The 53340-nt window shown below is 70.9% G+C and carries 61 protein-coding genes; 38 read left to right on the top strand and 23 right to left on the bottom strand.

The annotated features are described in order from the left end of the window. Positions 1 to 171: 171 nt before the first annotated feature. The gene (locus ABFC67_RS09880; protein ID WP_346737849.1) at positions 172 to 1668 is read right to left on the bottom strand and encodes a M20 family metallopeptidase; all 1497 of its coding nucleotides are present in this window, start codon (positions 1666 to 1668) and stop codon (positions 172 to 174) included. A 196-nt stretch (positions 1669 to 1864) separates the two neighbouring features. On the opposite strand from ABFC67_RS09880, the gene ABFC67_RS09875 reads away from it, so the two are divergent. From ABFC67_RS09875 to ABFC67_RS09850, 6 genes are all read left to right on the top strand, one after another. After that, the gene (locus ABFC67_RS09875) at positions 1865 to 2185 is read left to right on the top strand and encodes a helix-hairpin-helix domain-containing protein (protein WP_346737848.1); all 321 of its coding nucleotides are present in this window, start codon (positions 1865 to 1867) and stop codon (positions 2183 to 2185) included. Positions 2186 to 2290: 105 nt separating this feature from the next. After that, on the top strand, positions 2291 to 2752 hold the full coding sequence (locus ABFC67_RS09870; protein ID WP_346737847.1) for an SET domain-containing protein: 462 nt from the start codon (positions 2291 to 2293) through the stop codon (positions 2750 to 2752). Positions 2753 to 2758: 6 nt separating this feature from the next. Beyond that, positions 2759 to 3358 carry a HutD family protein gene (locus ABFC67_RS09865; RefSeq protein ID WP_346737846.1) on the top strand — a complete coding sequence of 200 codons (600 nt, stop codon included), beginning with the start codon at positions 2759 to 2761 and terminating at the stop codon, positions 3356 to 3358. 51 nt (positions 3359 to 3409) lie between these two features. Then, positions 3410 to 3961, top strand: a complete 552-nt coding sequence (locus tag ABFC67_RS09860; RefSeq protein ID WP_346737845.1) for a GNAT family N-acetyltransferase — start codon at positions 3410 to 3412, stop codon at positions 3959 to 3961. A gap of 286 nt (positions 3962 to 4247) precedes the next feature. Further along, positions 4248 to 4919, top strand: a complete 672-nt coding sequence (locus ABFC67_RS09855) for a response regulator (protein WP_346737844.1) — start codon at positions 4248 to 4250, stop codon at positions 4917 to 4919. Further along, positions 4912 to 6321: a sensor histidine kinase N-terminal domain-containing protein gene (locus tag ABFC67_RS09850; protein ID WP_346737843.1), complete on the top strand. Its 1410-nt coding sequence runs from the start codon at positions 4912 to 4914 to the stop codon at positions 6319 to 6321. The genes ABFC67_RS09855 and ABFC67_RS09850 overlap by 8 nt, the downstream gene beginning before the upstream one ends. Before the next feature lie 54 nt (positions 6322 to 6375). Here the strand turns inward: ABFC67_RS09850 and ABFC67_RS09845 are convergent, their stop codons facing one another. The 11 genes from ABFC67_RS09845 to cysD all read right to left on the bottom strand — a co-directional run bounded on the left by ABFC67_RS09845 (position 6376) and on the right by cysD (position 16321). Continuing rightward, positions 6376 to 6690, bottom strand: coding sequence for a non-heme iron oxygenase ferredoxin subunit (locus ABFC67_RS09845; RefSeq protein WP_346737842.1), 315 nt, complete (start codon positions 6688 to 6690; stop codon positions 6376 to 6378). Then, the gene (locus tag ABFC67_RS09840; protein ID WP_346737841.1) at positions 6687 to 7232 is read right to left on the bottom strand and encodes a GNAT family N-acetyltransferase; all 546 of its coding nucleotides are present in this window, start codon (positions 7230 to 7232) and stop codon (positions 6687 to 6689) included. Before ABFC67_RS09840 ends, ABFC67_RS09845 begins: the two co-directional genes overlap by 4 nt. After that, on the bottom strand, positions 7229 to 7678 hold the full coding sequence (sufU, locus tag ABFC67_RS09835; protein WP_346737840.1) for a Fe-S cluster assembly sulfur transfer protein SufU: 450 nt from the start codon (positions 7676 to 7678) through the stop codon (positions 7229 to 7231). The genes ABFC67_RS09840 and sufU overlap by 4 nt, the downstream gene beginning before the upstream one ends. 47 nt (positions 7679 to 7725) lie before the next feature. Beyond that, positions 7726 to 8961, bottom strand: a complete 1236-nt coding sequence (locus ABFC67_RS09830; protein ID WP_346737839.1) for a cysteine desulfurase — start codon at positions 8959 to 8961, stop codon at positions 7726 to 7728. Beyond that, the gene (locus tag ABFC67_RS09825) at positions 8958 to 9320 is read right to left on the bottom strand and encodes a cupin domain-containing protein (RefSeq protein ID WP_346737838.1); all 363 of its coding nucleotides are present in this window, start codon (positions 9318 to 9320) and stop codon (positions 8958 to 8960) included. The genes ABFC67_RS09830 and ABFC67_RS09825 overlap by 4 nt, the downstream gene beginning before the upstream one ends. Before the next feature lies 1 nt (position 9321). Then, the gene (gene sufD / locus ABFC67_RS09820; protein ID WP_346737837.1) at positions 9322 to 10641 is read right to left on the bottom strand and encodes a Fe-S cluster assembly protein SufD; all 1320 of its coding nucleotides are present in this window, start codon (positions 10639 to 10641) and stop codon (positions 9322 to 9324) included. Then, complete coding sequence (sufC, locus tag ABFC67_RS09815; RefSeq protein WP_346737836.1) at positions 10638 to 11405, bottom strand: Fe-S cluster assembly ATPase SufC; 768 nt, start codon at positions 11403 to 11405, stop codon at positions 10638 to 10640. The genes sufD and sufC overlap by 4 nt, the downstream gene beginning before the upstream one ends. Positions 11406 to 11472: 67 nt before the next feature. After that, entirely contained in the window at positions 11473 to 12957 is a 1485-nt protein-coding gene (sufB, locus tag ABFC67_RS09810; protein WP_346737835.1) for a Fe-S cluster assembly protein SufB, read from the bottom strand. 8 nt (positions 12958 to 12965) lie between these two features. After that, complete coding sequence (locus ABFC67_RS09805) at positions 12966 to 13406, bottom strand: SUF system Fe-S cluster assembly regulator (RefSeq protein WP_346737834.1); 441 nt, start codon at positions 13404 to 13406, stop codon at positions 12966 to 12968. Positions 13407 to 13493: 87 nt separating this feature from the next. Then, entirely contained in the window at positions 13494 to 15407 is a 1914-nt protein-coding gene (cysN, locus tag ABFC67_RS09800) for a sulfate adenylyltransferase subunit CysN (RefSeq protein WP_346737833.1), read from the bottom strand. Beyond that, complete coding sequence (gene cysD, locus ABFC67_RS09795; RefSeq protein WP_346737854.1) at positions 15407 to 16321, bottom strand: sulfate adenylyltransferase subunit CysD; 915 nt, start codon at positions 16319 to 16321, stop codon at positions 15407 to 15409. The genes cysN and cysD overlap by 1 nt, the downstream gene beginning before the upstream one ends. A gap of 184 nt (positions 16322 to 16505) precedes the next feature. Between cysD and ABFC67_RS09790 the strand changes: the two genes are divergently transcribed. The 3 genes from ABFC67_RS09790 to ABFC67_RS09780 all read left to right on the top strand — a co-directional run bounded on the left by ABFC67_RS09790 (position 16506) and on the right by ABFC67_RS09780 (position 18754). After that, positions 16506 to 17546 carry a phosphotransferase gene (locus tag ABFC67_RS09790; protein WP_346737832.1) on the top strand — a complete coding sequence of 347 codons (1041 nt, stop codon included), beginning with the start codon at positions 16506 to 16508 and terminating at the stop codon, positions 17544 to 17546. Continuing rightward, on the top strand, positions 17543 to 18265 hold the full coding sequence (gene murU / locus ABFC67_RS09785) for an N-acetylmuramate alpha-1-phosphate uridylyltransferase MurU (protein ID WP_346737831.1): 723 nt from the start codon (positions 17543 to 17545) through the stop codon (positions 18263 to 18265). Before ABFC67_RS09790 ends, murU begins: the two co-directional genes overlap by 4 nt. 63 nt (positions 18266 to 18328) lie before the next feature. Then, the gene (locus ABFC67_RS09780) at positions 18329 to 18754 is read left to right on the top strand and encodes a GNAT family N-acetyltransferase (protein ID WP_346737830.1); all 426 of its coding nucleotides are present in this window, start codon (positions 18329 to 18331) and stop codon (positions 18752 to 18754) included. Between the two features lie 151 nt (positions 18755 to 18905). Here ABFC67_RS09780 and hda read toward each other — a convergent pair whose 3' ends face one another. From hda to ABFC67_RS09760, 4 genes are read right to left on the bottom strand one after another with little or no spacing between them, the layout of a single operon-like run. Continuing rightward, on the bottom strand, positions 18906 to 19604 hold the full coding sequence (hda, locus tag ABFC67_RS09775) for a DnaA regulatory inactivator Hda (RefSeq protein WP_346737853.1): 699 nt from the start codon (positions 19602 to 19604) through the stop codon (positions 18906 to 18908). Further along, positions 19601 to 20791, bottom strand: a complete 1191-nt coding sequence (locus ABFC67_RS09770) for an AI-2E family transporter (RefSeq protein ID WP_346737829.1) — start codon at positions 20789 to 20791, stop codon at positions 19601 to 19603. Before ABFC67_RS09770 ends, hda begins: the two co-directional genes overlap by 4 nt. Next, positions 20788 to 21387, bottom strand: coding sequence for a CDP-alcohol phosphatidyltransferase family protein (locus ABFC67_RS09765; protein ID WP_346737828.1), 600 nt, complete (start codon positions 21385 to 21387; stop codon positions 20788 to 20790). The genes ABFC67_RS09770 and ABFC67_RS09765 overlap by 4 nt, the downstream gene beginning before the upstream one ends. 10 nt (positions 21388 to 21397) lie before the next feature. Further along, complete coding sequence (locus ABFC67_RS09760) at positions 21398 to 22387, bottom strand: DUF2066 domain-containing protein (protein WP_346737827.1); 990 nt, start codon at positions 22385 to 22387, stop codon at positions 21398 to 21400. 87 nt (positions 22388 to 22474) lie between these two features. Here ABFC67_RS09760 and purM point away from each other — a divergent pair, with 87 nt between their 5' ends. Genes purM through ABFC67_RS09745 form a run of 3 tightly spaced genes read left to right on the top strand, consistent with a single transcriptional unit; the run spans position 22475 to position 24984 of the window. Continuing rightward, positions 22475 to 23527: a phosphoribosylformylglycinamidine cyclo-ligase gene (purM, locus tag ABFC67_RS09755; RefSeq protein ID WP_346737826.1), complete on the top strand. Its 1053-nt coding sequence runs from the start codon at positions 22475 to 22477 to the stop codon at positions 23525 to 23527. Positions 23528 to 23558: 31 nt separating this feature from the next. Further along, entirely contained in the window at positions 23559 to 24230 is a 672-nt protein-coding gene (purN, locus tag ABFC67_RS09750) for a phosphoribosylglycinamide formyltransferase (protein WP_346737825.1), read from the top strand. 37 nt (positions 24231 to 24267) lie between these two features. Beyond that, positions 24268 to 24984 (top strand): DUF3108 domain-containing protein, encoded by a 717-nt coding sequence (locus ABFC67_RS09745; protein WP_346737824.1) that lies wholly within the window; start codon positions 24268 to 24270, stop codon positions 24982 to 24984. A 61-nt stretch (positions 24985 to 25045) separates the two neighbouring features. Here the strand turns inward: ABFC67_RS09745 and murA are convergent, their stop codons facing one another. Together murA and ABFC67_RS09735 are read right to left on the bottom strand one after the other, a co-directional pair. Continuing rightward, a complete protein-coding gene (gene murA / locus ABFC67_RS09740) occupies positions 25046 to 26305 on the bottom strand; it encodes a UDP-N-acetylglucosamine 1-carboxyvinyltransferase (RefSeq protein WP_346737823.1) in 1260 nt (419 codons plus the stop codon). A 12-nt stretch (positions 26306 to 26317) separates the two neighbouring features. Then, entirely contained in the window at positions 26318 to 26557 is a 240-nt protein-coding gene (locus ABFC67_RS09735; RefSeq protein ID WP_346737822.1) for a BolA/IbaG family iron-sulfur metabolism protein, read from the bottom strand. Positions 26558 to 26734: 177 nt separating this feature from the next. Here ABFC67_RS09735 and ABFC67_RS09730 point away from each other — a divergent pair, with 177 nt between their 5' ends. The 14 genes from ABFC67_RS09730 (at position 26735) to ABFC67_RS09665 (ending at position 38368) form a co-directional block, all read left to right on the top strand. After that, the gene (locus tag ABFC67_RS09730) at positions 26735 to 27736 is read left to right on the top strand and encodes a KpsF/GutQ family sugar-phosphate isomerase (protein ID WP_346737852.1); all 1002 of its coding nucleotides are present in this window, start codon (positions 26735 to 26737) and stop codon (positions 27734 to 27736) included. A 134-nt stretch (positions 27737 to 27870) separates the two neighbouring features. Then, on the top strand, positions 27871 to 28419 hold the full coding sequence (locus ABFC67_RS09725) for an HAD hydrolase family protein (protein ID WP_346737821.1): 549 nt from the start codon (positions 27871 to 27873) through the stop codon (positions 28417 to 28419). After that, positions 28416 to 29000, top strand: coding sequence for an LPS export ABC transporter periplasmic protein LptC (gene lptC, locus ABFC67_RS09720; RefSeq protein ID WP_346737820.1), 585 nt, complete (start codon positions 28416 to 28418; stop codon positions 28998 to 29000). Before ABFC67_RS09725 ends, lptC begins: the two co-directional genes overlap by 4 nt. Then, on the top strand, positions 28984 to 29574 hold the full coding sequence (gene lptA / locus ABFC67_RS09715; RefSeq protein ID WP_346737818.1) for a lipopolysaccharide transport periplasmic protein LptA: 591 nt from the start codon (positions 28984 to 28986) through the stop codon (positions 29572 to 29574). The genes lptC and lptA overlap by 17 nt, the downstream gene beginning before the upstream one ends. A gap of 3 nt (positions 29575 to 29577) precedes the next feature. Continuing rightward, on the top strand, positions 29578 to 30297 hold the full coding sequence (lptB, locus tag ABFC67_RS09710; RefSeq protein ID WP_346737816.1) for an LPS export ABC transporter ATP-binding protein: 720 nt from the start codon (positions 29578 to 29580) through the stop codon (positions 30295 to 30297). Positions 30298 to 30384: 87 nt separating this feature from the next. Beyond that, positions 30385 to 31833, top strand: coding sequence for an RNA polymerase factor sigma-54 (locus ABFC67_RS09705; RefSeq protein ID WP_346737815.1), 1449 nt, complete (start codon positions 30385 to 30387; stop codon positions 31831 to 31833). Between the two features lie 122 nt (positions 31834 to 31955). Next, positions 31956 to 32276, top strand: coding sequence for a ribosome-associated translation inhibitor RaiA (raiA, locus tag ABFC67_RS09700; protein WP_346737814.1), 321 nt, complete (start codon positions 31956 to 31958; stop codon positions 32274 to 32276). A gap of 14 nt (positions 32277 to 32290) precedes the next feature. Beyond that, positions 32291 to 32746 (top strand): PTS sugar transporter subunit IIA, encoded by a 456-nt coding sequence (locus tag ABFC67_RS09695; RefSeq protein ID WP_346737813.1) that lies wholly within the window; start codon positions 32291 to 32293, stop codon positions 32744 to 32746. Between the two features lie 59 nt (positions 32747 to 32805). After that, the gene (gene hprK, locus ABFC67_RS09690; RefSeq protein WP_346737812.1) at positions 32806 to 33759 is read left to right on the top strand and encodes an HPr(Ser) kinase/phosphatase; all 954 of its coding nucleotides are present in this window, start codon (positions 32806 to 32808) and stop codon (positions 33757 to 33759) included. Positions 33760 to 33763: 4 nt separating this feature from the next. After that, a complete protein-coding gene (gene rapZ / locus ABFC67_RS09685; protein ID WP_346737811.1) occupies positions 33764 to 34687 on the top strand; it encodes an RNase adapter RapZ in 924 nt (307 codons plus the stop codon). Between the two features lie 49 nt (positions 34688 to 34736). Beyond that, entirely contained in the window at positions 34737 to 35129 is a 393-nt protein-coding gene (locus ABFC67_RS09680) for a PTS fructose IIA subunit family protein (RefSeq protein WP_346737810.1), read from the top strand. Then, positions 35122 to 35391, top strand: a complete 270-nt coding sequence (locus ABFC67_RS09675) for an HPr family phosphocarrier protein (protein ID WP_346737809.1) — start codon at positions 35122 to 35124, stop codon at positions 35389 to 35391. The genes ABFC67_RS09680 and ABFC67_RS09675 overlap by 8 nt, the downstream gene beginning before the upstream one ends. A 162-nt stretch (positions 35392 to 35553) precedes the next feature. After that, a complete protein-coding gene (ptsP, locus tag ABFC67_RS09670) occupies positions 35554 to 37287 on the top strand; it encodes a phosphoenolpyruvate--protein phosphotransferase (RefSeq protein ID WP_346737808.1) in 1734 nt (577 codons plus the stop codon). Positions 37288 to 37294: 7 nt separating this feature from the next. After that, positions 37295 to 38368: a putative sulfate exporter family transporter gene (locus ABFC67_RS09665; protein WP_346737807.1), complete on the top strand. Its 1074-nt coding sequence runs from the start codon at positions 37295 to 37297 to the stop codon at positions 38366 to 38368. Between the two features lie 82 nt (positions 38369 to 38450). On the opposite strand, the gene tsaB is transcribed toward ABFC67_RS09665, so the two are convergent. The 3 genes from tsaB to ABFC67_RS09650 form a co-directional block, all read right to left on the bottom strand. Then, positions 38451 to 39140: a tRNA (adenosine(37)-N6)-threonylcarbamoyltransferase complex dimerization subunit type 1 TsaB gene (gene tsaB / locus ABFC67_RS09660; RefSeq protein ID WP_346737805.1), complete on the bottom strand. Its 690-nt coding sequence runs from the start codon at positions 39138 to 39140 to the stop codon at positions 38451 to 38453. 101 nt (positions 39141 to 39241) lie between these two features. After that, complete coding sequence (locus tag ABFC67_RS09655) at positions 39242 to 41167, bottom strand: ATP-dependent DNA helicase (RefSeq protein WP_346737804.1); 1926 nt, start codon at positions 41165 to 41167, stop codon at positions 39242 to 39244. A 56-nt stretch (positions 41168 to 41223) separates the two neighbouring features. Then, on the bottom strand, positions 41224 to 42234 hold the full coding sequence (locus tag ABFC67_RS09650) for an integron integrase (protein WP_346737803.1): 1011 nt from the start codon (positions 42232 to 42234) through the stop codon (positions 41224 to 41226). A 179-nt stretch (positions 42235 to 42413) separates the two neighbouring features. Between ABFC67_RS09650 and ABFC67_RS09645 the strand changes: the two genes are divergently transcribed. Further along, positions 42414 to 42701 carry a hypothetical protein gene (locus ABFC67_RS09645; protein ID WP_346737802.1) on the top strand — a complete coding sequence of 96 codons (288 nt, stop codon included), beginning with the start codon at positions 42414 to 42416 and terminating at the stop codon, positions 42699 to 42701. Positions 42702 to 42755: 54 nt separating this feature from the next. Further along, a complete protein-coding gene (locus ABFC67_RS09640; RefSeq protein WP_346737801.1) occupies positions 42756 to 43535 on the top strand; it encodes a toll/interleukin-1 receptor domain-containing protein in 780 nt (259 codons plus the stop codon). A 242-nt stretch (positions 43536 to 43777) separates the two neighbouring features. On the opposite strand, the gene ABFC67_RS09635 is transcribed toward ABFC67_RS09640, so the two are convergent. Then, complete coding sequence (locus tag ABFC67_RS09635) at positions 43778 to 44857, bottom strand: IS110 family transposase (protein ID WP_346737800.1); 1080 nt, start codon at positions 44855 to 44857, stop codon at positions 43778 to 43780. 580 nt (positions 44858 to 45437) lie between these two features. On the opposite strand from ABFC67_RS09635, the gene ABFC67_RS09630 reads away from it, so the two are divergent. From ABFC67_RS09630 to ABFC67_RS09585, 10 genes are all read left to right on the top strand, one after another. After that, on the top strand, positions 45438 to 46100 hold the full coding sequence (locus ABFC67_RS09630) for a hypothetical protein (RefSeq protein WP_346737799.1): 663 nt from the start codon (positions 45438 to 45440) through the stop codon (positions 46098 to 46100). A 103-nt stretch (positions 46101 to 46203) separates the two neighbouring features. After that, positions 46204 to 46497: a hypothetical protein gene (locus ABFC67_RS09625; RefSeq protein WP_346737798.1), complete on the top strand. Its 294-nt coding sequence runs from the start codon at positions 46204 to 46206 to the stop codon at positions 46495 to 46497. After that, entirely contained in the window at positions 46497 to 46790 is a 294-nt protein-coding gene (locus tag ABFC67_RS09620; protein WP_346737797.1) for a DUF6804 family protein, read from the top strand. The genes ABFC67_RS09625 and ABFC67_RS09620 overlap by 1 nt, the downstream gene beginning before the upstream one ends. Before the next feature lie 99 nt (positions 46791 to 46889). After that, positions 46890 to 47270, top strand: coding sequence for a DUF1801 domain-containing protein (locus ABFC67_RS09615; RefSeq protein WP_346737796.1), 381 nt, complete (start codon positions 46890 to 46892; stop codon positions 47268 to 47270). An 88-nt stretch (positions 47271 to 47358) separates the two neighbouring features. Continuing rightward, positions 47359 to 47667, top strand: a complete 309-nt coding sequence (locus tag ABFC67_RS09610) for a hypothetical protein (RefSeq protein WP_346737795.1) — start codon at positions 47359 to 47361, stop codon at positions 47665 to 47667. A 711-nt stretch (positions 47668 to 48378) separates the two neighbouring features. Then, the gene (locus ABFC67_RS09605) at positions 48379 to 48720 is read left to right on the top strand and encodes a hypothetical protein (protein WP_346737794.1); all 342 of its coding nucleotides are present in this window, start codon (positions 48379 to 48381) and stop codon (positions 48718 to 48720) included. Positions 48721 to 48778: 58 nt separating this feature from the next. Beyond that, a complete protein-coding gene (locus ABFC67_RS09600) occupies positions 48779 to 49642 on the top strand; it encodes a methyltransferase domain-containing protein (RefSeq protein WP_346737793.1) in 864 nt (287 codons plus the stop codon). A gap of 260 nt (positions 49643 to 49902) precedes the next feature. After that, positions 49903 to 50598: a VIT family protein gene (locus ABFC67_RS09595; RefSeq protein ID WP_346737792.1), complete on the top strand. Its 696-nt coding sequence runs from the start codon at positions 49903 to 49905 to the stop codon at positions 50596 to 50598. Positions 50599 to 50797: 199 nt separating this feature from the next. Then, positions 50798 to 51568, top strand: coding sequence for a 3-oxoacyl-ACP reductase (locus ABFC67_RS09590; protein ID WP_346737791.1), 771 nt, complete (start codon positions 50798 to 50800; stop codon positions 51566 to 51568). A 283-nt stretch (positions 51569 to 51851) separates the two neighbouring features. After that, positions 51852 to 52784, top strand: coding sequence for a TerC/Alx family metal homeostasis membrane protein (locus ABFC67_RS09585; protein ID WP_346737851.1), 933 nt, complete (start codon positions 51852 to 51854; stop codon positions 52782 to 52784). A gap of 12 nt (positions 52785 to 52796) precedes the next feature. Here the strand turns inward: ABFC67_RS09585 and ABFC67_RS09580 are convergent, their stop codons facing one another. Then, positions 52797 to 53315, bottom strand: a complete 519-nt coding sequence (locus tag ABFC67_RS09580; RefSeq protein WP_346737850.1) for a tetratricopeptide repeat protein — start codon at positions 53313 to 53315, stop codon at positions 52797 to 52799. Positions 53316 to 53340: the final 25 nt, after the last annotated feature.

Genomic DNA, 53340 nt, shown 5'->3' with positions numbered 1-53340 from the left:
CGCTGCCGGGCAAGCGCAGGGCGGGTTTCGATCCGCGGATGTTTCGGCCGTGCGCCCGGGAAAGACGGGGCGGGCGGGCCCCGCCCGGCGCCGGCAGGATGCGGTGGGCGCGCCGGCCGAGGCGCCTATCGCCCGCCGCGCCCTGCCTCCGGCCCCGGAACGGCTGCGCGCTCAGCAGCAGCCGTGGTCGCCCATCTGCGCGTGGCCGGCCTGCGCGGCGACGCCCAGGGTCAGGCCCTTGGCGCTGGCCTCGGCGTGCTTCGCCACCACCTGTGCCACCACCATCGACACGCGCTTGCCGGTCGGCACGTGCAGGAACTCGTTGGGGCCGTGCGCATTGGAATGCGGGCCGAGCACGCCGGTGATCAGGAACTGCGCGCCGGGGAATTTCTCGCCGAGCATGCCCATGAACGGGATCGTGCCGCCCTCGCCCATGTACGCCGCCGGCGCGCCGAACGCGCGCTGCGAGGCGTCCGCCACGGCCTGTTCCAGCCACGACGAGAGCTGCGGCGCGTTCCAGCCGGTCGAGGCCTTCTCCAGCTCGAAGGTCACCTTCGCGCCGTACGGCGGATTCGCCTCCAGCAGGCGCTTGACGAATTCGCCGGCCTTGGCGCCGTCCAGCGTCGGCGGCAGGCGCAGGCTGAGCTTGACCGCGGTGTGCGGGCGCAGCACGTTGCCGGCGCTGCCGAGCGGCGGCAGGCCATCGACGCCGGTCACCGCGAGCTGCGGGCGCCAGGTGCGGTTGAGCACCAGCTCGGCGAGGTCTTCGGCGACCGGGCGCATGCCGGCGACGAACGGAAACTTGTCGTACACCGCGGTGCCCAGCACCTCGGCGGAGCGGCGGGCCTGCTCGAGGCGCTGCGCGGGAACCTCGACGTACAGCTCGCGCGGGCGGATCGCGCCGGTGACCTCGTCCTCCAGCCGCGAGATCAACTGGCGCAGCAGGCGGAAGCTGTCGGCGACCACGCCGGAGGCGTCGCCGGAATGCACGCCCTCGTCCAGCACGGTCACCTTCAGGTTGCCGCCGGTCATGCCGCGCAGCGACGTGGTCAGCCAGAGCTGGTCGTAGTTGCCGCAACCGGAATCCAGGCACACCACCAGCGACGGCTTGCCGATGCGCGCGGCGAGGTGGTCGACGTAGTACGGCAGGTCGTAGCTGCCGGATTCCTCGCAGGCCTCGATCATCACCACGCAGCGCGCGTGCGGCACGCCCTGGTCGCGCAGCGCCAGCAGCGCCGACAGCGAGCCGAAGATCGCGTAGCCGTCGTCGGCGCCGCCGCGGCCGAACAGCTTGTCGCCCTTGATCACCGGCGTCCACGGGCCGAGACCGTCGCTCCAGCCGGTCATCTCCGGCTGCTTGTCGAGATGCCCGTACAGCAGCACGCAGTCGTCGCCGGAGGCGGCGCCGGAAGCCGGCACGTCGATGTAGATCAGCGGCGTGCGGCCTTCGAGGCGCACGACCTCGAGCGTCGCCCCGGCCACGCCGGCAAGCTTGGCGCGCGCCCAGCGCTCCATCAGCTTCACCGCATCGTCCATGTAGCCGTGCTCGACCCACTGCGCGTCGAACATCGGCGACTTGTTGGGGATGCGGATGTACTCGACGAGCTGCGGCACGACCTCGTCGTCCCACATCCCTCCGACGAACGCTTGCAGCCTGGCGGTATCCATGCGCGGGTCCTCGGTCGTATTGGCGGAGTCGCAGAAGCGGCGATTCTAGCAGGGCGGCATGTCGGCCCATTCCGACAGCGCGACGCGCCCGGCGCGGACAGGCGCGCCCGCGATGCGCCGGCAGCGGCGGAACACGCGCCTGCGTACCTTGGCCCCACGGCGCAAGCCGCGCCGCACCGACACGGAGACCACCGTCATGAAGACCCTTGCCGCCCTGCTGCTCTCGCTCGCCTTCGCCCTGCCCGCCATGGCCGCCTCGCCGGTCGACATCAACCATGCGGACGCCGCCACCATCGCCAAGTCGCTGGACGGCATCGGCCTCAGCAAGGCGCAGGCGATCGTCGCCTGGCGCGAGGCGCACGGCCCGTTCAAGAGCGCCGACCAACTGGCGCAGATCAAGGGCATCGGCCAGCGCACGCTGGAACGCAACCGCGACGCGATCCGCCTGAACGGCGCCGCGGCCGCGGCCCGGCCGGTCGCGGCCGCCAAGCCGACGCGCCCCGCCCCCGCGAAGTGAGCCCTGCGGCGGGAACGCGCGCCGCGCGGCGCCGTTCCCGCCGGCGTCTGCGGCACGGCGCGCTGCGCTACACTCGCGCGCCTTCGCAACCCGCCGCCGCACGCCATGATCCTGCCGCGCTACCGCATCGACGCATCCACCATCCCCGGCGCCGGCAAGGGCCTGTTCGTCGACGAGGCGACGCGCCGCGGCCGCATCGTGGTCGCGCCGGACGCGATCGACCGCACCTACGGCTTCGACGAGATCAACGCGCGCCCCGAGCTGGCCGCCCTGCTGCACACCTCGGTGCGCTGGTTCGAGGACCGCTACACGCTGTCGCCGGACTGGCCCGACGAGTGCTACGTCAACCACAGCTTCGCGCCGACCGCGCTGTGGCACCTCGGCTTCATCTTCGCCGCCGCCGACCTCGCCGCCGGCAGCGAGATCACCGTCGACTACCGCCACCTGCTCGCGCCCGGCCAGGAAGAAGCGTTCCGCGACGCCGCCACCGGCGCGCCGATCGTCGGCTTCGGCTGGGACGAGAGCTTGCGCCGCACCACCGCGCAACTGCAGTCGCTGCTGGGCTGAGCCGCCGTGGCCCTGCTCGCGCGCCTGGCTTCGGCGGACTACCGCCGCACGCGCTGGAAGAACGGCACCGGCTGGACCACCGAGCTGGCGCGCGACCCACCCGGCGCGGCCGACGCCGCGAGCGCGTTCCGCTGGCGCGTCAGCATCGCCGAGGTGGCCGCCGACGGGCCGTTCTCGCCGTTCCCCGGCGTGGACCGCGAATTACTGCTGCTGGACGGCGCCGGCATGCGCCTCGAATTCGCCGACGCCGCGCCGGTGACGCTGACGCGGCGCCTGCAGGCCGCGCGCTTTGCCGGCGAAGCCGCGGTGACCGGTCGTCTGCTCGACGGGCCGACCCGCGACTTCAACGTGATGGCGCGCCGCGACGCGGTGCGCATGGCGGTCGACGCGGGCGCTACGGCGGACCTGCCGGCGCTGATCGCCCAACCCGGCGTCGAATGGCTGCTGCACCTGCTCGACGGCGGCGTCGAGGCGAGCGCCGCCGGCGCGCGCATCCGCCTGCAGGCCGGCGACTCGCTGCGCGTGGCCGCCGCGGCCGCGCCGCAACCGGTTGCGCTGCGCGGCGACGGGACCGCGGTGCTGGCCCGGTTTGCGGCGCTTCCGTGACGGCGCCGGGGGTGCGACAATCGCTTTTTTGAGCGCCCCAGGGCCGGTTCAATGTCCCGTCCCGTCCAAGCCATGCCGGACATTCCCGTCCTGGAGACCGAGCGCCTGCGCCTGGTCGCCTTCAACGAAGGCCATTTCGACGCCTACGCGGCGATGCTCGCCGACCCCGAGAGCACGCGCTGGATCGGCGACGGCCAGCCGCTCGACCGCATGAACGCGTGGCGTTCGCTGGCGATGCTGCTCGGCCATTGGCAACTGCGCGGCTACGGCATGTGGGCGCTGGAGCGCAAGACCGACGGCGCCTTCGTCGGCCGCGCCGGCCTGATGCGGCCGGAAGGCTGGCCCGACCTCGAGCTCGGCTGGATGCTGAAACCGGAGCACCGCCATCGCGGCTACGCCACCGAGGCCAGCCGCGCCGTGCTGGCGTTCGCGTTCGGCACGCTGCAGGTGCCGCGCGTGGTCAGCCTGGTGCGGCCCGGCAACGAGTCCGCGGCCAAGGTCGCGCAGCGCCTCGGCGGCCAGGTCGTCGACGACATCGACTTCCTCGGCGCGCCGGTGCAGGTCTACGCCTACTACCCGCCGCACCACCCTGCGGATCGCTAGCCAACCGCTCATCCCGCACGCGTCGCAACATGCTGCTGCGCGCGGCGCGGCATCGCCTTCGCGCGCCTCCCGTGCGGCGCGACGGCCGCGGTGTTCCGGCCCGTCCTCCCTGAAAAAAAAAGCCCGCGAGGGGAACGCGGGCAGAAGTGGGCGTGGGATCTTCGCCCAGAATCGAAGTAGAGGCGGGCGCACGCTAGCGGGCGCGGCTTTCCCGTGCCTTTCACCGCGGTCGGGCCGGAAAACGCTACGCTAGCCGCGGCTGGCAGGGCCCGGGACGGAGGCGGACATGCGGGTGCTGGTGGTGGAGGACGACGCGGCGATCGCCGACGCCGTGTGCGCGACGCTGGCGCGCGCCGGCCACGCGGTCGACCGCCTCGGACGCGGCCGCGACGCCGAGCGCGCGCTGCGCGACCACCCCTACGACCTGCTGCTGCTCGACCTCGGCCTGCCGGACAGCGACGGCGCCGACCTGCTGCGCAGCCTGCGCCAGCGCGGCGACACCATGCCGGTGCTGGTGATCACCGCGCGCGACGCGCTGCGCGAGCGGGTGCGCACGCTCGACCTCGGCGCCGACGACTACCTGGTCAAGCCGTTCGCGCTGGCCGAGCTGGAAGCGCGCATCCGCGCGCTGCAGCGCCGCCGCGCGACCCAAGGCGCGCCGGAACTGGTGGTCGGCCGCCTGCACCTCGACCTCGCCGGACGCCGCGCCAGCCTGGACGGCATGCCGCTGGAGCTGACCGCGCGCGAGCTCGGCCTGCTGGAGGCGCTGGCGATGCGGCGCGATCGCGTGGTCAGTCGCGCCAGCCTGGTCGAGGCGCTGTGCGACTGGGACACCACGCTCACCGACAACGGCCTCGACATCAGCATCTACCGCCTGCGGCGCAAGCTGGAAGGCTCCGGCGCGCGCGTGCGCACGATGCGCGGCCTCGGCTACCTGCTGGAAGCGGGCGATGACTGAAGCCGGCCCGGCGCGGGCCCAGCCGATGCCGTCCGACGCCCCCAGCCTGCGCCGGCGCCTGCTGGCGCTGCTCGCGCCGCCGCTGTTCCTGATCCTCGCCATCGGCGCGCTCGCCGCTTACGGCCTCGCGCTGCGCTACGCCGGCCACGTCTACGACCGCTGGCTGCTCGACTCGGCGCGCGCGCTGCAGAAACTCGTGCAGAGCGGCGAGGCACGCGGCGAGCTGAATCCGCAGGCGCGGCTGCTGATCGAATTCGACACCGAGGACCGCAGCCTGTTCGCGGTACGCAGCCTGCGTCACGGCCTGCTCTCCGGCGACGCCAGCGTGCCCATGCCGGCCATGCTGCCGGCGCGCGACGACCGGGCCGTGTTCGACGACATCCGCATCGGCGGCCATGTGCTGCGCATGGCCACGGTCACGCTCGGCGCCGGCGAGCCGGGCGACCGCATCGTCGTTTCGGTCGCCGAAACGCTGCACAAGCGCCAGATACTCGCGCGGGAGATCCTGCTCGGCACGCTGCCGATCGAACTCGCGCTGGTGCTGCTCGCGCTGGGCGTGGTGTGGCTTTCGATCGGGCGCGGCCTGCGCCTGCTCGACCCGCTGGTGGCGCAGGTCGGCGCGCGCAATCCGCGCGACCTCGCCGCGCTCGACACCGCCGGCGTGCCGGCCGAGATCCTGCCGCTGGCGCGCACCATCGACGCGCTGCTGGCGCGCCTGCGCGAGATGGTGCGCCTGCAGGAACGCTTCATCGCCGACGCCGCGCACCAGTTGCGCACGCCGCTGGCCGGCCTGCGCCTGCAGGCCGAGCGCGCGCTGGCCGATCCGCGCCCCGAAACCGTGCGCGATGCGCTCGGCCACATCGAGCGCCTGGCCGAAGGCGCGGGCCGCGCCGCCGGCCAGTTGCTGGCGCTGGCGCGCACGCAGGCGCACGAGCGCGCGATCGCCGTCGCCGAGCCGCTCGACCTGGCGGCCCTGGTGCGCGAGTGCGTCGCCGAGCGCGTGCCGGAAGCGCTGGCGCGGCAGATCGACCTCGGCTACGTCGGCCCGGCCGAAGGCGTGCCGATGCGCGGCGACGCCGTGCTGCTGCGCGAGATGCTGTGCAACCTGGTCGACAACGCGATGCGCTACGGCCGCGACGGCGGGCAGATCACGGTCGGCCTGCAGCGCGACGCCGAGGCGGACGCGCTGTGGGTCGAGGACGACGGCCCGGGCGTGCCGGCCGAACTGTGGCTGCGGCTCGGCGAGCGCTTCTTCCGCGTCCCCGGCACCGCGCGCGAGGGCAGCGGGCTCGGCCTGGCGATCGTGCGCGAAATCGCCGCGCGCCACGGCGGGCGCGTGCGCTTCGGCGTCGGCAGCACGGGCACCGGCCTGCGCGTCGATGTGCGGCTGCCGCAAACCTGACCGCGGCCGGCGACGGGCGCGCAGCGCGCGCTGCCGGCCCGTCTTCCGTCCGCGCTAGCGGTCGTCGCGCGTGTACACCACGCCGTCCTCGACCTTGACCGGGAAGCTCGCGGTCGGCTCGTAGGCGGGCGCGCACAGCGCATCGCCGGTGCGCACGTCGAAGCGCGCGCCGTGGCGCGGGCACTCGACTTCGTGGCCGCGCAGCTCGCCGCCGGCCAGCTCGCCGCCGTCGTGGGTGCACACGTCCTCGACCGCGAACAGGTCGCCGTCGATGTTGAACACCGCGATCGCGGTGTCGCCGTCGTAGACGACCTTGAACTCGCCCGGCAGCAGCTCGCTGCGCTCGCAGACCCGCACCCACCCGCTCATGCCGCACGCTCCGCGGTCAGCGGCTTGACCAGCAGCTCGAAGCGCAGGTCGGGACGCCGCGGCAGGCCGAAACGCTCGTCGCCATAGGGGAACGGCTTGTGGATGCCGGTGCGGCGGTAGCCGCGGCGCTCGTACCAGGCCAGCAGTTCGGTGCGCACGTCGATCACGGTCAGTTGCATCTCGTCGCAGCCCCAGTCCGCGCGCGCGATGCGCTCGGCCTCGGCCAGCACCGCCTTGCCCACGCCGCCGCCCTGCAGGGCCGGCCGCACCGAGAACATGCCGAAGTAGGCCGCCTCGCCCTGCTTCTCGATGTGCGCGCAGGCGAGCAGCTCGCCGCCGCGCTCGGCGAGCAGCACGCGACTGCGCGGCTCGCGCAGCAGCGGCAGCAGGTCGGCGACGGAGGTGCGCCGGCCGTCGAGCAGGTCGGCCTCGGTGGTCCAGCCGGCGCGGCTGGCGTCGCCGCGATAGGCGGACTCGACCAGCGCGACGATCGCCGGTGCGTCGGCGGGTTCGGCGAAACGGAATGTCGGGGTTGCGCTCATGCAGTGGCTTCGGTGGTTGCGTGCGGCGTGCCGCGCAGCGCCGCCGCCAGCGTCGCCCAAGGCAGCAGCGCGCACTTGCGCCGCGCCGGATAGGCGCGCAGCTCGGCCAGCGCGTTCAGGCCGTCCAGCGCGGGATCGGCATCGCAGTCGCCGCGCACCAGGCGGGCGAAGCGCGCGTCGAGGTCGGCGATCGCCGCGGCGTCCAGCCCGCGCACGCGCTCGCCGAGCAGCGACGCGGTCGCGGTGGTGATCGCGCAGGCCTCGCCGCTGAACGCAAAACCCTGCACGCGCCCGGCGGCGTCCAGCGCCAGTTCGATGCGCAGGCGATCGCCGCACAGCGGGTTGTCGCCCTCGGCGGCGTGGGTGCAGGCGGGCAGCGCGCCGAGGCCGCGCGGACTGCGGTTGTGCTCCAGCACCAGGTCGCGGTACAGCGCGGACTCGCTCATGCACGTCATTCTAGCGGCGCACCCGCGGCGCGGCGCTACGCCAGCAGCTAGCGCACCTTGCGCAGCGCCGCGACGAAGCGGTCCACTTCCTCGCGGGTGTTGTAGAAGGCCAGCGACGCGCGCGCGGTCGCCGGCACGCCGTAGAACTGCATCAGCGGATGCGCGCAGTGGTGGCCGGAACGCACCGCCACGCCCTCGTGGTCGAGCAGCGTGGCCAGGTCGTGCGCGTGCGCGCCCTCGACCAGGAACGAGATCACCGCGGCCTTGCGCGCGGCCGTGCCGAACACGCGCAAGCCCTCCACCTCGGCCAGCGCGTCGCTGGCGTAGGCGAGCAGCTCGCGCTCGTAGGCGGCGATGCGGTCCATGCCGACGCCCTCGAGGTAGTCGATCGCGGCGCCGAGGCCGACCACGCCGGCGATATTGGGCGTGCCCGCCTCGAACTTGTGCGGCGGATCGGCGTAGGTGGTGCCCTCGAAGCTGACCCGGCGGATCATCTCGCCGCCGCCGAAGAACGGCGGCATCGACTCCAGGTGCTCGCGTTTCGCCCACAGCGCGCCGGTGCCGGTCGGGCCGAACATCTTGTGGCCGGTCAGCGTGTAGAAGTCGCAGCCCAGCGCGGCCACGTCCACCTTCATGTGCGGGCAGGCCTGCGAGCCGTCCACCAGCAGCGGGATGCCGCGCCGGCGGCACTCGCGCGCCAGCTCGGCGACCGGGTTGACCGTGCCGAGCACGTTGGAGACGTGCACCACGCCGGCCAGCTTGACGTCCGGCGTCAGCATCTCGACGAACTTCTCGACGATCAGCTCGCCGGACTCGGTGATCGGCGCCGCCTTCAGCGTCGCGCCGGTGCGCGCGCACACGAGCTGCCACGGCACGATGTTGGCGTGGTGCTCCATCTGCGTGACCAGGACCGCATCGCCCGGCTGCAGCCGCGACAGCGCCCAGGTGTACGCCACCGTGTTGGTGGCCTGGGTGGTGCCGGAGGTGAACACGACCTCGTTGCGCGACGGCGCGCCGATGAAGCGCGCCAGCTTGTCGCGCGTCGCCTCGTAGGCGGCGGTGGCCTCCTCGCCGAGCTGGTGCACGGCGCGCGCGACGTTGGCGTTGTGCTCGCGGTAGAACGCGGAGGTGGCCTCGATCACCGCGGTCGGCTTCTGGCCGGTATTGGCGTTGTCGAAATACACCAGCGGCTTGCCGTGCACCGTGCGCGCCAGCAGCGGGAAGTCGGCGCGGATGCGCTGGGGGTCGAGCGGGGTTCCGGCGGGCAGGGTGCGGGCGGTCACGAACGCGCCTCCTCGTGCGGCGCCGCTTCGCGGTCGCCATGGCTCTTCGGTGCCGACACCACCAGGAAACGGGCATCGGCCGCGGATTCGTTGCGCAGCTGGTGCGCCGCGCCGGGCGCCACGTGCAGGCCCTCGCCGGCGCGCAGCCGGTGCACCGTGCCGTCGACTTCCAGCGTCGCCTCGCCGGCGAGCACGTAGAAGAACTGCCGTGCGCGATGATGGCGATGGCGCACCTCGGCGGCACCCGGCGGCACGCGCTCCTCGATCACGCCGAGGTCGTCGCCCTCGTGCAGGTGCCAGCCGTCGCAGACCTGGCCCCAGACGTAGTGTCGGCCGCTGGCGGTGCTGACCTTGGTCATCTCAGTCCTCGCCGCGGATCGGCAGCCGCGCCAGCAGGCGCGTGCCGAGGTGCTCGGCCAACGCTGCGTTGGACAGCGAGTCCAGCGCGGCGCGGCAGAACGCGTAGGTCAGCAGCGAGCGCGCCTCGGCGGCGCCGATGCCGCGCGAGCGCAGGTAGAACAGCGAGCGCTCGTCGAGCTGGCCGACGGTGGCGCCGTGCGCGGCCTTGACCTCGTCGGCGTAGATCTCCAGCACCGGCTTGGTGTCGATCTCGGCCTGCGGCGACAGCAGCAGATTCTTGTTGCTGAGCTTGGCGTCGGCGCCGTCGGCGCCGGGCGCGACCACGATCGCGCCCTGGAACACGCCGCGCGCGCGCTCGTCGGCGATGCCGCGCCACAGCGCGTCGCCGGCGGTGTCGCGGCCGCGATGCTCGACGGAAAGGCGGGTGTCGACGTGCTGGCGGCCGCGCAGCGCGAACACGCCGCGCGTGTCGAAGCGCGCGCGGTCGCCGTCGAGGCTGGCGTGCACCTCGTGGCGCACCAGCGCGCCGCCCAGTTCCAGCGCGTGCAGCGTCGCCGTGGCGTCGGCGCCGAGGCGCATCTCGGCGCGGCGGAACAGCGTGGCGCCGGCGTCGGCGTCCTGCAGCACGGTCAGCGCCAGCCGGGCGCGGTCGCGCAGCACGACGTCGCTGAGCAGGTTGCCGAAATGCGGCGCGGCGCCGGCCGCGGCGTGGTGCTCGACCAGGCTCAGCTCGGCGCCCTCGCCCAGTTCCACCAGGCAGCGCGCGTGCCAGGCGATCTCCGCCTCGGTCGGCGCGCCGACGTGGACGATGTGCACCGGCGCGGCGATGCGCGCGCCGGCGGCCACGCGCAGCACGGCGCCGTCGGCGGCCAGCGCGGCGTTGAGGCGCGCGAACGCGTCGCCGCTGGCGCGGAACATGCGGGTCAGGAAGAAGCGCAGCGGCTCCGCGTCCTCGGCCAGCGCGCGCGACAGCGGCACCAGGGTCAACCCCGCGGGCAGCGCGTCCAGCGCCGACAGGTCGGCGCGGAACGTGCCGTTGACGAACACCATGCGCGGGCCGTCGACGCCGGGCAGCGTCCAGGTTTCCGGCGCCACCGCGCGCGCGCCGGCCTGCGCGTCGCCCAGCGCGTAGCGGCGCTGCTCCAGCGTGCGCAGCGCGGTGTATTTCCAGGCCTCCACGCCGCGCGCGGGCGGCAGGCCAGCGGCGGCGAATGCGTCCAGGCTCTCGCGCCGCGCCGCGTCCAGCCAGGCGATGCCGCTGCCCGGCAGGCGCGCGGCCGCCGCGGCCGCAACCATCGCCTGCACGAACGGGCTGCTCATGCGCGCGCCTCCGCGACGGCGCCGCGCTCGCCGACCCAGGCGTAGCCGTGCTCTTCCAGCTTCAGCGCCAGCGTCTTGTCGCCGCTCTCGACGATGCGGCCGTCGGCCAGCACGTGCACGAAATCCGGCACGATGTAATCGAGCAGGCGCTGGTAGTGGGTGACGACGATGAACGCGCGTTCGGGCGAGCGCAGCGCGTTGACGCCCTGCGCGACCTGCTTCAGCGCGTCGATGTCGAGGCCGGAGTCGGTTTCGTCGAGGATCGCCAGCCTCGGTTCCAGCAGCGCCATCTGGAAGATCTCGTTACGCTTCTTCTCGCCGCCGGAAAAGCCTTCGTTGACCGCGCGGTGCAGCAGCTCGTCGGAAATCTGCATCACCTTGATCTTCTCGCGCACCTGCTTGAGGAACTGCATCGAGTCCAGCTCCGACTCGCCGCGGTGCTTGCGCTGCGCGTTCAGCGCCGCGCGCAGGAAGTAGGTGTTGTTCACGCCGGGGATCTCGACCGGATACTGGAAGGCCAGGAACACGCCCTCGGCGGCGCGCTGCTCCGGCTCCAGCTCCAGCAGGTTCTTGCCGTTGTAGGTGACGCTGCCCTTGGTCACCTCGTAGCCCTCGCGCCCGGCCAGCACGTTGCCGAGGGTGGACTTGCCGGCGCCGTTCGGGCCCATGATGGCGTGCACTTCGCCCGCGTTCACTTCGAGCGAAAGGCCGCGCAGGATTTCCTTGCCGGCGACGCGGACGTGCAGATTTTCGATCTTGAGCATGGTCGGTCTTTGGTGGCGTGCGCCCTGCGCACGACTGGCGGATGCGTGCGCGCGGCGCACGCTTCGGTTAACCCACGGCGCCCTCGAGCGACACCTCGAGCAGCTTCTTCGCTTCCACCGCGAACTCCATCGGCAGCTCGCGGAACACCTGCTTGCAGAAGCCGTCGACGATCATCGACACGGCGTCTTCCTCGCCGATGCCGCGCGAACGGCAGTAGAACATCTGGTCGTCGGAGATCTTCGAGGTGGTCGCCTCGTGCTCGACGATCGCGGTCGGATTCTTCACTTCCATGTACGGGAAGGTGTGCGCGCCGCACTGCTTGCCGATCAGCAGCGAGTCGCACTGCGTGTAGTTGCGCGCGCCCTCGGCGTTCTTCTCGACCTTGACCAGGCCGCGGTAGCTGTTGGAGCTCTTGCCGGCGCTGATGCCCTTGGAGACGATCTTCGACTTGGTGTTGCGGCCGAGGTGGATCATCTTGGTGCCGGTGTCGGCCTGCTGGTAATGGTGGGTCAGTGCCACCGAGTAGAACTCGCCGACCGAACGATCGCCGCGCAGCACGCAGCTCGGGTATTTCCAGGTGATCGCCGAACCGGTCTCCACCTGCGTCCAGCAGATCTTCGAGTCGTCGCCGCGGCACTCGCCGCGCTTGGTCACGAAGTTGTAGATGCCGCCGACGCCGTTCTCGTCGCCGGGGTACCAGTTCTGCACGGTCGAGTACTTGATCTGCGCGCGCTCCAGCGCGACCAGCTCGACCACCGCCGCGTGCAGCTGGTTCTCGTCGCGCATCGGCGCGGTGCAGCCCTCGAGGTAGGACACGTGGCTGCCCTCCTCGGCGATGATCAGGGTGCGCTCGAACTGGCCGGTGTGGCCGGCATTGATGCGGAAGTAGGTGGACAGCTCCATCGGGCAGCGCACGCCCTTGGGGATGAACACGAACGAGCCGTCGGAGAACACCGCCGAGTTCAGCGCGGCGAAGAAGTTGTCGCCCTGCGGCACCACCGTGCCGATGTACTTGCGCACCAGTTCCGGATGCGAGCGGATCGCCTCCGACATCGAGCAGAAGATCACGCCGGCCTTGGCCAGCTCCTGTTGCGCGGTGGTGGCGACCGAGACCGAGTCGAACACCACGTCGACGGCGACGCCGGCCAGCTTGGCGCGCTCGTGCAGCGGCACGCCCAGCTTCTCGTAGGTTTCGAGCAGCTTGGGATCGACCTCGTCCAGCGACTTCGGCTTTTTCTTCGGCGCGGCGTAGTAGCTGATCGCCTGGAAGTCGATCGGCCCGAGCTTGACCTTGGCCCATTCCGGCGAGGTCATGGTCAGCCACTGCCGATAGGCCGCGAGGCGCCACTCGGTCATCCACTCCGGTTCGTGCTTGAGCGCGGACAGCGCGCGGACGATGTCCTCGCTCAGGCCCGGCGGCAGGCTTTCCGTCTCGATGTCGGTGACGAAGCCGGCCGCATAGCGGCGGTTCAGCGCCTCGTCGACGGACGCGTTGCCGGACGGCACCGCGGTGCGGATCTGCTGCTCGATGTCGCTGCGTTCGGTTGCCATGGTTGTCCTTACACCGTCGCGGCCGGACGCGCTGCGGCGCGCCCGGTCGGCGGCGCCAGCATGTCGGCCAAAGTCACTGCCCGCAGCGCGGTGGCGACGGCCACGTTGATGCGCTGCCAGTTGCCGCGCACGCTGCAGTGCCCCTCGCGTTCGCAGGAGCCGGGGTTGGCGCCGCACTCGGTCATGCCGAGCGGCCCCTCCATCGCCTCGACGATCTCGGCGACGGTGATCGCGCTGGCCGGGCGCGCCAGCCGGTAGCCGCCGCTGGCGCCGCGGAACGACTCGACCAGCCCGGCGTGGGCGAGCTGCTTGAGCAGCTTGCTGACCGTCGGCATCTCCAGGCGCGTGCCCTCGGCGATCTGCATCGCCGACAGCACCGCGTCCGGCGCGCCGGCCAGGCAGGTCATGACCACGGTGGCGTAATCGGTGAGACGGCTGACGCGGAGCATGGGGGCGGCTCAATAAGTACCAAAATGGTACTGATTGGCGGCGGGGAGGTCAATGCGGGGCTTTGCCGCAGTTACCCGGTCCGATGCCTAGGGCGCGGGGCGCGCGTGCGCCGGCTCGAAGCTCAGCACGCGCTCGACCAGCCGCTGCGCCAGCACGCCGGCTTCGGCCTCGGCGGTGCGCAGCGTGATCTCCGCCGCCTCCGGCGCCTCGTAGGGCGAATCGATGCCGGTGAAGTTGCTGATCTGGCCGGCGCGCGCGCGGCGGTACAGGCCCTTGGGATCGCGCCGCTCGCATTCGGCCAGCGGCGTGTCGACGTGGATCTCGAGGAACTCGCCCGCGCCGAACAGCGCGCGCGCCATGCGCCGCTCGTCGCGGAACGGCGAGATGAACGACACCAGCACGATCAGGCCGGCATCCACCATCAGCTTCGCCACCTCGGCGACGCGGCGGATGTTCTCGACGCGATCCTCGTCGGTGAAGCCGAGGTCGCGGTTGAGGCCGTGGCGCACGTTGTCGCCGTCGAGGATGTAGGTGTGGTAGCCGAGCGCGTGCAGGCGCCGCTCGACCAGGTTGGCGATGGTCGACTTGCCGGAGCCGGACAGGCCGGTGAACCACATGCAGCATGGGCGCTGGCCCTTGATCGTCGCGCGCGCCGCCTTGTCGACGTCGATGTACTGCCAGTGCACGTTGCTGGCGCGGCGCAGCGCGAAGTCGAGCGTGCCGCCGGCAACGGTGGCGTTGTTCTGGCGGTCGACCAGGATGAAGCCGCCGAGCGCGCGGTTCTCCGCGTAGGGCTCGAACGCGATCGGCTGGTCCAGCGAGAGATTGCACTGCGCAACCTCGTTCAGCTCGAGGCGCTTGGCAGCCAGCTCGGACTGCGTGTTGACGTCGATCTTGTGCTTGATCTCGGTGATTTGTGCGCCGACCGTGCGCGTGCCGATCTTCAGCCAGTACGGACGGCCGGGCAGCAGCGGCGCGTCGCCCATCCACAGCAGGCGGCAGGCGAACTGGTCGGCGACCTGCGGCGGATGCGCGGCGTCGGCAATCACGTCGCCGCGCGCGACGTCGAGCTCGTCGGCGAAGGTCAGCGTCACCGCCTGGCCTTCGGCGGCGACCTCGAGATCGCCGTCCGGGCCGAGGATGCGCGCGATGCGCGAGCGGCGCCCGCCCGGCAGCGCGACGATCTCGGCGCCGGCGGCGATGCTGCCCTGCGCGATCGTGCCGGCGTAGCCGCGGAAGCTGTGGTCGGGCCGGTTGACCCACTGCACCGGCAGGCGGAAACCCGTGCCGCCCATGCCGCGCTCGACGCGCACGGTTTCGAGATGTTCGAGCAGGGCCGGGCCCGCGTGCCAAGGCATTTGCGGCGAGCGCGCGGTGACATTGTCGCCGCGCAGCGCCGACAGCGGGATGCAGGTGGCGTCGGCGATGCCGAGCGCGCGGGCGAGCGCGGTGTACTCGGCGGCGATCGCCTCGAAGCGCGCGCGGTCGTAGCCGACCAGGTCCATCTTGTTGACCGCCAGCACCACGTGGCGGATGCCGAACAGCGCGCAGATCCAGGTGTGCCGGCGCGTCTGCGTCAGCAGGCCCTTGCGCGCGTCGACCAGCACCACCGCCAGCTCGGCGGTGGACGCGCCGGTGGCCATGTTGCGCGTGTATTGCTCGTGCCCCGGGCAGTCGGCGACGATGAAGCCACGCTTGTCGGTGCCGAAGTAGCGGTAGGCGACGTCGATGGTGATGCCCTGCTCGCGCTCGGCTTCCAGCCCGTCCAGCAGCAGCGCGAAATCCAGCGCGTCGCCCTGCGTGCCGTGGCGCGCGCTGTCGCGCGCCAGCGCCGCAAGCTGGTCGTCGAACAGCAGCTTGGTGTCGTACAGCAGGCGGCCCAGCAGCGTGCTCTTGCCGTCGTCGACGCTGCCGCAGGTGATGAAGCGCAACTGGTCGCGGCTCTCGTGCTTGCGCAGGTAGGCGGCCAGCGCGGCGTGGCGTTCGGGCGTGACCGTCATCAGAAGTAGCCCTCCTGCTTCTTGCGTTCCATCGAGGCGGTCGGGTCGTGGTCGATCACGCGGCCCTGGCGCTCGGAGCTGCGCGTGGTCAGCATCTCCTCGATGATCGCCTCCAGCGTGTCGGCCTCGGACTCGATCGCGCCGGTCAGCGGATAGCAGCCGAGCGTGCGGAAGCGCACGCGCCTCATCGTCGGCGTCTCGCCGGGCCGCAGCGGCAGGCGCGCGTCGTCGACCATGATCAGCGCGCCGTCGCGCTCGACCACGGGGCGCTCGGCGGCGAAGTACAGCGGCACCACCGGGATCTTCTCGCGCCAGACGTACAGCCAGACGTCCAGTTCGGTCCAGTTCGACAGCGGGAAAGCGCGCACGCTCTCGCCCGGCCGGATGCGCGCGTTGTACAGGTTCCACAGCTCCGGGCGCTGGTTGCGCGGATCCCAGCGGTGCTGCGCGCTGCGGAAGGAGAAGATGCGCTTCTTGGCGCGCGACTTCTCCTCGTCGCGGCGAGCGCCGCCGATGGCGGCGTCGAAGCCGTACTTGTCCAGCGCCTGCTTCAGCGCCTGCGTCTTCATCACGTCGGTGTGCACGGCGGCGCCGTGGGTGAACGGGCCGACGCCCTGGCGCACGCCTTCCTCGTTGATGTGCACGCGCAGCTCGACGCCGGTCTCGGCCGCGCGGCGGTCGCGGAAGGCGATCATCTCGCGGAACTTCCAGGTGGTGTCGACGTGCAGCAGCGGAATCGGCGGCCGCGCCGGCCGGAACGCCTTCAGCAGCAGGTGCAGCAGCACCGAGGAATCCTTGCCGACCGAATACAGCAGCACCGGATTGCGGAATTCCGCCGCCACCTCGCGCAGGATGTGGATGCTCTCCGCCTCCAGGCGGTCGAGCTGCGAGAGGCGCGCGGCCTCGGTCTTGATGCTCACGATCCGAGATTCCCTCACATGCCGACCCCGGCGCCGGGAACGATGCAATGCGCCACATGGCCCGGCGACGATGCCGGAACGGGACGAGGATAGCGTGATTTTCCCCGCCCGCGCTCGTCGACCGGCTGCCGGCGCGCGCGCAAGGCTATAAGCTTGCGCATCGTTCCGGACACCGCCCATGCACGCACCGAACCCCGACCGCGCCGCCGCACGCCTCGCCTGGGCCCGCTCCGCCGCCGGCGATCCCGCCGCCACGCTCGTGCGTGCCTCCGACGACGCCAGTTTCCGCAGCTATTGGCGCCTCGCCAGCGGCGCGCGCACGCTGATCGTGATGGACGCGCCGCCGGACAAGGAGGACGTGCGGCCCTGGCTGGACATCGCGCGCCGCCTGCGCGCCGCCGGCGTGCACGCGCCGGCGGTGCATGCCGAGGACGCCGCGCGGGGTTTCCTGCTGCTGGAGGACCTCGGCACGCGCACCTACCTGCCGGAACTGAATGCGGGCACCGTCGACGCGCTGTACGCCGACGCGCTGGACGCACTGCTGCGCATGCAGACGCGCGTCGAGGTCGCCGGCCTGCCGCCGTACGACGCCAACCGGCTGATCGCCGAGATGGAGCTGCTGCCGACCTGGTTCCTGCAGCGCCACCTCGGCTTCACGCCGGCCTGCGAGCAGTGGGACACGATCGAACTCGCCTTCCGCCGGCTCGCAGACAGCGCGCTGGCGCAGCCGCGCGCGTTCGTGCACCGCGACTACCACAGCCGCAACCTGCTGATCGTCGCGGACGACAACCCCGGCGTGATCGACTTCCAGGACGGCGTGGTCGGCGCGGTCACCTACGACCTGGTCTCGCTGCTGCGCGACTGCTACATCGTCTGGGACGACGCGCGCGTCGAAGCCTGGTGCGAGGGCTATCGCGAACGCCTGCGCCACGCCGGCCTGATCGGCGCCGCGGTCGATGCCGCGCGCTTCCGCCGCTGGTTCGACCTGATGGGCCTGCAGCGCCACCTCAAGGTGCTCGGCATCTTCTGCCGCCTGTGGTACCGCGACGGCAAGCCGGGCTACCTCGGCGACCTGCCGCGGGTCTGGCACTACGTGCGCTCGGTCGCCGCGCGCTACCCGGAGTTCGCCGACCTGGCCGCGCTGCTGGAACGCGCGATCGGCGAGCGCGACCTGACGCGGCCGCGCGACGAGGCGGCCGTCGCCGCAGCCTCGCGATGATCCGCCGCGCGCTGATCCTTGCCGCCGGCCGCGGCGAGCGCATGCGCCCGCTCAGCGAGCGCACGCCCAAGCCGCTGCTGGCCGCGGGCGGCAAACGGCTGATCGAATGGCATCTGCAGAAGCTCGCCGCCTGCGGCGTGCGCGAGGTGGCGATCAACACCGCGCATCTCGCCGCGCAGTTTCCCGAGACGCTCGGCGACGGCGCCCGCTGGGGCCTGCGGCTGCACTACGTTCACGAGGGCGACGAGCCGCTGGAGACCGGCGGCGGCCTGCTGCACGCGCTGCCCGTGCTGGGCGAGGCGCCGTTCCTCGCCGTCAACGGCGACATCTGGACCGACTTCGATTTTTCGGCGCTGCCCGAGACGCCGGACGGCCTCGCCCACCTGGTGCTGGTCGACAACCCCGCGCACCACGCGCGCGGCGACTTCGCGCTGGACGGGACCGGCCGCGTGCACGCCGACGGTCCCTCGCGGCTCACCTTCGCCGGCATCGGCGTGTACCGGCCGGAACTGCTGGACGGCTGGCGCGCGATCATCGGCGACGCGCCCGGCGCCGACGCGACGCCGCCGCGCTTCAAGCTGGCGCCGCTGCTGTACGCCGCCGCCGCGCGCGGCGCGCTCACCGGCCAGCACCACCGCGGCGCCTGGAGCGACGTCGGCACGCCCGAGCGGCTGGCCGCGCTGGATGCGCGGCTGCGCGCGGGCGCAGGTTCGGCCTGAGCGGCGACGCGCATTGACGGCGGAATCCGCGGTGCGGATTCCGCCCTACCTCGGAGTGAACTCATGCAGTGGGTGTACGAAGACACATCGATCGACTGGCACGAGCTGTCGAACCTCTACCGCATCGCGCCGCTGGGCGAGAAGAAGCCGGAGGACCTGCGGGTCGTCTTCGCCAACAGCCGCTACAAGTGCTTCGTGCTCGACAACGGCCGGCTGGTCGGCGTCGGCCGCGCGCTCGCCGACGGCCGCGATTGCGCCTACCTCTGCGACGTCGCCGTGCATCCCGACCACCAAGGCAGCGGCCTCGGCCGCGCCGTCATCGGCAAGCTGAAGGAACTCGCGGCGGGCCACCGCAAGATCATCCTGTACGCCAACCCCGGCAAGGAAGGCTTCTACGCCAGGCTCGGCTTCCTGCGCATGTGCACGGCAATGGCGATCTTCGCCGACCAGGCGCGGGCGGTGCAGACCGGCCTGGTCGAAGAGCCGTAGGGTGGGCCTCGACCCACCGAGCGCATGCCAAGGACCATAGGGTGGGCTTTAGCCCACCATCGATTCGCCTTGCGCGTGCGTTCGGTGGGCCAAAGCCCACCCCACGTCCACCCTGCGGCCAATCCACGGCATCGATGCGAAGAGGCCGCGCTCAGCCTTCCCGCGCCAGCAACGCGCGCAGGAACGGCACGGTGATGCGCCGCTTGGCGGCGAGCGAGGCGCTGTCGAGGCGTTCCAGCAGCGCGGTCAGCGCGCCGAGGTCGCGGGCGTGGCGGGCGAACAGCCAGTCGAGCACGGCATCGTCCAGCTCGATGCCGCGCGCGGCGGCGCGGGCGCGCAGCACGGCGCGGCGTTCGGCGTCGTCGAGCGGTTTCAGCAGGGCGAGCGTGCAGGCGCCGAGGCGCGAGCGCAGGTCCGGCAGCGTCAGCGCGAGCTGCGCGGGCGGCGCATCGGCGGCGAACAGCAGCGTGGCGCCTTCGGCGCGGCAGCGGTTGTAGAGGTCGAACAGCGCGTGCTCGGCGGCGCGGTCGCCGGCGACCGCCTGCAGGTCGTCCAGCGCGATCAGCGCGCTGCCGGCGACGCCGCGGATGGCCGCCTCGCGCGGCCCGCGCAGGCTCGCCAGCGGCAGGTACTGCGCGCTGCGGCCGGCCTCGATGGCGGCCTGGCAGGCGGCGACCAGCAGATGGGTCTTGCCGGCGGACGCCGGGCCGGCGAGAACCACCCACGGCGCGCCGTCCTCGCGCGCGGCGCGCCGCAGCAGCGCCAGCGCGCCGGCGTTGGCGCCGGGCTCGTAGTGCTCGAAGCGCTGCTGGCGCGGCCAGCGCAGGGAGAGCGGCAACTGGTCCATCAGCGTTCCGGCGCCGGCGACGCGCGCCCATCGGCCGCGGCGGGCGGCGCGGCGGCAGCAGCGGCGTCGGCTGTCGGCGGAACTGCGCCGCCGCGCTCCAGCCCGACGTCGCCCGGCGCCGCCTGCGGCCGCGCCCCGCCATACAGCGCGCTGTCGCGGTAGCGCTCGTGCAGATAGCGCACCACCACCTTGATCACCGCCGCCATCGGCAGCGCCAGCAGCACGCCGAGGAAGCCGAACAACTGGCCGCCGGCGAGGATGGCGAAGATCACCACCACCGGATGCAGGCCGATCTTCTCGCCGACCAGCTTCGGCACCAGCACGTAGCCTTCCAGCGTCTGGCCGACGCCGAACACGCCCAGCACCAGCGCCACGTGCAGCCAGTCCTGGTACTGCACCAGCGCGGCGATCAGGCCCATCGACACGCCGACGATCGCGCCGAGGTACGGCACGAAGCTGATCAGGCCGGCGATCATGCCGATCAGCGGGCCGATGCCGATGCCGACCGCCCACAGGCCGAGCGCGTACAGCGTGCCCAGCACCACCATCACCGCCAACTGGCCGCGCAGGAACGCCCCCAGCACTTCGTCGGACTCGCGCGCCAGGCGCGCCACGGTCGGCTCGATGCGGCGCGGCACCAGCTCGTGCACGCGCGCGACCAGCACGTCCCAGTCGCGCAGCAGGTAGAAGCCGGCCACCGGCACCACCACGACGTGCGCCAGCCAGGCGACCAGCGCGATGCCGGATTTCGACACCTGCGCCAGCACGGTCGCCGCCACGCCGCCGGCCTCCTTCAGGTTGGCCTGCAGCGCGGCGACGAGCTGCTGCGGATCGAGCGCGGCGGTCGACAGGCCAAGGTGCTGTTGCAGCCAGGGCGCGGCATTCTGCTGGAACCAGGCGTACCACGCCGGCAACTGGCCGACGAAGCTCGCCAACTGGCGCTCGACGAACGGCACCAGCCACAGCAGCGCCAGCACCAGCGTCAGCGTCATCACCGCGAACACCAGGCTGACCGCGAACGTGCGGCCGATGCGCAGGCGCTCCATGCGGTCGACCAGCGGATCGCAGAAGTAGGCGAACATCGCCGCCAGCACGAACGGCGTCAGCATCGGCGCCAGCAGGTACAGCAACGCGCCGGCGACCAGCGCCACGATCAGCCACTGCCAGCGTTGCACCACGTCGGCTCTCACCCGGATTCTCCCTTGCCGCGCAGCCGTCGCCGCGCCTGCAGCGACCAGCGCAGCACGTAGTCCGCGCCGCTGGCCACGGTCAGCGCGACCACCGTCCACAGCAGCGGCGCCATCGACAGCGCGGCGATGCCGTCGAGATCGAGCAGCACGGCCAGCACGTAGACGATCTGCGCCAGCGTGGTGAATTTCGACAGCAGCGTCGGCTGCGCCTCCAGCGCGCCGAACAGGCGCTGCCAGACCAGCGCGCCGGCGACGATCATCACGTCGCGCCCCAGCACCAGCAGGGTCAGCGCCCACGGCACGCTGCCGACCTGGCTGAGGCCGAGGAAGCAGGTCGCCAGCAGCAGCTTGTCGGCGATCGGGTCGAGCAATCCGCCGAGACGGCTGCGCCAGTCGTAGCGACGCGCGAGGAAACCGTCCAGCGCGTCCGAACCGCCGGCCGTCGCGGCCAGGCCCAGGGCGAGATCGAAGCGTCGCTCGAGCAGGCTCCAGCCCAGCGGCAGCACCAGCAGGATGCGCAGCAACGTGATCAGGTTGGGCAGGTGACGCAGCGGCGAGGCGCCGACGGGGACCGAGGCGGATCCGCGCCCGGACATGCCGTGCCCCTCAACGCAGCCAGCGCAGCGCCGCGTCCGCGCCGGGATGCGCCGCGGTCGGCAGCATGCGCCCGTCGGCGGCGAAATCGTTCAGCACGCCGGCGAGGTCGCCATCGAAGCGCAACTGCAGCAGCACGCCGTCGCCCTGCGCCGCCAGCGGCATCGCGCCGCGCACCTGCGGATCCTGGCGCAGTTGCGCCAACATCGCGGCGAAATCGGCGGCCGCATCGATGCCGGACACCCACAGCGTCGCGCTGCCGCCGCTGCCGCCGGGCGCCGCGGCGAAGCGCGGGATCAGGCGGTCGGCCGTGGCGTCGCCCGCGTTCGCCAGCAGGCCGGCGGGCGGGCCCGCGTCCTGCCAGCGCTGCGGGGCGCCGCCGCCGACCAGGACCCAGGCGGCGTTGCCGGCGCCCAGCGAGCCGGTCAGCACCAGGCCGGTGCGATAGCCGCGCGCGACCCGCGCCAGCGCGGCCTCGTCGCCGACCGTCAGCGCCGCGGCGTCGGGCGCGTCGCCCGCGGCGGGAAACACGAAGCGCAGGCCGCGCGCGGCGCCGGCCTGGACCAGGCCGGCGCACTGCGCCTCGCCGAGCAGGGCGCCGTCGGGCCCGCGAACCAGCACCAGCACCGGCGGCCGCGGGCCGGGCCAGACGCCGAGCCTGAGGCTGCCGGCGAGGCGGCGCACCGCCGCCGGATCGAAATGCGCCTGCAGGCGCAGCCCGGCAGCGCCGCCTTCCTGACGGTACTGGTACTGCTGTACCAGCGTGGCGGCCTGCGCCAGCGCCTCGGCGACGCCGGGGCGCGCGCCGACGTTGCGGTCGCCGCTCAGCTTGACCAGCACCTGCGCCAGGGCTGCGTCGAAAGCCTGGTCGCGCTGGGCGTCGGAGGTGTCCGCCACCGCTGCCTCGCCGGCGTACAGACCCGGATCCTCGGCGGCGCGCAGCGGCAGCGCCATCGTCGTCAGCAACAGCAGGGCGGCCAGCAGGCCAGGGGGGCGCATCATGCGGAAAACCTCGCGAATCCGCCCGAAGTCTGCCCAATCGCGGCACGAACGTCTATCATGTGCGGCTTGCTCCGACGGTGCCGCGCCATGTCCGCCGAGAAGGAATCCCTCACCTACCGCGCCGCAGGCGTCGACATCGACGCCGGCAACGCCGTGGTCGAACGCATCAAGCCGCTGGTCGCGCGCACCTTCCGCAAGGAGGTGATGGCGGGCCTAGGCGGCTTCGGCGCGCTGTTCGACCTGGCCGGCCGCTACAGGGAACCGGTGCTGGTGTCGGGCACCGACGGCGTCGGCACCAAGCTGAAGCTGGCGCAGATCCTCGGCCGCCACGACACCATCGGCATCGACCTGGTCGGCATGTGCGTCAACGACGTGCTGGTGCAGGGCGCCGAGCCGCTGTTCTTCCTCGACTACTTCGCCACCGGCAAGCTGGACGTCGATACCACGGTCGCCGTGGTCGGCGGCATCGCCAAGGGCTGCGAGCTGGCCGGCTGCGCGCTGATCGGCGGCGAGACGGCGGAAATGCCGGACATGTACCCACCCGGCGAATACGACCTCGCCGGCTTCTGCGTCGGCGCGGTGGAGAAGGCCGCGCTGGTCGACGGCGCGGCCATCGCCGCCGGCGATACGATCCTCGGCATCGCCTCCAGCGGCCCGCACTCCAACGGCTACTCGCTGATCCGCAGGATCGTCGCGCGCGCCGGCATCACCCCCGACGGCGGCGGCTTCGACCTCGACCTCGGCGGCGTCACGCTGGCCGACGCGCTGATGGCGCCGACCATCATTTACGTCAAGCCGATCCTGGAATTGCTGCGCCGGCAGCCGCTGCACGGCATGGCGCACATCACCGGCGGCGGCCTCAAGGAAAACATCATCCGCGTCGTGCCCGAGCACCTCGGCATCGCGCTGGACAGCGCGGCGTGGACGCTGCCGCCGGTGTTCGACTGGCTGATGCGCGAGGGCAACGTGCCGCGCGAGGAGATGTGGCGCACGTTCAACTGCGGCATCGGCTACACGGTGATCGTCGCACGCGAGCAGGCCGCCGCCACGCAGGCCGCGCTGGCCGCGCTGGGCCTCGACGCGCGCGCCATCGGCGAGATCGTGCCGGCGCACGGCGACGAGCGCGTGCACATCCGCTGACGGCCCGTCCGAACGCGCACGCGACCCGCGCATGCCCGCTCCCTTCCCCATCGCCGTGCTCGCCTCCGGCCGCGGCAGCAACCTCGCCGCGCTGATCGAGGCGCAGCGCGCCGGCGCGCTGCCGGTCGGCTTCACGCTGGTCGCCAGCGACAAGGCCGACGCGCCCGCGCTGCGCATCGCCGAGGCGCACGGCATCCCGACCCTGGCGCTGGACCCGCGCGGCTATGCCACGCGCCGCGACTACGACCTCGACCTGTTCGCCCGCGTCGCCGCGACGCAGCCGGCGCTGGTCGTGCTGGCCGGCTTCATGCGCGTCCTCCACGCGGACGCGGTCGCGCCCTGGCACGGACGCATGCTCAACATCCACCCCTCGCTGCTGCCGAAGTACCGCGGCCTGCATACGCACCGCCGCGCGCTCGAAGCCGGCGATGCCGAGCACGGCAGCAGCGTGCACTTCGTCACCGCCGAGCTGGACGGTGGCCCGGTGGTCGCGCAGGCGCGCATCGCCGTGCAGCCGGGCGACAGCGCGGAGGCGCTCGCCGCGCGCCTGCTGCCGCTGGAGCACCGGCTGCTGGTCGCCAGCGTCGGCCTGATCGCCGCCGGGCGGCTGGCGCTGAATGCGGACGGCCCGACGCTGGACGGCCGCCCGCTGCGCGCGCCCCTGCAGCTTCGGACGGACGGCGAGCTGGCCGCCGCCGCGTGAGCCGGCGTTCAGCCTGGCGCGGGCAGACTGCGGCGCCATGCATACCTTCCTGCCCCGCTTGCTGACGCGCGCGCTGCCGGCACTCGCGCTGGCCTGCATCACGGTCGCCGCGACGGCCGCGCCGCTGTCCGCCTTCACCGCGCGCTACCAGGTCGAGCGCGACGGCGCGGCGATCGGCGAGGCCACGGTGAGCCTGCGCGCCGACGGCGGCGGCCGCTGGGTCTACCGCACCGAAACCAAGGGCACCGACGGCCTCGCCGCGCTGCTCGGGTTGAGCGCGCTGGAAGTCTCGACGCTGCGCTGGGGCGCCGACGGGCGCCCGCAGAGCCTCGACTACCGCTACGACCAGCAGGGCGGCTTCAAGCAGCGCTCGCGCACCGCCCATTTCGACTGGCAGGCCGGCCGCATCGCCGTGCAGGAAGGCAAGGGTCGCTGGGACTACGCCACCGCGCCCGGCGCGGTCGACCGCCACGCCGCCACCCTGGCGATCGCCGCGGCGCTGCGCGCGGGCGCGCAGCAGGTCGCCGTGCCGGTGGCGGTCAAGGATCGCATCGAAGTGCAGCACTTCGCGGTGGCCGGCGCGGAATCCGTCCAGGTGCCCGCGGGCCAGTTCACCGCCCAGCGCGTCGAGCGCCGCGACGACGGCAAGACGATGCATTCCTGGTACGTGCCGAAGCGCTTCCCCGTGCCGGTCGAGATCGCCGGCGGCGACGGCGGCATCACCATGAAGCTGGTGAGCTACGCAGCGCAGTAGGGGCCTGCGTGCAGAGGCGACCGGGAACCTGCGTGCAGGCGGGACCGCCGCACGCCCTCCCTCAATTCGGCAGGCGGCGGATCTTCGCGCCCAGCGTGCCCAGCTTTTCCTCGATGTTCTCGTAGCCGCGGTCGATGTGGTAGACGCGGTCGACCACGGTGTCGCCCTCGGCGACCAGGCCGGCCAGCACCAGGCACGCGGAGGCGCGCAGGTCGGTGGCCATCAGCGGCGCGCCGCTCATGTGCTCGACGCCCTTGATGATCGCGGTGTTGCCCTCGAGGCGGATGTCGGCGCCGAGGCGCTGCAGCTCGTGGGCATGCATGAAGCGGTTCTCGAACACCGTCTCGGTGATCACGCCGACGCCCTCGGCCACGCAGTTCAGCGCGGTGAACTGCGCCTGCATGTCGGTCGGGAACGCGGGATACGGCGCGGTGGTGATGTTGACCGCCTTCGGCCGGCGTCCGCGCATGTCCAGCTCGATCCAGTCCTCGCCGACGTTGATGTGCGCGCCGGCTTCCTCCAGCTTGGCCAGCACCGCGTCGAGGATCTTCGGCCGCGCGTGCTTGGTCAGCACGCGGCCGCCGCTGATCGCGCCGGCGACCAGGAAGGTGCCGGTCTCGATGCGGTCGGGCAGCACCTCGTAGTGGGTGCCGTGCAGGCGTTCCACGCCCTCGATCACCAGGGTGGCGCTGCCCGCGCCCTCGATATGCGCGCCCATGCTGTTCAGGCAGCCGGCGAGGTCGACGACCTCCGGCTCCTGCGCGGCGTTCTCGATGACCGTGGTGCCCTGCGCCAGCGCCGCCGCCATCATGATGTTCTCGGTGCCGGTGACGGTGACCATGTCCATGGCGATGCGCGCGCCGCGCAGGCGACCGGCGCGCGCACGGATGTAGCCGTTCTCGACCTTCACGTCGGCGCCCAGCGCCTGCAGGCCGCGGATGTGCTGGTCGACCGGCCGCGAGCCGATCGCGCAGCCGCCGGGCAGCGACACCTCGGCCTGGCCGAAGCGCGCCACCAGCGGCCCCAGCACCAGGATCGAGGCGCGCATCGTCTTGACCAGCTCGTACGGCGCGAAGCAGCGGTCGGTCGGCCGCGGGTCGACGTGGATCTTCATGCGGTCGTCCAGCACCAGCTGCACGCCCATCTGGCCGAGCAGCTCCATGGTGGTGGTGACGTCGTGCAGATGCGGCACGTTGCCGATGCTGACCGGCTCGTCGGCCAGCAGGCAGGCGGCCAGGATCGGCAGCACCGCGTTCTTCGCGCCGGAAATCGCGACGTCGCCGCTGAGAGGTGTGCCGCCGCTGATAACGATCTTGGCCATGGGTTCCCTTGGTTACTGCCTGCGCGCCGCTTCGTCGGGGGTCAGCGCCTTCAGGCTGAGCGCATGGATCTCGCCGCCCATGCGTTCGCCCAGCGTCGCGTACACCATGCGGTGGCGCGCCAGCGGCAGCTTGCCGGCGAACGCCGCGCTGACCACCTCGGCTTCGAAGTGCACGCCGTCGTCGCCGCGCACCTCGGCGCGCGCGTCGGGGAGGCCCTGCTCGATCAGCGCTTTGATGCTGGCTGTATCCATGGGGAAAAGGTCCGGGGGCGACGGCAGCTCCGGCGTGCAGCTTTGGCTGCCGTTCAGAAGCTACAATGAGGATAGGGAATGTTAATGGAAATCCCCGGGCACAGGAACGGCGTTGCCCGCACTTTTCCCCGATAGCCTCGCCCACCGCCCATGGACGCAACCACCGTGAATGCCCAAATCGAGCTGCCCGCCCCGTCGCCGCTGCTGGACGCGGAGGCGATCACGCGCACCGCGCGCGGGGTGATCGCGATCGAGGCGCTGGCCATCGCGGTGCTGGAACAGCGCATCGAGGCCGCGTTCATCCGCGCCTGCCGCATGATGCTCGCCTGCCGGGGCCGGATCGTCGTCACCGGCATGGGCAAGTCCGGCCACATCGGCCGCAAGACCGCCGCCACGCTGGCCTCGACCGGCACGCCGGCGTTCTTCGTGCACCCCGGCGAGGCCAGCCACGGCGACCTCGGCATGATCACCGAAAAGGACGTGGTGCTGGCGCTGAGCAACTCCGGCGAAACCGAGGAGCTGCTGACCATCCTGCCGGTGATCAAGCGCCAGGGCATCCCGCTGATCGCGATGACCGGCAACCCGAATTCCTCGCTGGCGCGCCAGGCCGACCTGCACCTCGACGTCAGCGTGCCGGCGGAAGCCTGCCCGCTCGGCCTGGCGCCCACCGCCAGCACCACCGCGACGCTGGTGATGGGCGACGCGCTGGCGATCGCGCTGCTGGAGGCGCGTGGCTTCACCGCCGAGGACTTCGCCCGCTCGCACCCCGCCGGCAGCCTCGGCCGCCGCCTGCTGCTGCGCATCTCCGACCTGATGCACGCCGGCGCCAGCGTTCCCAAGGTCCGCGCCGACGCCAGCCTGACCGAAGCACTGATGGAAATGAGCCGCAAGAGCCTCGGCATGACCGCGGTGGTCGATGCCGACGACCATCTGCTCGGCATCTATACCGACGGCGACCTGCGCCGCACCCTGGACGACCACCAGGTCGACCTGCGCAACGTGCACGTCGCCGACCTGATGACGCGCAACCCGAAGACGATCGGGCCCGACAAGCTGGCCGCCGAGGCCGCGCAGCTGATGGAGACGCACAAGATCCACGCGCTGATCGTGGTCGACGGCGAGCGCCGCGTGGTCGGCGCGCTGAACATCCACGATCTGCTGCGCGCGAAGGTCGTATGAGCGCGGGACGGGACGTCGCTTGCCCGGCCCGGCTGCGCAAATGCGCCAAGGGTCGATCGAGACACTTGCGTCGACGCCCCTTCGACCTTTGACCTCCGCCCCTCTCCCAGCCATCGCCTCGTCACCACGCGCCCATGCCCTACAGCCCGCTCGCCGACATGCCCGAGGACATCCGCGCGCGCGCCGCGCGGATCCGGCTGGCCGCGTTCGACGTCGACGGCACGCTGACCGACGGCCGCCTCTGGTACAGCGAGGACGGTCGCGAGCTGAAGGCGTTCAACGTGCAGGACGGGCTCGGCCTGAAACGCCTGCGCGCCAACGGCATCGAGGTGGCGATCGTCACCGCACGGGTCAGCCACACCGTCGCGCTGCGCGCCGAGGAGCTCGGCCTGGTGCACGTCTACCAGGGCCAGGCCGACAAGCGCGCCTGCCTGGAGCGACTGCTGCGCGCGCTGCACCTCGGCCCGGAGCAGGCCACGTTCGTCGGCGACGACCTGCCCGACCTCGCCGCGATGCGCCTGGCCGGCCTCGGTATCGCCGTGGCCAACGCGCACCCGTGGGTGGCCGCGCGCGCGCACTGGCGCACCCAGCGGCGCGGCGGCGACGGCGCCGTGCGCGAGGTCTCCGACCTGCTGCTGGCCGCGCACGGCGTGGCCGAGGCGGAACTGGAGCGCTGGCTGTGATCGAACGGCGCAGCGCGATCGGCGTCGCCGCACTGCTGCTGGCGGCCGGCGCCAGCCAATTGCTGGTGTGGTGGCTGCGCCCGCCGCCGCGCCCCAGCGAAGTGGTCGGCCCGCCGCGCTCCGCCTACACGCTCAACGACTTCACCCTGAACGCGCTCGGCAAGGACGGCCGGCTCAGCCTGCGCGTCGACGCGCCGTACCTGGCGCGTCGCGAGGGCGACGACTCGCTGTACATCAACGCGCCGCGCTTCTTCATGCCCGGCAAGGACGGCGCCGACTGGCACGGCACCTCCGAGTACGGCTGGGTCAGCGCCGACGGCAACCTGCTCAAGCTGCTCGGCAAGGTCGACATGCAGCGCCCGCCGACCGCGCAGCTCGCCGCCGCGGAAGTGCATACTTCCGACCTGACCGCCTGGCTGAACGAAAACCGGGTCGCCACCGACGCGCCGACCCTGATCCGCCAGCCGGGCAGCATGACGCGCGGCACCGGCATGCGCGCCAACCTCGACACGCACGAAATGGAGCTGCTCTCCGATGTCCACTCCCGGTTCACGCCCCGCAAACGTGCGCAGGCTCGCTGAGCTGGCCGTGCTGCTGGCCGGCCTCGCCGCGCTGGCGCCGGCATTCGCGCTGAAGAGCGACGCCGACCAGCCGGTCAGCATCGACGCGCAGAAATTCAGCGGCCGCCAGGGCGACAAGGTCACCTACTCGACCGCCGTGCACATGACCCAGGGCAGCTTCGTCGCCGACGCCGACGCCGCCACCGGCTACTTCGACCAGGACGACGCGATCGACCGCGCCGTGCTCACCGGCAGCCCGGCCAAGATCCAGCAGAAGCTCGACGACGGTACGATGATGTACGGCCGCGCCGACACCATCGACTACCGCGTCAGCGCCAACACGGTGATCCTGGCCGGCAACGCCAGCGTCGTGCAGACCGGCAAGGGCGAGTACCACGGCGCGCGGCTGGTCTACAACACCGACAGCGGCGAAGTCAGCGGCGAAGGCGGCGCAGAAGGCCGCGTGCACATGATCCTGCAGCCGAAGAAGAAGCCCGCGACCGCGGCGCCGGCGGCCGCGCCGGCGCCCGCGTCCTCGGCGGCATCCGCGCCCGCCGCCGCCAGCAGCGCCGGCCCGGCCGGCCAGCCGCGCTAAGCCATGCTCGCCGCCAAGGGTCTGCAGAAGCGCTTCCGCGCGCGCCAGGTGGTGCGCGATTTCGGCTTCGACATCAAGCAGGGCGAAGTGGTCGGGCTGCTCGGCCCGAACGGCGCCGGCAAGACCACCTGCTTCTACATGGTGGTCGGCCTGATCGAGGCCGACGCCGGCCGCATCACGCTGGACAAGCAGGACATCACCGGCCTGCCGATGCACGCGCGCGCCAAGCTCGGCATCGGCTACCTGCCGCAGGAGCCGTCGGTGTTCCGCCGCCTGACCGTGGCCGAGAACGTGCTCGCCGTGCTGGAACTGCGCGAGGGCCTGGACGCACGCGCGCGCGAACGCGAGCTGCAGGGCCTGCTCGACGAGCTGAAGGTGTCGCACATCGCCGACCAGAAGGGCGTCAGCCTGTCCGGCGGCGAGCGCCGCCGCGTCGAGATCGCGCGCGCGCTGGCGGCGCGGCCGCGCTACATGCTGCTGGACGAGCCGTTCGCCGGCGTCGATCCGATCTCGGTCGGCGAGATCCAGCGCATCGTGCGCCATCTCAAGGAACGCCGCATCGGCGTGCTGATCACCGACCACAACGTGCGCGAGACGCTCGGCATCTGCGACCGCGCCTACATCCTGAACGAGGGCGAGGTGCTGTCGCGCGGCACGCCGGCGCACATCCTCGCCGACGAGAAGGTGCGCGAGGTCTACCTGGGCCGCGAGTTCAAGCTGTAGCGGCGCGCTTCACGCTTCCGCGCGCTCCCCCTAGCCGCCTGCCCGCCCCCGGGGTAGCATCGGGCTGCGTCATCCGGCAACGCTCGCATGAAACCGGGACTCCAGCTCCGCCTACACCAGCAGCTAGCGCTGACCCCCCAACTGCAGCAGGCGATCCGGCTGCTGCAGCTCTCCCAGCTCGAACTGGAAACCGAGCTGCGCCAACTGGTCGAATCCAACCCCATCCTCGAATTCGCCGACGAAGCCGGCGACGACGCGTCCGCAGGCGCGGACGGCGCCGAGCCTTCCGCGGACGGCGGCGGCGACGAAGCGCCGGCGGCGGCGGCGGAAAGCGCGCCGGAAACCGCCGCCGACAGCTGGGATGCCGAACCCGACTTCGGCTTCGAGCCCAGCTACGCGGGCGGCGGCGCCGGGAGCGACGACGACGCGCTGGAACCGCAGGACGCCGCGCCGGTAGGCCTGCGCGAGCACCTGCAGTGGCAGCTCAACCTGACCCCGATGTCCGAGCGCGACCGCGCGATCGCCACCGCGCTGATCGACGCGCTGGACGAGGACGGCTACCTGCGCGAGGGCCTGGAGCCGGTCGCCGCCACGCTGATGCCGCTGTTCCCGGTCACGATGGAAGAGATCGAGGCGGTGCGCCATCGCGTGCAGCGCTTCGACCCGGTCGGCGTGGCCAGCCTCGACCTCAAGGACTGCCTGGCGGTGCAGCTCGAACTGCTGGAACCGGCCACCGAGGGCCGCGCGCTGGCGCAGCAGATCGTCGCCGGCGAGCTCGAACTGCTGGCGAAGCAGGACCTGGCGCGGCTGGCGCGGCGCCTGCGCGCCGACGACGGCGATGTCGCGATCGCCGCCGCGCTGATCCGCAGCCTCGACCCGCGTCCCGGCGCGGCGCTGAACCCGGCGCCGATCGAATACGTCGCGCCCGACGCCTACGCGTGGAAGGTCGACGGCCGCTGGCGCGTGTCGCTCAGCCCCGGCTCGCAGCCGAAGCTGGCGGTCAACCAGCACTACTGCTCGCTGATCGCGCGCGCGCGCCGCGAGGACGCCGCCTACCTGCGCGGCCAACTGCAGGAGGCGCGCTGGCTGCTGAAGAGCCTGAAGGCGCGCGCCGACACCCTGCTCAAGGTCGCCGAGGCGATCGTGCGCGCGCAGAGCGCATTCCTCGAATACGGCCCGGAGGCGATGAAGCCGCTGGTGCTGCGCGAGGTCGCCGAGCAGGTTGGCATGCACGAATCCACGATCTCGCGCGTGACCACGCGCAAGTACCTGCACACGCCGCGCGGCACCTTCGAGTTCAAGTATTTCTTTTCCAGCGGCGTCTCCACCGACGACGGCGGCAGCGCCTCGGCCACCGCGATCCAGGCGATGATCCGCAAGCTGGTCGCCGACGAGGACCGCCGCCAGCCGTTCTCCGACCAGGCGCTGGCCGAGGAACTGCACCGGCGCGGCATCCAGGTCGCGCGGCGCACCGTCGCCAAGTACCGCGAGGCGCTGCGCATTCCCAGCTCCGGCGAGCGCGTGCGCGCGGGCTGAACGAGGAGGAGGAACTTCGCGCACGCCGGCCGGCTCACACGAACAGCTAACGGCGCTCCGCAGGGGCGGCGCGCCGGCCACCGCCGCGGCGACGCGGCGTCACGACGAAGTAGGAGGCGGTTATGCAGATCCAGATCAGCGGCCACCAGGTTGAAGTCACTCCGGCGCTGCGCGACTACGTGCGGATGCGGATGGAGCGCCTCGAGCGCCACTTCGACAACCTCACCTCGCTGAACATCGTGCTCACCGTGGAGAAGCTGGAGCACCGCGTCGACGGCACGCTGGCCGCCGCGGGCCGCGTGCTGCACGCCGTGGCCAATGCCGCCGACATGTACGCCGCGATCGACGCGCTGGTCGACAAGCTGGTCGCACAGTTGCGCAAGCACAAGGAAAAGGTCACCGACCACCGCGCCAAGGACGCGCTGTCCGCGCGTCCGGACTGAAGCGGCGCGCAGGGATGCGGTTCATCGACCTGCTCGGCCCGGAGTCCGTCGCGACCGGGCTGCGCGCAGGCAGCAAACACCGTCTGTTCGAGGAGATCGCCCGGCGCCTGGCGCCGGGCGATTCCGCATTGGCCGTACTGGAAGCGCTGACCGAGCGCGAAACCATGGGCGGCACCGCGCTGGGCGCCGGCGCCGCGCTGCCGCACGGGCGCTGCGACGCGCTGGCCGCGCCGCTCGGCGGCCTGTTCCGGCTCGCCGCGCCGATCGCCTGGGACGCCGGCGACGGCCGGCCGATCGACCTGGTCGCCGCACTGGTGGTGCCGGTGCAGTTCACCACCCGCCACCTGGAACTGCTGGCCGAGCTCGCCGAAGCGTTCGCCGACCCCGACCTGTGCGCGCGCCTGCGCGCCGCGCCCGACGCGGGCGCCCTGCGCGGCGAACTGGCACAATGGAGCGCACGCCGCGGCTGAAGCCGTCCGATCCGGAACGTCCGCGCGGCGCCCGCTGGCCCATCCCGGAACCGCGAACCTTGGATCGACTCACCGCGCGACAACTGTTCGACGGCGTGCACGAGCGCATGGCCCTGCGCTGGATGGCCGGCGCGCGCGGCGAGACGCGCGCGCTGGAGCCGAAGGAATCCGAATCGCGGCGGCCGTCGCTGATCGGCTACCTCAACGTGATCTACCCGAACAAGGTGCAGATCATCGGCACCGAGGAGCTGAACTACCTCGACAGCCTGGACTCGCGCCAGCGTTGGGAGACGGTGCAGAAGATCGTGCAGGCGCGGCCGACCGCGCTACTGGTCACCAAGGACCAGGCCGTGCCCGCCGACCTGCGCGAGGCGGCCGAGGAAACCGACACGCCGCTGTGGGTCAGCGCCAAGCGCGGCCACGAGCTGCTCACCTACCTGCAGTACCACCTGGCGCGCACCCTGGCCAAGCAGGTCGTGCTGCACGGCGTGTTCATGGAAGTGCACTCGATCGGCGTGCTGATCACCGGCGAGTCGGGCACCGGCAAGAGCGAGCTGGCGCTGGAGCTGATCACCCGCGGCCACCGGCTGGTCGCCGACGACGCGCCCGAATTCACCCAGATCGCGCCCGACGTGATCGACGGCACCTGCCCGGAGATGCTGCGCGACCTGCTCGAAGTACGCGGCCTGGGCGTGCTGAACGTGCGCGAGATGTTCGGCCACACCGCGGTCAAGCCGTCCAAGTACCTGCGCTTGATCGTGCACCTGAAGCCGCTCAAGGAATGGACCGACGACGCCGACGCGCTGAAGCGCCTGACCGGCGACGTCGGCTACCGCGACGTGCTCGACGTGAGCGTGCCGATGATCACCATCCCGGTCGCCTCCGGCCGCAACCTCGCGGTGCTGGTCGAGGCCGCCGTGCGCAGCCACATGCTGAAGAGCAAGGGCATCGACCCCGCGCAGACCTTCATCGACCGCCAGGCGCACCAGTTGCGCCGCCTGCCGCCCTGGTGACGCCATGCAAGACGACGCCCCCGACAAGAACAAGCCCGATCGCCGCCGGCCGCCGGCGATCGCGCACGCCGACAACACCCGCCTGGTGGTGCTGACCGGCCTGTCCGGCGGCGGCAAGACGGTCGCGCTGCGCGCGCTCGAGGACCTCGAGTTCTACTGCGTCGACAACCTGCCGGCGGCGCTGATGCCGCAACTGGTCGCGGCGATCAGCGAGGGCCGCGGCCCGCATTCGCGCATCGCCGTCGGCGTCGACGTGCGCAACCGCAGCGCCGACCTCGAACGCATGCCGGGCGTGCTCTCGCACCTTGCCGGCGAGGGCGTCAAGGTCGACCTGGTGTTCCTCGACACCCGCGACGACGTGCTGATCAAGCGCTACTCGGAGACGCGCCGGCGCCATCCGCTGTCGACCGAGGGCCTGGCGCTGCAGGACGCGATCATGCTGGAGCGCAAGCTGCTGCGCCCGCTGTCGGCGATCGCCGACCGCGTGATCGACTCCAGCGACCTCAACGTGCACCAGTTGCGCCGGCTGATCGCCACCGAATTCGGCACCGCCAGCGGCGAAATGACCGTGCTGTTCGAGTCGTTCGCGTTCAGGCGCGGCCTGCCCGCCGACGCCGACTTCGTGTTCGACGCGCGCTGCCTGCCCAACCCGCACTGGGACCCGCGGCTGCGCCCGCTGTCCGGCAAGGACGCGGCGGTGCGCGAGTACCTCGAGGGCCAGCCGCTGGTCGGCCAGTTCCTCGCCGACATCGAGCGCATGCTGGACACCTGGCTGCCGCGCTTCGAGAGCGAGGACCGCAGCTACGTCACCGTCTCGATCGGCTGCACCGGCGGCCGCCACCGCTCGGTGTACCTGGCCGAGCGCCTGGCCGACCGCTTCCGCAGCTCGCACCGCCAGGTGCTGACTTTCCACCGCGAGCTGGAATGAACATGCGCTATTTCCCGCCCGCGCGGCACGCAACCGGGGCCGCTGCACCATGAGCGTCGGCGTGCTGCTGATGACCCACGAGGACGTCGGCCCGGCGCTGGTCGCCGCCGCGCGCCACGTGATGGCGCAGCTTCCGCTGCACGTGGACACGGTGGAGGTGCCGGCGTCGGCGGACCCCGCGCAGATGCTCGCCACCGCCGCGCAGCACGCCCGCGCGCTGGACGCCGGCGACGGCGTGCTGACCCTCACCGACCTGTACGGCGCCACGCCCTGCAACATCGCGCAGAAGCTCGGCGGGCTGGGCGCCAACGTGCGCTGCGTGTCCGGCCTCAACCTGCCGATGCTGCTGCGCGTGCTGAACTACGCGGACAAACCGCTCGCCGAGCTGGCCGAGATCGCCGCCAGCGGCGGGCGCGGAGGGATCTTCGTCGACCATGCTTGAACAGGACATCGTCGTCTCCAACCGGCTCGGCCTGCACGCGCGCGCCTCGGCCAAGCTGGTGCAGCTCACCCACGGCTTCAAGTCGGCCGTGCAGCTCGTCTGCAAGGGGCGCGAGGTCAACGCCAAGAGCATCATGGGCGTGATGATGCTCGCGGCCGGCCTGGGCACGCCGCTGACGGTGCGCGCCGACGGCCCCGACGAGGCCGAGGCGCTGGCCGCGGTGGTCGCGCTGTTCCAGCGCAAGTTCGACGAGGGGACGTGAGATGACGGGACTCGGGACTCGGGATTCGGGACTCGGGAGAACCGGAAGGCACCGCTGCGCGCGCGGTGCGGCACCCGTGCGTCCGGCGGGGCGCAACCGCGGCGGATCCGCGACGCTTTGCCGAGTCCCGAGTACCGGGCCCCGGGTCCCGGAAGGTGCCGCATGCGACGCGTGCTGACCGGCACCGTCGCCGCGCGCGGCATGGCGCTCGGCCGTGCGCGGCTGGTGCAGCCCAGCCAGTTCGCGATCGACGAGCGCCCGCTGTCGGCCGAGGAGGTCGAGGCCGAGGTGAAGCGTCTCGACGAAGCGCTCGCCGCCGCGCGCGCCGAGCTGGCCGACCTGCACGACAAGCTGCACGGCGCGCTGGCGCGCGAGGTCGGCGAATTCCTCGACGCGCACAGCATGCTGCTGTCCGACCCCGAACTGGTCGCCGGCCTGCGCGACCTGGTGCGCAAGGGCCGCTACCGCGCCGGCGCCGCGCTGAAGGCGCAGCGCGACCGCCTGGTCGCGGTGTTCGAGTCGATGGACGACCCGTACCTGCGCAGCCGCCGCGAGGACATCGACCACGTGATCGCGCGCGTGCACGCCGCGCTGGTGCGCCAGACCAGCCGCGAGGAGCGCAAGCTGGCCGCGCGCGTCGGCGAGATCCTGGTGTCCGACGCGATCGCGCCGGCCGAGCTGGCCAACCTGTCGCGCCACGGCCTGCTCGGCATGGTGGCGAGCTCCGGCAGCCCGTATTCGCACAGCGCGATCCTGGCGCGCAGCCTGCGCCTGCCGATGCTGGTCGGCGCGCACCAGGCGCTGACCGAGATCCAGGACGACGACCTGGTGCTGGTCGACGGCGAGCGCGGCGAGGCGATCGTGCACCCGACCGCGCAGGATCTCGCGCGCTACCGCGCCTGGCAGCGTGACGCCGCGCGCGAGGGCCAGCGCCTGGCCTCGCTGGCCGGCGCGCGCACGCTCACCCGCGACGGCCACGAGGTGCACCTGTTCGCCAACGCCGAATTGCCCGAGGAAGTGGCGCAGGCGCGCGCGCTGGGCGCCGCCGGCGTCGGCCTGTACCGCACCGAATTCCTGTTCCTGATGCGCAACGTGCTGCCCGACGAGGAGGAGCAGTACGCCGCCTACCGCGACCTCGTGCTCGGCATGGGCGGCCTGCCGGTGACGATCCGCACGCTCGACCTCGGCGCCGACAAGGCCGACGCCACCGGACTGGCGCTGGCCGCCGAACCCAACCCCGCGCTCGGCGTGCGCGGCGTGCGCCTGTCGCTGCGCCGCCCGGCGGTGTTCGCCACGCAGGTGCGCGCGATCCTGCGCGCGTCCTGCTACGGCCGCGTGCGCGTGCTGGTGCCGATGGTCAGCGGCGTCGACGAGCTCGAGGCGGTGCGCGAGCTGGTGCGCCTGTGCGCGCGCGACCTGCGCAGCGAAGGCCACGAGATCCCCGAGCACTGCGAGATCGGCGCGATGGTCGAGGTGCCCGCCGCCGCGATCGGCGTGCGCGCGTTGCTGGCGCGCGCCGATTTCGCCGCGATCGGCACCAACGACCTGGCGCAGTACGTGCTCGCCGTCGACCGCAACAACGACGCGCTGGGCGCGCTGTACGACCCGCTGCACCCGGCGCTGCTGCGCCTGATCGCGTACGTGATCGCCGCCGGCCGCCGCGCGCGCAAGCCGGTCAGCCTGTGCGGCGAGATCGCCGGCGACGTGCGTTTCATCCCGCTGCTGCTGGCGCTGGGACTGGAGGAATTCAGCATGCACACCGGTCAGATCCTCGCCGTGCGCGACCGCATCGCCGGCCTGCACCGCGGCAAGCTGCGCGCACTGGCGCCGCGCCTGCTGCGCGCGGCCACGCGCGACGAGGTCGAGCGCATCCTCGCCGCCTGCAATGGCGGCTGAACCGCGCATGCGTTCGCGTCCCGGCATCCATTCCGCGGCCGCCCGCGCCAACGGCGGCGCCGACGGCGCCGCGCCCGCGCCTGCGGCGCCGTGGCTGCGCGCGCACGCGCCCGGCCTGCTGCTGACCTGCGCCGTCGCCGTGCTGGCGCTGCTGCTCGGCAAGGCGGCGCCACTGATCGGCGGCCCGGTGTTCGGCATCGTGCTGGGCATCGTCGTGCGCACGCTGCGCGCGCCCGGCGGCGCGTTCCTGCCCGGCATCCGCTACGCCTCGAAGCAGGTGCTGCAGGCGTCGATCGTCGCGCTCGGCCTCGGTCTCAGCCTGACCCAGGTCGCGCGCACCGGCCTGCATTCGCTGTCGGTGACCGCGGTGACGGTCGCCACCGCGTTCATCGCGGCGTGGGCACTGGGGCGCGCGCTGCGCGTGCGCGACCACCTCAAGCTGCTGATCGGCGTCGGCACCGCGATCTGCGGCGGCTCGGCGATCGCCGCGGTCGTGCCGATCATCAAGCCGGACGAGCACGACACCGCGTTCGCGATCTCCACGATCTTCCTGTTCAACCTGATCGCGGTGCTGCTGTTCCCCGCGCTGGGCCACCTGCTGCACCTGTCCGATCTCGGCTTCGGCCTGTGGGCGGGCACGGCGATCAACGACACCTCCTCGGTGGTCGCCGCCGGTTACAGCTACAGCCACGCCGCCGGCGACTACGCGACCATCGTCAAGCTGACCCGCGCCACGCTGATCATCCCGATCTGCGTGGTGCTGGCGATGCTGGTGGCCTGGCGCGAGCGCAAGCGCGGCGCGACCGGCTTTCGCCTCAGCCGCGTGTTTCCGTGGTTCATCCTGTGGTTCCTGGTCGCCTCCGGCGTACGCACGCTCGGCTTGGTGCCGGTGCCGTGGCAGCCGTGGATCCACGCCGGCGCCGAGTTCCTGATCGTGGTGGCGCTGACCGCGATCGGCCTGTCCGCCGACCTGCGCCGCATGGCGGCGTCCGGCGCGCGGCCGATCCTGCTCGGCCTCGGCGTGTGGGCGGCGGTGGCGCTGAGCAGCCTCGCCGTGCAGTACGCGATCGGCCAACTCTGAACGTAGGGTGGGCCTTGGCCCACCATCGCAGCGTTGTCGAATGATGCCGGTGGGCCAAGGCCCACCCTACGGGGCGCTCGCCTCAGGCGCGCTGCTGTTCCGCCAGCGTCAGCGCCACCTTATCGCGCAGGTAGACCGGCAGCGCCTGCTCCGCGGGCAAACCCTGCCCCGCCGCCAGGCGCGGCGCGGCGAGGCGCGCGACATGGCGCGCCTGCGGATAGCGGTCGGCCTCGGCCCAGCGCGGCGGCGACGGCAGGCGCGCGGCGAGCGCATCGCCATAGGCGCCCCAGCCGCTGCCGACCACGCTCCACGCCGCCGCTGCGGGCAGCGCCAGCGTGGCGGCGGCGCCGACGCTTTCCCCGCCCAGCGCTTGCAGCATGCCGTCGTCCGCGCGCAGGAAGGTGCCGGCATAGACCTCGCCCATGCGCGCATCGATCACGGCGAGGATCGCGGCAGCGTCCGCCGGCGCTTCCAGCGCCAGCGCCGCCAGCGACGACACCGGCAGCACCGGCAGGTCCAGCGCCAGCGCCAGGCCCTGCGCCACCGATACCGCCAGGCGCACGCCGGTGAACGCGCCGGGACCGCGGCCGAAGGCGATGCCGTGCAACTGCGCGCGCGCGACGCCGGCCTCGGCCAGCACCGCTTCCGCCATCGGCAACACCAACTCGGCGTGGCGGCGCGGCGCCAGTTCGCTGCGTTCGTGCAGCACGTCGCCGCGCAGCAGCGCGACGGAGCAGGCTTCGGTGGCGGTTTCGATGGCGAGCAGGTTCATGCCGGCATTGTCGCATCCGCGCCGAGCCCATGGCAGCGCGGCGCGAAAATGCATGTCCGGCGCGCACCGCGGCGGATCCGCGGCGATGCCGCGGATCCGCCCTACGCGGCCCCCGCGTCGGCGAAGAAGCGCTGCACGTCGGCGAGCGCGCGCGAGGTCGGCATCGGCGGCAGGCTCCGCAGGAACAGGCGGCCGTAGCCGCGCGTGGTCAGGCGCGGGTCGCACAGCATCAGCACGCCGCGGTCGTGCACGTCGCGGATCAGGCGGCCGGCGCCCTGTTTCAGCGCGATCACCGCGGTCGGCACCTGCCAGTCGGTGAACGGGTTGCCGCCGGCGCGGCGCAGCGCTTCCAGGCGCGCCTCCAGCACCGGATCGTCCGGCGCGGCGAACGGCAGCTTGTCGATGATCACGCACGACAGCGCCTCGCCGGCGACATCGACGCCTTCCCAGAAACTGGCCGCGCCCAGCAGCACGCCGTGGCCGGAGGCGCGGAACTCGTTCAGCAACTGGTGGCGCGGCGCGGTGCCCTGCACGAACAGCGGCCACGGCACCTTGTCGCGCAGCAGTTCGGCGGCGCGGCGCAGCGCGCGGTGCGAGGTGAACAGCAGGAAGGCGCGGCCGCGCGAGGCTTCCAGCACCGGCAGCGCCATCTCGACCACGCGCTCGGTGTAGCCCGGCGTGTTCGGATCGGGCAGGCCCTTGGGCAGGTAGGCCAGCGCCTGCGTGGCGAAATCGAACGGGCTGTCCAGGCTGAGCGTGTGCGGATCGTCCAGGCCGAGCTGGCGCGCGAAGTGATCGAAGCTGCCGGCCACCGACAGCGTCGCCGAGGTAAAGATCCAGCTCGCGTGCGTGGCCTCACGCAGCGCACGCAGCGGCGGCGCGAGATCGAGCGGCGTGGCGCTCAGCACGAAGCCGCGCTCGCTCAGCTCGTACCAGCGCACCTCCTCGCCGTCGTCCTCGTCGAACAGCTTCTGCAGGCGCGCGGTCAGCGCCTCGGCGCGCTCGTGCACGCTGCCCATGCCGCGCGAACGCTCGGCCTGCGAGGCCAGCGCCTCGGCCAGCGCGGCCAGCGCGTCGTGCAGCGCGCGCAGCGCGTCGACGGCCTCGCCGCGCTGCTCGATCTGCGCCCAGGCGCCGCGCGCCGGCAGCGGATCCAGCGCGAGGCGCGCCCGCTTCAGCGCGGCGTCCAGCGCATCCAGCGGCGATTGCAGCACGTTCAGCGCGCCGCTGACCTCGCCGCATTCGGCCAGCGCGTCCTGCGCGAGATCGCTGAGCTGGCGTGCGCTGACGCTGGTCGAGAAGAACTGCCCGGCCAGCTCGGGAATCTGGTGCGCCTCGTCGAGGATGAAGGCGTGCGCGCCGGGCAGGATCTCGCCGAAGCCCTCCTGCTTCAGCGCCAGGTCGGCGAACAGCAGATGGTGGTTGACCACCACCACGTCCGCTTCCTGCGCCGCGCGCCGCGCCTTGAACACGTGGCACTCGTCGAAGAACGGGCACTCCGCGCCGAGGCAGTTCTCGGTGGTCGAGGTGACGCGCGGCCACAGCGGCGAGTCCTCGGGCACCTCGGCAAGTTCCGCGCGGTCGCCGCTCGACGTACGCGCCGCCCAGGCGCGGATCGCCTGCAACTGCGCCGCCTGCGCGCGCGAGGCGAAGCGGCCGTCCTTGACGGTCTGTTCCAGCCGGTAGCGGCACAGGTAGTTGGCGCGCCCCTTCAGCAGCGCCGTCTTCAGGCGCGCGCCAAGCACCGAGCGCACGCGCGGCAGGTCGCGGTGGAAGAGCTGGTCCTGCAGCGTCTTGGTGCCGGTGGACACGATCACGCGCTTGCCGGAGAGCAGCGCCGGCACCAGGTAGGCGAAGGTCTTGCCGGTGCCGGTGCCGGCCTCGGCGATCAGCGTGCCGCGTTCCTCGATCGCCTGCGCCACCGCCTGCGCCATCGCCTGCTGCGAAGCGCGCGGCGCGAAGTTGGGCAGCTCGCGCGCGAAGGGGCCGTCCGGGCCGAGCAGCCCGGCGATGTCGTCGTCCGTCATCCGGCAAGTATCGCCGAGCGGCGCGCCGCTTGGGAGTGCTGCGGGGCGATCCGACGCTACGCGCGGTCCAGCGGGCTCGTCACGCCGCGGCCGCCGCGGTTCAGCACGTGCGTGTAGATCTGCGTGGTGGAGACGTCCTTGTGGCCCAACAGCTCCTGCACGGTGCGGATGTCGTAGCCGTCCTCGATCAGATGGGTGGCGAAAGAGTGGCGCAGCGTGTGGCAGGTGGCCGGCTTGACGATGCCGGCCTTCGCGAGGGCGCGCTTCAGCGCACGCGCCAGCATCGCCTCGTCGAAGTGATGCCGCCGCACCGTACCGTCGCGCGGGTCGCGCGAGCGCTGCGCCGACGGGAACACGTACTGCCAGCCGAACTCGCGCGCGGCCCGCGGATACTTGCGCGCCAGCGCGTGCGGCAGCCACGCCTCGCCGAAGCCGTCGGCGAGATCGCGCCCGTGCAGGACGCGCGCCCGCTCCACTTCGCGCAGCAACGGCTCGACCAGCGCGCGCGGAAGCATCGTGCGGCGGTCCTTGCCGCCCTTGCCGTCGCGCACGGTGATCTCGTTGCGCGCGAAGTCCAGGTCCTTCACGCGCAAGCGCAGACACTCCATCAGGCGCATGCCGGTGCCGTAAAGCAGGCTCGCCAGCAGCCACGGGCGTCCGTCCATGGTGGCCAGCAACGCGCGCACCTCCGCCTGCGAGAGCACGGTGGGCAGGCGCCGCGGGCGTTTGGCGCGCACCACGTTGTCCAGCCACGGCAGCTCGATCCGCAACACCTCGCGGTAGAGAAACAGCAGCGCCGAGAGCGCCTGGTTCTGCGTGCTCGCCGCCACGCGGCCGTCGACGGCCAGCGACGACAGGAACCGCTCGACCTCGGCGCCACCCATCTCGCGCGGATGGCGCTTGCCGTTGGCCAGGATGAACCGGCGCATCCACTGCAGGTACGCCCGCTCGGTGGCCAAGCTGTAGTGTTTGAGCCGCAAGCGGCGGCGAACTTCGTCCAACAGCCGCGGTCCGCGCGGAGCCGCGTCGCCACCTTTTATCGCTCCGGATTCGGGGTGATAAGACATATCCCTGCGGCCGTGTCGGATAACACGGCCAGCATTCATCCCGAGCCATGCCACCGCCAGCGTGCAAGGCCTTGTCCGCGTGTAGGAAATCGGCTTGACGGCCCGTAGGCGAGCGGCGCAGGCTAGCGTTTATCACCCCGGATACGGGGTCTACTTGTAGTTAGGCAGCCGAGGTCCGCGTGGAAAACCCTTCCACCCAAGTCCCGAAGTTCGATCAGCGCGTAAACGCGTTGATATTTGGGGTTGGCTTTCTAGTGAACTCGCTAGCTTCGGTTGGCTTGTTCCTCTACGTATGGTGGTTTCTTGTTGGCAAGTTTGGCGTCATCATCGGTGGCGTCCTTGGTTTTTTTGCAGGAGCAATCGCGGGCGTGGCCGCCTTTGCTCTTGGCATTGCCCTTTCACCGCTAACCGGCTTAGTCGTTCTGTTGGCACTTGGCTATTTAGGCTACCGCTGCGCCAGTGCCTAACCACTCGTCCAAGCGGACGGCTTCGCCGCCGCTTAACTCCAGCGTTAGACGTCAATGAAGAATTCTCGCCAAGAGCAACAAATTGACGATTTGGACTGGGGGCCAGTCAAAGTCTTGGCTGGGCCACATAAAGGGCGTATCGGATATCTGGATGATACTGAAGGACGCTCTGGCTACGTCTACTTCGGCACATTCATGCTTGCTCTGAGGTCAAACCGGATACAACTCAGGTATTTGGCACCAATCACTACGGCAGACCTTATGCAAAGGCATGAGGTTCTATTCCGCGTGCTGCACATGCCAAGCAACGTTCGCCCTTACGGTGACCTTAATGATCCAGAAGAATTCATTGATCACCTTCTTGAGTATTCTTTTGTGCAAGAGCAGCTAATGGACAGAATGTTCACGGCCAGACTTGCGCAGTCGAGCGGGAAAAAAGTATTCATTTCCCACTCCTCAAAAGATAAGCAGTTCGCTACTTGGCTCTCTGTGGACTTGGCCAATCGTGGCCATCAGCCGTGGCTCGATGAATGGAAAATCAAGGCTGGGCAGTCCATCGTTAAAGCAATCGCGAATGGTCTTGATGATTGTGATTTTGTCATCGTTGTCTTGTCGGAGAACTCCGTCCAGTCAAGATGGGTAGAACGTGAGTGGCATGAGAAATGTTGGGATGAGGTCTCAAGCGGTAGGATTTCTGTCATTCCCGTCCTTCTAGAAGAATGTGAAATTCCCCGCTTTCTAAAGACCAAGAAATATGCGGACTTCACAGGCAGCTTCAACGACGGACTGGAGGATGTGCTAATCGCACTGTCGGACAGTGTGGTTGACGTCTAACAATTCATGTATGGACTCCCCCTGCAAGTGACCATGTGACGCGCGGACGGCAGAGCGGATCGGTTGCAGTCGTGTATGCGGCCTTGGGGTGAGCCACGGAGGCTCGGGCCAGGATGGAATCCGCCGGGACGAAGCCACACGTTCAATCGGCCACGACCGGCCAGAAGTGTTATCGGCTTGCTCGTCCCGGGGACCGACACGTTTGCCATCGACGTTCGCGCGGTGCAACGCAGGAAAGGGTTTCAGGGCGTCGGCGCGGGCGCGCTGACGTGATCCGGATCGAAGCTCGTTCGATGGTGCTCGGCGGCCCACAGGCGCCGTGCGGTCTTGTTGGCCAGCGCGACCGCCGCCTTGTTGTGGCCGACGCGTTCGGCGAGGGCGAGCGCCCAGGCGCGGGTGCGGTCGAGCGGCTGCTGCCGCTGGCGGGCGACTTTCGCGCTGCGCAGCACGGCGCGGGCACCGTGGATCAGCAGCATGCGCAGGTAGACGTCGCCGCGTTTGGTCACGCGGCCGAGCCGGCGTCGCGTGCCGCTGGAGTGTTCGCGCGGCGTGAGGCCGAGCGAGCTGGCGAAGTGGCGGCCGGAGGGGAAGCGGTCGAAGTCGCCGACCGAGGCGCTGAGCGCGGTGGCGGTGAGCAGGCCGACGCCGCCGGCGCGCTGCAGGCGCTGGCTGCGCAGATCCTCGGCGGCGAAGGCGGCGAGCTGGTCCTCGACCGCGCGCATCCGGTCCTCGGCCTGCGCGACCGCATCGAGCAGGGCGGCGAGCGCCGGGCGCAGCGTCATCGGCAACGCGTGCTCCGCATCCTCCAGCGCGGCCAGCACGGCGGGCCGCACCTTGGTCGCGCCCATGGGCACGGCAACACCGAACTCGCGCAGCAGGCCGCGCAGGAGGTTGATGGCCGCGGTGCGCTGCGCCTTGTGGAATTCGCGGACGCGGTGCAGGCCCTGGATGCCCTGCTGCTGCGGCGTCTTCACCGGCACCGGCCGGATCGCGCCGCAACGCTGGGCCTCGAGCAGGCCGGCGGCATCGGCACGGTCGGTCTTGCTGCGATGCACGTACGGGCGCACGTCGTGCGCCGGCAGCAGCGTGACGGCGTGGCCCTGGCGCTGGAAGCGCCGCGCCCAGTGATGCGCCGAGCCGCAGGCTTCCATCACGATGCGCAGCGGCGCGTGGTTGTCGAACACACGTGCGAAGGCGGCGCGCCCCAGGCGACGGCGCGCGACGATGCGCCCCTGGGCATCGGCATAGGCCAGTTCGAACACATCCTTGGCGAGGTCGACCGCGACCGTGGTCGCGACCGCAGGCTTGGGCGTAGCATGCATGGCGGACTCCTCTCGTGATCCCGTGTCCGGAACGGTACGCGTTCCGCCTGGCTCATCGAAGCCGTGTGGTGACGCGGGAGGAGTCCACCATTCGATCATTCAAGGCGGACGGCTTCGCCGCCGCTTAACTCCAGCGTTAGGCTTCATATCACTGCCCGCGGGCTAAAGTGAAAGGGGGGTGCTCGTGAAAACATTCACAGTCGTACTTTGCCTGTCCCTGCTACTCGCCGGGTGCGCATCTTCCGGGATCGTTCCCGCAGATCGCGGAACGTACCTAATTTCGAAGCAGAGTGCCGCAGGCATCTTCGGTACGCCTGAGGGCGTAAAACTGGATATCTACAAGGAGGCTAACGAATTCTGCGCTCGTAAGGGACAAGCGGTCGAGACCATCGACGCTGAGACGCAACACGCGGTTCCGTTCGTGCATGAAGGCAGTGCAACCTTGCATTTCAAATGCGTTTCGAAATAGCCGCCAAGCGGAGCGTGCCTAACAATTGCTGCAGCCGACCGTCAACCCGCTACGCGGGCTGCGTCGGCTGAGCTCAAGCGTTAGCCGTCTTTCATCAGGAGTCGTTCATCTATGCACCCAAGCGAATTCTTTGACGAACTCAAGAAACGGAATGGGCTTACGTCCGACACTGAACTCGCCAGCCTAATTGGCCTTACTTCGGCTCGAATCAGTCAGATGCGAACCCGCAAGGGCAAATTAACTGCGCGACAGTTGGCCTCGTATATCCAAAAGGCTGAAGATCGCGGCCGCGTGCTTGCACTGACCGATCCAATTCTACCGATTGTCGAGATGTATCCAATTAGCGCCGTCTCATCCAAGCAGGACGCCAAATGGGAAATGCTTCCGACCGGAAAGACACATCCGAGAAACCAAACCATTCGGTCGATTCTTGAGAAATCTCAAGGGATCTATTTGCTTTACGACTCGCAGGGCTGCGCAATATACGCAGGTAAGACGGAGAAGCAAAACATATGGAAGGAAATGAACGACGCATTCAACCGGGAACGATCTAATCACCAGGCGTTCTTTGTTCGGCATCCGACCAACGGATCAACATTTTCGCCCGCCTGGGAGACGCGGAGGCAACCGAAAAAAATGGTCGTCTATCTCTATAACACTGCGCACTACTTCTCAGCCTACGAAGTAACGCCGTCTCTTATCCCAAAGCTTGAGGCTCTCGTGGTGAGAGCTTTCTGTAATAGCCTTTCCAACAAGAAGATGGAAAAGTTCTGACCGTGAGGGCGAAACCGATGGCTAACCCATCATTCCACCGGACCTTGTGCGTAAAGCCGCGCAAGGCCGGTGAATTCAAACGTTATGCATCTGGAGATGCGCTATGAACGCGGTCCTTGGTATTGCCGGCTTTCTTGCCTTTCTCACGTTTGGCATCGCGCAGCTTGTGGCCGGCTTCGTCGGAATTGAGCACGGTATGGGCGCAGGGTGGGCATGGGGCGCTCTCATTGCCGCGCTGATGTTCCGTTTCACGTTGCCAATCACTATTGGTTCATTCTTCGGCGCAATGAACGTGTGGGGCTGGCACTGGGCTTTAGCTGCTCTATTCGCCGCCCCCGGCTTGGCTTTTGTCATTCCCGGCGTCTTGGCGTCCACTTTCGCATTGGTCAAGCGGTAATGCCGATTGGAGTCATCTACGCCTGTGCCGCCATGCTCTTCGTTGGCACAGCGCCTCTCCCCTACGGCTACTACACCTTGCTGCGGTTGGTCGCGTGCGGCGTCTTTTCACTTGCTGCGTTCGTCTCTGCCGATAGAAAGCACAAGGTACTTCCTTGGGTCTTCGGCTTGGCGGCACTACTGTTCAATCCAATCGCGAAGGTACACCTCCCCAAAGAGGCGTGGGCGCTTGTTGATGTTGCGGCTGGTGTCTTTCTGCTTGTTGCCGCGAAGGCTGTGCGCACCAATGCATAACATGGCGCTCAACCTCGCTCCCTTCGGTCGCTAGGCGCTGCGCGATAAAGCCGCGCGGCGCCGGTTAGCTCTACGTTAGCCATCGTAGGAAGAGAACGGATGACTCAGCCAAAAGGCAACGCATCACCGACCAGTGACTGGCGAGCCGAGCGTTTGAACCGGGTCCGTGCATTGATCAGGCAGGCGGCACCGGCTGCGATCGAAGAGGCGAAATGGAAGAAGCCGTCTAATCCGGCGGGCGTGCCCACATGGTCCGATCACGGCATCATCTGCACCGGCGAATCGTACAAGGAGAAGGTCAAGCTCACCTTTGCCAAGGGGGCCAGCCTGCGTGACCCGCATGGGCTGTTCAACACCAGCCTGGACGGGAACACCCGTCGTGCTATCGATCTGAAGCAGTCGGATATGCTTGATGAGCAGGCGTTTGTCGAGCTGGTTCAAGCGGCCGTTGCGCTCAACCGCGGCGTCGCTGAGGGCTAGCAGTTCATTCAAGCCGACGCCGCTTCGCGGCGCGGCTTGATTCAGGTATCGGGCGCGCTCCAGCCGTATTTCGCCGCCTTGGGAGTTCATGGTGATCTTTGCCGAGTTGCAGCCAGAACGCGATGACGTCGAGTTCCATGGAGAGCTTGCAGCCTTTTTGGCAGGACGCTTTCCTGGAACCCGTGCCGGGTTGCAATGCGACTCTTGGGTCTGGATCTGCGATGGCAAAACCAAGGTTGCAGTAGACACGTTCACATCCCGGCACCATCAGATAAAGGCAGCGGCGGCGGGCTCGCTTGTCGAGCAGGTTATCCTCGCTTTGGCTGAAAAATACCCACTCGAACGGTTCAGTCCGCCGTTGCTCGAAGAGCACGAAGAAGCACCGGACGATTCCTGACAAAAAATGTGCCCGCTGGCCAGCAATGGCGGCAACTCGGGCGTCCGAGTCGGCACGCCTGACAATTCGTGTATGCCCCCGCCTGCAAGTGACCGTGGGGTGTGCGGACGGCAAAGCGGGTCGGTTGCGAGCCGTCGGCTAACTCAGGAGTCAGGTGCACCATGGATCGCACGCGGCCACCCGAAGTACCTGTAGAGCCCGCCTGGCGGAAAATGAAGTGTCCCGCCTGCGGCGAGGCCAACACGGCCAGGATCATGTATGGCTTGCCGAGCTTCGATCAGGAGCTGGGAGAGTCTCTTTCGACGGGGGAGGTGGTGCTGGGGGGCTGCGTGCTCTCTCCCGACAACCCCAAGTGGCATTGCAACCTCTGCCATCATGAATGGGGCCAACCATGAAGGCGCAAATGCGCTTGACCGCACGATGAAGGCGGACGCCCCATCGGACCGTGGCCTTGGCTCGCGCGTTCGGGCCGGACCCGCATCGTTGCTGCGATACGCGGGATAAAGTCCCGCCGCGTTTTCATTCCCACATGCGACACGGCGGTGTCCGGCGGGCCCGGCGTGGGGTCATGCCGGGCGTGCCGCCCGGCCTGCGCGCTGCTTCGAATAAAGGGATCGTAGCCCATCAATTCGACCTTCCCGGCATCCGCCGTGGCGATCCTCGCGCTGGCAGGCTGCGCGATGCTGCCGCCGCTCGAGGAGGGCGTCCTCGGTGCGGTCCTATGACCGTACCAGCGGCGCTTACGTCCTGGAGCTCCGCAACCAAGCCAGGCGTCCGGTTCTCTACCTCGCCCCCTACCTGACCTTCAGCACCACCCGCACCCCCGATCCGATGGCGTTTCGGGCAGCGCCGGAGGGCATGGCGCTCATGGCGCACGACACCAAGCTTGACCCGGGCGAGTCGGCAACCTTCGCCGGCCGTTGCACCGCCACCGGCGCATGCTCGTCGCCGGGTACTTACGCGGCCATCCCTGCCTGCTGGTTCACGACGGCCTGGACCTGCGGGAAATACTTGCCTGTCTGGTCGGAAACGCCGTTGAATGGCGTCCGGTAGGGCCTGACGGCCGACGCCGGGTCGCGATATCGAGGCCTCACCGAGCGGGAGAACGTGCATGGCCGATCAGCCTTCCCCCTTCGACGCGGCGAAGTACAAGCGCGCGCAGCGCGAGCAATGGAACAAGGACGGCGCGGCGTGGCGACGCTGGAATCCCGTCCTCGACCGTTGGTACGGCGACGCGACCCGCGAGATGCTCGACTTGGCGCGGATCCAGCCGGGCCAGCGCATCCTCGACGTCGCCGCCGGCGCGGGCGAGCCGGCGGTCAGTGCCGCCGAACGCGTGGGCCCCGACGGTTACGTGCTGGCGACCGACCTCTCGGAAGGCATCGTCGCGCTTGCGCTCGAGGTCGCCCGCGAACGGGGACTCCGACAGATCGAGACCCGCGCCATGGACGGCGAGAAACTGGACCTGCCCGACGCATCCTTCGATGCGGTGCTGTGCCGGCTGGGGCTGATGTACATGCCGCATCCCGTGACGGCGCTGCGCGAGTGGCGCCGGGCCCTGAGAGCGGGCGGCCGCGTGGCCGTCGTGGTCTTTTCCACGCCCGAGCGCAACGCCTGGGGGGCCATCCCCGCGTCCATCATCCGCCGGCGCGCGCAACTGCCACCGCCCGCGGCAGGGCAACCGGGACCGTTCGCCCTCGGCGGCCCCGGGGTGCTGGAAGATGTATTCCGTCAAGGCGGATTTGCCGGTCCCGAAGTTCGCACCGTGCCGGCGCCCTTGCGCATGGCCAGCGCCGCCGAGTACGTGCGGCTCGCCCGCGAAGCCTTCGGCGCCTTCAACGCCATGATGGCCCACCTGCCCCCGCAGGAACGGGAGTCCGTGTGGGACGAAGTGGAAGGCGCCATGCGCAGCTTCGAATCGGCGGGCGGGTTCGAGGTGCCGGGTGAATGCCTTGTCGGCACAGCCACGAAATAATCGTACGCAATGGCTGGGACTGGGTGGACTGGTTCAACCATCGGCGCTGCTCGGGCCGATCGAGAGCATCCCGCCAGCAGAAGCCGAAGCGGCTTACGATCGGCGACAGCGTGAGCTCGCGATGGCGGCGTGACCCACACCCACGAGCCTCCGGGATACCCGGGGCGATTCATGTATGCCCCTTCCGCATCGCGCGGGCCGCAAGGCAAGCTTGGCCCGCCCGCGCCGATCCGGCGCGATCCGACTGACGGAGCCATTCAATGCCTACCCTGCACTGGGAACGCCACCGCACCGAACGCATCGGCTGGCTGCGCGCCGCGGTGCTGGGCGCGAACGACGGCATCGTGTCCACCGCCAGCCTGGTGCTGGGCGTGGCGGCGGCACATGTCTCGCACGGCAGCATCGTGGTGGCGGGCGTGGCCGGGCTGGTCGCCGGGGCGATGTCGATGGCGGCGGGCGAGTACGTCTCGGTGCATTCGCAGGCCGACACCGAGCACGCCGACATCGAGCGCGAGCGCGGCGAGCTGGCGGCCGAGCCGGAGGCGGAGCTGAAGGAGCTGACCGCGATCTACGTCGGCCGCGGCCTCGACGCCGCGCTGGCGCAGCAGGTGGCGGCGCAATTGATGAGGCACGACGCGCTGGAGGCGCACGCGCGCGACGAGCTCGGCATCACCACCGCGCTGCGCGCGCGCCCGCTGCAGGCGGCGCTGGCCTCGGCGGCGAGCTTCGCGGTCGGCGCGGCGCTGCCGCTGGCGGTGACGGCGCTGAGCCCGGCCGCGCGGCTGGTCCCGCTGGTCGCCGCCACCTCGCTGGTGTTCCTCGCCCTGCTGGGCGGCGTCGCCGCGCGCACCGGCGGCGCGTCGGTGGCGACCGGCACGCTGCGCGTGACCTTCTGGGGCGCGCTGGCAATGGCGCTGACCGCGGGCGTCGGCGCGCTGTTCGGCGTGGCGGCCTGAACCGCCCGCGCGGGCGGCCACGATTCCCGCCCCGCCTGATCTGGGACAAGACGAGGTCCGGCCGGCGTACCTAGGCTGGTCGCGGCGCGCGCCGACGGCAACGGGCGGTACGCGCCCGGCCCGGCATGCTCGACGCGGCCGACGCCGCCCGGGACGTGCGCGCCGCGTCGGTCGGCGGCATCTGTGGAGGGAGAGCGACATGGATCTGCGCGATCGTGCGGTCGTCGTCACCGGAGCGAGCCGCGGCCTGGGCGCCGCGATCGCGGACGAGCTCGCCCAGGCGGGCGCGTCGGTATGCGTCAACTACCTGCGCAGCCAGGAACGGGCGGAAGCGCTGGTGGACGCGATCGGCAGCCGCGGCGGCCGCGCCTTCGCGTTCCGCGCCGACGTGACCCGCTCCGACGAGGTCGAGGCGATGATGCGCGCCGCCGCCGCGCGCTTCGGCACCATCGACGCGGTGGTGAACAACGCGCTGCCGGCCTACCGCTTCGATCCGAGCGCGGCGTACACGCGCATCGAGACGATCGCCTGGGACAACTTCCAGCGCCAGTTCGAGGGCGCGGTGCGCGCGGCGGTGAACACCACGCGCGCGGCGCTGCCGTACATGCAGCAGCGCCGCTACGGCAAGATCGTCAACATCGCCACCAACCTGATCTTCAACCCGGTGGTGACCTACTACGACTACACCACCGCCAAGGCGGCGCTGCTCGGGCTGACGCGCAACCTGGCCGCCGAGCTGGGCCCGCACGGCATCCGCGTCAACCTGCTGGCCGGCGGCCTGCTCAAGACCACCGACGCCAGCCGCGACACGACCAGCGAAGTGTTCGAAAGGGTGGCGCACGCCTCGCCGCTGCGGCAGGTGGTCACGCCGCGCGAGTTCGCGCAGGCCGTGCTGTTCTTCGTCTCGGGCCTGAGCGACGCGGTGACCGGGCAGACGCTTGCGGTCGACGCCGGGCTGACGATGACCTGAGCGGCGGCACCGGCATCGCCGCGTGCGGCCTCGCACGTTCGGCACCGTCCGCCAGTCGCGTGCGCACGGCGCACGAGGCTTCAGGCCAGGCTCGGGCGCGCGCTGCCGCGATGGATCTGGCATCGCGCTCCATCATCGCAGCGCATCGGCCCAACGCCCCGCGGAACCCTGATCCGGCGCAAGAAAGCGCCGCCGCGGCGATGATCGGATGCGGCCATCGCTGGCCGTGCTGCATTCCGCCGAGGTTGCCGTCGTGGATGCCGTCGCGCACACCGGAACGCCGATGCTGTATCTCGCCTTCGGCCTGCTGGTGGCGGCGCTTGTGGCGGTCGACTTCCTGCTGCTGCGCGCGCAGGGCAGCCACCGCGTGTCGACGCGCGAGGCGGCGCTGTGGTCGCTGGTGTGGGTCGCCGCCGCGGCGGCGTTCGGCGCCTGGCTGTGGTGGCATCTGCACGGCCTGTATGGCGCCGAGGTCGCGCGCCGCAAGACGCTGGAATACGCCGCCGGCTACCTGATCGAGAAGGGGTTGGCGGTGGAGAACGTGTTCGTGTGGATCACGATCTTCACCTACTTCGCGATTCCCGCCGAGTTGCAGAAGCGCGTGCTGCTGTGGGGCGTGGTCGGCGCGATCGCGATGCGCGCGGTGCTGATCTATCTCGGCGCGGTGCTGATCCGGCAGTTCGAGTGGATCTTCTACGTGTTCGGCGCCTTCCTCGTCGGCACCGGCGTCAAGATGTTCCTGTTCACCGGCAAGTCCGCCGACCTTGGCGGCAATCCGCTGCTGCGCTGGATGCGCGGCCACCTGCCGGTCACGCAGGCGCTGCACGGCGAGCGTTTCCTCGTGCGCGAACGCGGGCGCCGCGCGCTGACGCCGCTGTTCCTGGTGCTGGTGCTGGTCGAGGTCACCGACGTCGTCTTCGCGGTGGACAGCATCCCCGCGATCTTCGCGGTCACCGCCGACCCGTTCATTGTGTTCACCGCCAACACCTTCGCCATCCTCGGCCTGCGCGCGATGTACTTCCTGCTCGCCGACATGGCCGCGCGCTTCCACCTGCTCGGCTACGGGCTGGCGCTGATCGTCGCCCTGGTCGGCGCGAAGATGCTGCTGATGGACGTCTACAAGGTGCCGGTGACGTTGATGCTGGGCGTGACGGCGGCGGTGCTGGCGATCTCCATCGCCGCCAGCCTGCTGGTGAAGCCTCGAGCGTCGCGCTGAGCCGCGGCGGGCTTACATCCGCACCGGGCCGGCGACGCGGCAGTCCTCGCGCGCGCGTTTCGCCGCGGCCGCGCCGGCACCGTCGCTGGCCAGTGCGCGCAGTTCCGCCACGGTCTGCCAGTTGCGCGCGCACAGCTCGCCCAGCCGCGGGCCGAGGTCGAACGAGCGCTGCGCCAGGCGCTCGGCGTCGGCGTAGTCCTTGAGGCGCACCGCCAGTTCGGCGCGGTACTGCAGCAGGTCCGGCGCTTCGGGCGAAAGCTTCAGCGCCTGGTCGGCCTTGGCCGCGGCGTCGGCGTAGCGGCCGGCCTGTTCGTCGGCGTGCGCGGCGTCGAGCAGGCCCTGCACGGCGGGATCGCGCAGCGGCGCGACCTGCACCACCGAATGGTCCTGCTCGCCGGCGGCGCGGATCGCGGCGACCAGGTCGCGGTCCGGCGGGCGCGTCGACGGCGCGGAGGGGGCCGGCTGGCCGCACGCGGCCAGAATCAGCGTGCCGCCGAGCGCGGCGGCGAGTCGGATGCGATGGATCGTCATGGTGCGTTTCACGGTTGGCCGGCGG

This window comes from Mizugakiibacter sp. (assembly GCF_039680435.1).
Taxonomy (GTDB): Bacteria; Pseudomonadota; Gammaproteobacteria; order Xanthomonadales; family Rhodanobacteraceae; genus Mizugakiibacter.
Note: the sequence above shows the minus strand (reverse complement) of the source record. Positions and strands in the feature narration are given on the sequence as shown.

Coding starts and splice junctions, on each gene's coding strand:
- sufC (WP_346737836.1), bottom strand. CDS start 11,405: ATGCTCAAGATCGAAAATCTGCACGTCCGCGTCGCCGGCAAGGAAATC.
- ABFC67_RS09840 (WP_346737841.1), bottom strand. CDS start 7,232: ATGAGCGCAACCCCGACATTCCGTTTCGCCGAACCCGCCGACGCACCG.
- ABFC67_RS09850 (WP_346737843.1), top strand. CDS start 4,912: ATGACTGAAGCCGGCCCGGCGCGGGCCCAGCCGATGCCGTCCGACGCC.
- ABFC67_RS09860 (WP_346737845.1), top strand. CDS start 3,410: ATGTCCCGTCCCGTCCAAGCCATGCCGGACATTCCCGTCCTGGAGACC.
- ABFC67_RS09760 (WP_346737827.1), bottom strand. CDS start 22,387: ATGATGCGCCCCCCTGGCCTGCTGGCCGCCCTGCTGTTGCTGACGACG.
- ABFC67_RS09725 (WP_346737821.1), top strand. CDS start 27,871: ATGCCCTACAGCCCGCTCGCCGACATGCCCGAGGACATCCGCGCGCGC.
- purM (WP_346737826.1), top strand. CDS start 22,475: ATGTCCGCCGAGAAGGAATCCCTCACCTACCGCGCCGCAGGCGTCGAC.
- ABFC67_RS09625 (WP_346737798.1), top strand. CDS start 46,204: ATGAACGCGGTCCTTGGTATTGCCGGCTTTCTTGCCTTTCTCACGTTT.
- ABFC67_RS09745 (WP_346737824.1), top strand. CDS start 24,268: ATGCATACCTTCCTGCCCCGCTTGCTGACGCGCGCGCTGCCGGCACTC.
- murA (WP_346737823.1), bottom strand. CDS start 26,305: ATGGCCAAGATCGTTATCAGCGGCGGCACACCTCTCAGCGGCGACGTC.
- ABFC67_RS09635 (WP_346737800.1), bottom strand. CDS start 44,857: ATGCATGCTACGCCCAAGCCTGCGGTCGCGACCACGGTCGCGGTCGAC.
- ABFC67_RS09640 (WP_346737801.1), top strand. CDS start 42,756: ATGAAGAATTCTCGCCAAGAGCAACAAATTGACGATTTGGACTGGGGG.
- ABFC67_RS09665 (WP_346737807.1), top strand. CDS start 37,295: ATGCGTTCGCGTCCCGGCATCCATTCCGCGGCCGCCCGCGCCAACGGC.
- ABFC67_RS09655 (WP_346737804.1), bottom strand. CDS start 41,167: ATGACGGACGACGACATCGCCGGGCTGCTCGGCCCGGACGGCCCCTTC.
- ABFC67_RS09735 (WP_346737822.1), bottom strand. CDS start 26,557: ATGGATACAGCCAGCATCAAAGCGCTGATCGAGCAGGGCCTCCCCGAC.
- ABFC67_RS09615 (WP_346737796.1), top strand. CDS start 46,890: ATGACTCAGCCAAAAGGCAACGCATCACCGACCAGTGACTGGCGAGCC.
- ABFC67_RS09765 (WP_346737828.1), bottom strand. CDS start 21,387: ATGTCCGGGCGCGGATCCGCCTCGGTCCCCGTCGGCGCCTCGCCGCTG.
- ABFC67_RS09845 (WP_346737842.1), bottom strand. CDS start 6,690: ATGAGCGGGTGGGTGCGGGTCTGCGAGCGCAGCGAGCTGCTGCCGGGC.
- ABFC67_RS09610 (WP_346737795.1), top strand. CDS start 47,359: ATGGTGATCTTTGCCGAGTTGCAGCCAGAACGCGATGACGTCGAGTTC.
- ABFC67_RS09600 (WP_346737793.1), top strand. CDS start 48,779: ATGGCCGATCAGCCTTCCCCCTTCGACGCGGCGAAGTACAAGCGCGCG.
- ABFC67_RS09680 (WP_346737810.1), top strand. CDS start 34,737: ATGAGCGTCGGCGTGCTGCTGATGACCCACGAGGACGTCGGCCCGGCG.
- ABFC67_RS09805 (WP_346737834.1), bottom strand. CDS start 13,406: ATGCTCCGCGTCAGCCGTCTCACCGATTACGCCACCGTGGTCATGACC.
- ABFC67_RS09880 (WP_346737849.1), bottom strand. CDS start 1,668: ATGGATACCGCCAGGCTGCAAGCGTTCGTCGGAGGGATGTGGGACGAC.
- sufU (WP_346737840.1), bottom strand. CDS start 7,678: ATGAGCGAGTCCGCGCTGTACCGCGACCTGGTGCTGGAGCACAACCGC.
- ABFC67_RS09650 (WP_346737803.1), bottom strand. CDS start 42,234: ATGTCTTATCACCCCGAATCCGGAGCGATAAAAGGTGGCGACGCGGCT.
- ABFC67_RS09825 (WP_346737838.1), bottom strand. CDS start 9,320: ATGACCAAGGTCAGCACCGCCAGCGGCCGACACTACGTCTGGGGCCAG.
- ABFC67_RS09580 (WP_346737850.1), bottom strand. CDS start 53,315: ATGACGATCCATCGCATCCGACTCGCCGCCGCGCTCGGCGGCACGCTG.
- rapZ (WP_346737811.1), top strand. CDS start 33,764: ATGCAAGACGACGCCCCCGACAAGAACAAGCCCGATCGCCGCCGGCCG.
- sufB (WP_346737835.1), bottom strand. CDS start 12,957: ATGGCAACCGAACGCAGCGACATCGAGCAGCAGATCCGCACCGCGGTG.
- ABFC67_RS09590 (WP_346737791.1), top strand. CDS start 50,798: ATGGATCTGCGCGATCGTGCGGTCGTCGTCACCGGAGCGAGCCGCGGC.
- ABFC67_RS09630 (WP_346737799.1), top strand. CDS start 45,438: ATGCACCCAAGCGAATTCTTTGACGAACTCAAGAAACGGAATGGGCTT.
- ABFC67_RS09705 (WP_346737815.1), top strand. CDS start 30,385: ATGAAACCGGGACTCCAGCTCCGCCTACACCAGCAGCTAGCGCTGACC.
- tsaB (WP_346737805.1), bottom strand. CDS start 39,140: ATGAACCTGCTCGCCATCGAAACCGCCACCGAAGCCTGCTCCGTCGCG.
- cysN (WP_346737833.1), bottom strand. CDS start 15,407: ATGACGGTCACGCCCGAACGCCACGCCGCGCTGGCCGCCTACCTGCGC.
- raiA (WP_346737814.1), top strand. CDS start 31,956: ATGCAGATCCAGATCAGCGGCCACCAGGTTGAAGTCACTCCGGCGCTG.
- ABFC67_RS09585 (WP_346737851.1), top strand. CDS start 51,852: ATGCTGTATCTCGCCTTCGGCCTGCTGGTGGCGGCGCTTGTGGCGGTC.
- ABFC67_RS09675 (WP_346737809.1), top strand. CDS start 35,122: ATGCTTGAACAGGACATCGTCGTCTCCAACCGGCTCGGCCTGCACGCG.
- ABFC67_RS09620 (WP_346737797.1), top strand. CDS start 46,497: ATGCCGATTGGAGTCATCTACGCCTGTGCCGCCATGCTCTTCGTTGGC.
- ABFC67_RS09790 (WP_346737832.1), top strand. CDS start 16,506: ATGCACGCACCGAACCCCGACCGCGCCGCCGCACGCCTCGCCTGGGCC.
- sufD (WP_346737837.1), bottom strand. CDS start 10,641: ATGAGCAGCCCGTTCGTGCAGGCGATGGTTGCGGCCGCGGCGGCCGCG.
- murU (WP_346737831.1), top strand. CDS start 17,543: ATGATCCGCCGCGCGCTGATCCTTGCCGCCGGCCGCGGCGAGCGCATG.
- ABFC67_RS09855 (WP_346737844.1), top strand. CDS start 4,248: ATGCGGGTGCTGGTGGTGGAGGACGACGCGGCGATCGCCGACGCCGTG.
- ptsP (WP_346737808.1), top strand. CDS start 35,554: ATGCGACGCGTGCTGACCGGCACCGTCGCCGCGCGCGGCATGGCGCTC.
- ABFC67_RS09695 (WP_346737813.1), top strand. CDS start 32,291: ATGCGGTTCATCGACCTGCTCGGCCCGGAGTCCGTCGCGACCGGGCTG.
- ABFC67_RS09780 (WP_346737830.1), top strand. CDS start 18,329: ATGCAGTGGGTGTACGAAGACACATCGATCGACTGGCACGAGCTGTCG.
- ABFC67_RS09870 (WP_346737847.1), top strand. CDS start 2,291: ATGATCCTGCCGCGCTACCGCATCGACGCATCCACCATCCCCGGCGCC.
- ABFC67_RS09875 (WP_346737848.1), top strand. CDS start 1,865: ATGAAGACCCTTGCCGCCCTGCTGCTCTCGCTCGCCTTCGCCCTGCCC.
- purN (WP_346737825.1), top strand. CDS start 23,559: ATGCCCGCTCCCTTCCCCATCGCCGTGCTCGCCTCCGGCCGCGGCAGC.
- lptB (WP_346737816.1), top strand. CDS start 29,578: ATGCTCGCCGCCAAGGGTCTGCAGAAGCGCTTCCGCGCGCGCCAGGTG.
- ABFC67_RS09595 (WP_346737792.1), top strand. CDS start 49,903: ATGCCTACCCTGCACTGGGAACGCCACCGCACCGAACGCATCGGCTGG.